The 55,673-nt window shown below is 70.3% G+C and carries 54 protein-coding genes (2 of these 54 only partly in view); 23 read left to right on the top strand and 31 right to left on the bottom strand.

Annotation, left to right across the window (positions count from 1 at the left end; all coding sequences use genetic code 11):
- A protein-coding gene (locus ACZ7OI_RS38700; protein WP_470269081.1) for a TetR/AcrR family transcriptional regulator crosses the window boundary here: on the bottom strand, positions 1-314 show its 5' portion. Its footprint begins 259 nt before the window's first position; 314 of the gene's 573 nt are visible here — the first part of the coding sequence; the start codon lies at positions 312-314; the stop codon falls past the left edge of the window.
- A 73-nt stretch (positions 315-387) separates the two neighbouring features.
- On the opposite strand from ACZ7OI_RS38700, the gene ACZ7OI_RS38705 reads away from it, so the two are divergent.
- Positions 388-1,548, top strand: coding sequence for an FAD-dependent monooxygenase (locus tag ACZ7OI_RS38705; protein WP_470269082.1), 1,161 nt, complete (start codon positions 388-390; stop codon positions 1,546-1,548).
- Between the two features lie 47 nt (positions 1,549-1,595).
- On the opposite strand, the gene ACZ7OI_RS38710 is transcribed toward ACZ7OI_RS38705, so the two are convergent.
- The 3 genes from ACZ7OI_RS38710 to ACZ7OI_RS38720 all read right to left on the bottom strand — a co-directional run bounded on the left by ACZ7OI_RS38710 (position 1,596) and on the right by ACZ7OI_RS38720 (position 4,111).
- Complete coding sequence (locus ACZ7OI_RS38710) at positions 1,596-2,240, bottom strand: cysteine hydrolase family protein (RefSeq protein ID WP_470269083.1); 645 nt, start codon at positions 2,238-2,240, stop codon at positions 1,596-1,598.
- Positions 2,241-2,312: 72 nt separating this feature from the next.
- Entirely contained in the window at positions 2,313-3,239 is a 927-nt protein-coding gene (locus ACZ7OI_RS38715) for a LysR substrate-binding domain-containing protein (protein WP_470269084.1), read from the bottom strand.
- A 35-nt stretch (positions 3,240-3,274) separates the two neighbouring features.
- Positions 3,275-4,111: an alpha/beta hydrolase gene (locus tag ACZ7OI_RS38720; protein ID WP_470269085.1), complete on the bottom strand. Its 837-nt coding sequence runs from the start codon at positions 4,109-4,111 to the stop codon at positions 3,275-3,277.
- A 145-nt stretch (positions 4,112-4,256) separates the two neighbouring features.
- Here ACZ7OI_RS38720 and ACZ7OI_RS38725 point away from each other — a divergent pair, with 145 nt between their 5' ends.
- Genes ACZ7OI_RS38725 through ACZ7OI_RS38745 form a run of 5 tightly spaced genes read left to right on the top strand, consistent with a single transcriptional unit; the run spans position 4,257 to position 8,368 of the window.
- On the top strand, positions 4,257-5,714 hold the full coding sequence (locus ACZ7OI_RS38725) for a 2-hydroxymuconic semialdehyde dehydrogenase (RefSeq protein ID WP_470269086.1): 1,458 nt from the start codon (positions 4,257-4,259) through the stop codon (positions 5,712-5,714).
- Positions 5,711-6,442 (top strand): 2-keto-4-pentenoate hydratase, encoded by a 732-nt coding sequence (locus ACZ7OI_RS38730; RefSeq protein ID WP_470269087.1) that lies wholly within the window; start codon positions 5,711-5,713, stop codon positions 6,440-6,442. Before ACZ7OI_RS38725 ends, ACZ7OI_RS38730 begins: the two co-directional genes overlap by 4 nt.
- Before the next feature lie 2 nt (positions 6,443-6,444).
- Positions 6,445-6,870 carry a RidA family protein gene (locus ACZ7OI_RS38735; RefSeq protein ID WP_470269088.1) on the top strand — a complete coding sequence of 142 codons (426 nt, stop codon included), beginning with the start codon at positions 6,445-6,447 and terminating at the stop codon, positions 6,868-6,870.
- Complete coding sequence (locus ACZ7OI_RS38740; protein ID WP_470269089.1) at positions 6,867-7,391, top strand: 3-hydroxyanthranilate 3,4-dioxygenase; 525 nt, start codon at positions 6,867-6,869, stop codon at positions 7,389-7,391. Before ACZ7OI_RS38735 ends, ACZ7OI_RS38740 begins: the two co-directional genes overlap by 4 nt.
- A 2-nt stretch (positions 7,392-7,393) precedes the next feature.
- Positions 7,394-8,368 carry an amidohydrolase family protein gene (locus ACZ7OI_RS38745; protein WP_470269090.1) on the top strand — a complete coding sequence of 325 codons (975 nt, stop codon included), beginning with the start codon at positions 7,394-7,396 and terminating at the stop codon, positions 8,366-8,368.
- On the opposite strand, the gene ACZ7OI_RS38750 is transcribed toward ACZ7OI_RS38745, so the two are convergent.
- Positions 8,365-9,687 (bottom strand): NtaA/DmoA family FMN-dependent monooxygenase, encoded by a 1,323-nt coding sequence (locus ACZ7OI_RS38750; protein WP_470269091.1) that lies wholly within the window; start codon positions 9,685-9,687, stop codon positions 8,365-8,367. The two genes, ACZ7OI_RS38745 and ACZ7OI_RS38750, sit on opposite strands and share 4 nt — an antisense overlap.
- A gap of 16 nt (positions 9,688-9,703) precedes the next feature.
- Positions 9,704-10,819 carry an LLM class flavin-dependent oxidoreductase gene (locus tag ACZ7OI_RS38755; RefSeq protein WP_470269092.1) on the bottom strand — a complete coding sequence of 372 codons (1,116 nt, stop codon included), beginning with the start codon at positions 10,817-10,819 and terminating at the stop codon, positions 9,704-9,706.
- 142 nt (positions 10,820-10,961) lie between these two features.
- Between ACZ7OI_RS38755 and ACZ7OI_RS38760 the strand changes: the two genes are divergently transcribed.
- The gene (locus ACZ7OI_RS38760; RefSeq protein ID WP_470269093.1) at positions 10,962-11,822 is read left to right on the top strand and encodes an aminoglycoside phosphotransferase family protein; all 861 of its coding nucleotides are present in this window, start codon (positions 10,962-10,964) and stop codon (positions 11,820-11,822) included.
- On the opposite strand, the gene ACZ7OI_RS38765 is transcribed toward ACZ7OI_RS38760, so the two are convergent.
- Both ACZ7OI_RS38765 and ACZ7OI_RS38770 read right to left on the bottom strand, forming a co-directional pair.
- The gene (locus ACZ7OI_RS38765; protein WP_470269094.1) at positions 11,819-12,598 is read right to left on the bottom strand and encodes a nitroreductase/quinone reductase family protein; all 780 of its coding nucleotides are present in this window, start codon (positions 12,596-12,598) and stop codon (positions 11,819-11,821) included. The genes ACZ7OI_RS38760 and ACZ7OI_RS38765 overlap by 4 nt on opposite strands.
- Before the next feature lie 25 nt (positions 12,599-12,623).
- The gene (locus tag ACZ7OI_RS38770; protein ID WP_470269095.1) at positions 12,624-13,646 is read right to left on the bottom strand and encodes an LLM class flavin-dependent oxidoreductase; all 1,023 of its coding nucleotides are present in this window, start codon (positions 13,644-13,646) and stop codon (positions 12,624-12,626) included.
- A 101-nt stretch (positions 13,647-13,747) separates the two neighbouring features.
- Here ACZ7OI_RS38770 and ACZ7OI_RS38775 point away from each other — a divergent pair, with 101 nt between their 5' ends.
- A complete protein-coding gene (locus ACZ7OI_RS38775; RefSeq protein WP_470269096.1) occupies positions 13,748-14,722 on the top strand; it encodes a quinone oxidoreductase family protein in 975 nt (324 codons plus the stop codon).
- 2 nt (positions 14,723-14,724) lie between these two features.
- Here ACZ7OI_RS38775 and ACZ7OI_RS38780 read toward each other — a convergent pair whose 3' ends face one another.
- From ACZ7OI_RS38780 to ACZ7OI_RS38795, 4 genes are read right to left on the bottom strand one after another with little or no spacing between them, the layout of a single operon-like run.
- Positions 14,725-16,308, bottom strand: a complete 1,584-nt coding sequence (locus ACZ7OI_RS38780; RefSeq protein WP_470269097.1) for a dipeptide ABC transporter ATP-binding protein — start codon at positions 16,306-16,308, stop codon at positions 14,725-14,727.
- A gap of 3 nt (positions 16,309-16,311) precedes the next feature.
- Complete coding sequence (locus ACZ7OI_RS38785) at positions 16,312-17,136, bottom strand: ABC transporter permease (protein WP_470269098.1); 825 nt, start codon at positions 17,134-17,136, stop codon at positions 16,312-16,314.
- The gene (locus tag ACZ7OI_RS38790; RefSeq protein WP_470269099.1) at positions 17,129-18,088 is read right to left on the bottom strand and encodes an ABC transporter permease; all 960 of its coding nucleotides are present in this window, start codon (positions 18,086-18,088) and stop codon (positions 17,129-17,131) included. The genes ACZ7OI_RS38785 and ACZ7OI_RS38790 overlap by 8 nt, the downstream gene beginning before the upstream one ends.
- The gene (locus ACZ7OI_RS38795; RefSeq protein ID WP_470269169.1) at positions 18,085-19,662 is read right to left on the bottom strand and encodes an ABC transporter substrate-binding protein; all 1,578 of its coding nucleotides are present in this window, start codon (positions 19,660-19,662) and stop codon (positions 18,085-18,087) included. The genes ACZ7OI_RS38790 and ACZ7OI_RS38795 overlap by 4 nt, the downstream gene beginning before the upstream one ends.
- 324 nt (positions 19,663-19,986) lie before the next feature.
- On the opposite strand from ACZ7OI_RS38795, the gene ACZ7OI_RS38800 reads away from it, so the two are divergent.
- Positions 19,987-21,207: an MFS transporter gene (locus tag ACZ7OI_RS38800; RefSeq protein WP_470269100.1), complete on the top strand. Its 1,221-nt coding sequence runs from the start codon at positions 19,987-19,989 to the stop codon at positions 21,205-21,207.
- A gap of 1 nt (position 21,208) precedes the next feature.
- On the opposite strand, the gene msrA is transcribed toward ACZ7OI_RS38800, so the two are convergent.
- The gene (gene msrA / locus ACZ7OI_RS38805; protein WP_470269101.1) at positions 21,209-21,709 is read right to left on the bottom strand and encodes a peptide-methionine (S)-S-oxide reductase MsrA; all 501 of its coding nucleotides are present in this window, start codon (positions 21,707-21,709) and stop codon (positions 21,209-21,211) included.
- 38 nt (positions 21,710-21,747) lie between these two features.
- Positions 21,748-22,635, bottom strand: coding sequence for a LysR family transcriptional regulator (locus ACZ7OI_RS38810; protein WP_470269102.1), 888 nt, complete (start codon positions 22,633-22,635; stop codon positions 21,748-21,750).
- An 84-nt stretch (positions 22,636-22,719) separates the two neighbouring features.
- Here ACZ7OI_RS38810 and ACZ7OI_RS38815 point away from each other — a divergent pair, with 84 nt between their 5' ends.
- Together ACZ7OI_RS38815 and ACZ7OI_RS38820 are read left to right on the top strand one after the other, a co-directional pair.
- Positions 22,720-23,577: an EamA family transporter gene (locus tag ACZ7OI_RS38815; RefSeq protein WP_470269103.1), complete on the top strand. Its 858-nt coding sequence runs from the start codon at positions 22,720-22,722 to the stop codon at positions 23,575-23,577.
- 449 nt (positions 23,578-24,026) lie between these two features.
- Positions 24,027-24,653 (top strand): DsbA family oxidoreductase, encoded by a 627-nt coding sequence (locus ACZ7OI_RS38820; protein ID WP_470269104.1) that lies wholly within the window; start codon positions 24,027-24,029, stop codon positions 24,651-24,653.
- 101 nt (positions 24,654-24,754) lie between these two features.
- Here the strand turns inward: ACZ7OI_RS38820 and ACZ7OI_RS38825 are convergent, their stop codons facing one another.
- On the bottom strand, positions 24,755-25,246 hold the full coding sequence (locus ACZ7OI_RS38825) for an ATP-binding protein (protein WP_470269105.1): 492 nt from the start codon (positions 25,244-25,246) through the stop codon (positions 24,755-24,757).
- Positions 25,247-25,440: 194 nt separating this feature from the next.
- On the opposite strand from ACZ7OI_RS38825, the gene ACZ7OI_RS38830 reads away from it, so the two are divergent.
- Entirely contained in the window at positions 25,441-25,896 is a 456-nt protein-coding gene (locus tag ACZ7OI_RS38830) for a nuclear transport factor 2 family protein (RefSeq protein WP_470269106.1), read from the top strand.
- A gap of 155 nt (positions 25,897-26,051) precedes the next feature.
- On the opposite strand, the gene lepB is transcribed toward ACZ7OI_RS38830, so the two are convergent.
- From lepB to ACZ7OI_RS38885, 11 genes are all read right to left on the bottom strand, one after another.
- Positions 26,052-26,936 carry a signal peptidase I gene (gene lepB, locus ACZ7OI_RS38835; protein WP_470269107.1) on the bottom strand — a complete coding sequence of 295 codons (885 nt, stop codon included), beginning with the start codon at positions 26,934-26,936 and terminating at the stop codon, positions 26,052-26,054.
- 495 nt (positions 26,937-27,431) lie between these two features.
- The gene (locus ACZ7OI_RS38840) at positions 27,432-28,583 is read right to left on the bottom strand and encodes a glycosyltransferase family 4 protein (protein WP_470269108.1); all 1,152 of its coding nucleotides are present in this window, start codon (positions 28,581-28,583) and stop codon (positions 27,432-27,434) included.
- A gap of 240 nt (positions 28,584-28,823) precedes the next feature.
- Positions 28,824-30,077, bottom strand: a complete 1,254-nt coding sequence (locus ACZ7OI_RS38845) for a polysaccharide pyruvyl transferase family protein (protein ID WP_470269109.1) — start codon at positions 30,075-30,077, stop codon at positions 28,824-28,826.
- Between the two features lie 328 nt (positions 30,078-30,405).
- Positions 30,406-31,581, bottom strand: a complete 1,176-nt coding sequence (locus tag ACZ7OI_RS38850; RefSeq protein WP_470269110.1) for a glycosyltransferase family 4 protein — start codon at positions 31,579-31,581, stop codon at positions 30,406-30,408.
- Positions 31,526-32,872 carry an oligosaccharide flippase family protein gene (locus ACZ7OI_RS38855; protein WP_470269111.1) on the bottom strand — a complete coding sequence of 449 codons (1,347 nt, stop codon included), beginning with the start codon at positions 32,870-32,872 and terminating at the stop codon, positions 31,526-31,528. Before ACZ7OI_RS38855 ends, ACZ7OI_RS38850 begins: the two co-directional genes overlap by 56 nt.
- Positions 32,869-34,008 (bottom strand): glycosyltransferase family 4 protein, encoded by a 1,140-nt coding sequence (locus tag ACZ7OI_RS38860; RefSeq protein WP_470269112.1) that lies wholly within the window; start codon positions 34,006-34,008, stop codon positions 32,869-32,871. The genes ACZ7OI_RS38855 and ACZ7OI_RS38860 overlap by 4 nt, the downstream gene beginning before the upstream one ends.
- Positions 34,005-36,272 (bottom strand): DUF2206 domain-containing protein, encoded by a 2,268-nt coding sequence (locus ACZ7OI_RS38865; protein WP_470269113.1) that lies wholly within the window; start codon positions 36,270-36,272, stop codon positions 34,005-34,007. The genes ACZ7OI_RS38860 and ACZ7OI_RS38865 overlap by 4 nt, the downstream gene beginning before the upstream one ends.
- Entirely contained in the window at positions 36,269-37,366 is a 1,098-nt protein-coding gene (locus ACZ7OI_RS38870; RefSeq protein ID WP_470269114.1) for a glycosyltransferase family 4 protein, read from the bottom strand. The genes ACZ7OI_RS38865 and ACZ7OI_RS38870 overlap by 4 nt, the downstream gene beginning before the upstream one ends.
- Entirely contained in the window at positions 37,366-37,842 is a 477-nt protein-coding gene (locus tag ACZ7OI_RS38875; protein ID WP_470269115.1) for a hypothetical protein, read from the bottom strand. The genes ACZ7OI_RS38870 and ACZ7OI_RS38875 overlap by 1 nt, the downstream gene beginning before the upstream one ends.
- Before the next feature lie 2 nt (positions 37,843-37,844).
- The gene (locus ACZ7OI_RS38880; protein WP_470269116.1) at positions 37,845-38,714 is read right to left on the bottom strand and encodes a glycosyltransferase family 2 protein; all 870 of its coding nucleotides are present in this window, start codon (positions 38,712-38,714) and stop codon (positions 37,845-37,847) included.
- Positions 38,715-39,241: 527 nt separating this feature from the next.
- On the bottom strand, positions 39,242-40,006 hold the full coding sequence (locus ACZ7OI_RS38885) for a crotonase/enoyl-CoA hydratase family protein (RefSeq protein WP_470269117.1): 765 nt from the start codon (positions 40,004-40,006) through the stop codon (positions 39,242-39,244).
- 94 nt (positions 40,007-40,100) lie between these two features.
- On the opposite strand from ACZ7OI_RS38885, the gene ACZ7OI_RS38890 reads away from it, so the two are divergent.
- Complete coding sequence (locus ACZ7OI_RS38890; RefSeq protein ID WP_470269118.1) at positions 40,101-40,655, top strand: HD domain-containing protein; 555 nt, start codon at positions 40,101-40,103, stop codon at positions 40,653-40,655.
- Between the two features lie 85 nt (positions 40,656-40,740).
- Positions 40,741-41,175 carry a L,D-transpeptidase gene (locus ACZ7OI_RS38895; protein ID WP_470269119.1) on the top strand — a complete coding sequence of 145 codons (435 nt, stop codon included), beginning with the start codon at positions 40,741-40,743 and terminating at the stop codon, positions 41,173-41,175.
- Here ACZ7OI_RS38895 and ACZ7OI_RS38900 read toward each other — a convergent pair whose 3' ends face one another.
- A complete protein-coding gene (locus ACZ7OI_RS38900; protein WP_470269120.1) occupies positions 41,176-42,333 on the bottom strand; it encodes an NAD(P)/FAD-dependent oxidoreductase in 1,158 nt (385 codons plus the stop codon).
- Entirely contained in the window at positions 42,330-42,647 is a 318-nt protein-coding gene (locus tag ACZ7OI_RS38905) for a bifunctional 3-phenylpropionate/cinnamic acid dioxygenase ferredoxin subunit (RefSeq protein ID WP_344273947.1), read from the bottom strand. The genes ACZ7OI_RS38900 and ACZ7OI_RS38905 overlap by 4 nt, the downstream gene beginning before the upstream one ends.
- Before the next feature lie 280 nt (positions 42,648-42,927).
- Between ACZ7OI_RS38905 and ACZ7OI_RS38910 the strand changes: the two genes are divergently transcribed.
- A complete protein-coding gene (locus ACZ7OI_RS38910; protein ID WP_470269121.1) occupies positions 42,928-44,052 on the top strand; it encodes an aromatic ring-hydroxylating oxygenase subunit alpha in 1,125 nt (374 codons plus the stop codon).
- Positions 44,053-44,105: 53 nt separating this feature from the next.
- Here ACZ7OI_RS38910 and ACZ7OI_RS38915 read toward each other — a convergent pair whose 3' ends face one another.
- Positions 44,106-44,768: a GntR family transcriptional regulator gene (locus ACZ7OI_RS38915; protein ID WP_470269122.1), complete on the bottom strand. Its 663-nt coding sequence runs from the start codon at positions 44,766-44,768 to the stop codon at positions 44,106-44,108.
- 71 nt (positions 44,769-44,839) lie between these two features.
- Here ACZ7OI_RS38915 and ACZ7OI_RS38920 point away from each other — a divergent pair, with 71 nt between their 5' ends.
- The 8 genes from ACZ7OI_RS38920 to ACZ7OI_RS38955 all read left to right on the top strand — a co-directional run bounded on the left by ACZ7OI_RS38920 (position 44,840) and on the right by ACZ7OI_RS38955 (position 54,337).
- Complete coding sequence (locus ACZ7OI_RS38920; protein WP_470269123.1) at positions 44,840-46,084, top strand: sarcosine oxidase subunit beta family protein; 1,245 nt, start codon at positions 44,840-44,842, stop codon at positions 46,082-46,084.
- A gap of 8 nt (positions 46,085-46,092) precedes the next feature.
- On the top strand, positions 46,093-46,371 hold the full coding sequence (locus ACZ7OI_RS38925) for a sarcosine oxidase subunit delta (protein WP_470269124.1): 279 nt from the start codon (positions 46,093-46,095) through the stop codon (positions 46,369-46,371).
- Positions 46,368-49,139 (top strand): 2Fe-2S iron-sulfur cluster-binding protein, encoded by a 2,772-nt coding sequence (locus tag ACZ7OI_RS38930; RefSeq protein ID WP_470269125.1) that lies wholly within the window; start codon positions 46,368-46,370, stop codon positions 49,137-49,139. Before ACZ7OI_RS38925 ends, ACZ7OI_RS38930 begins: the two co-directional genes overlap by 4 nt.
- Positions 49,129-49,680 (top strand): sarcosine oxidase subunit gamma, encoded by a 552-nt coding sequence (locus tag ACZ7OI_RS38935; RefSeq protein WP_470269126.1) that lies wholly within the window; start codon positions 49,129-49,131, stop codon positions 49,678-49,680. The genes ACZ7OI_RS38930 and ACZ7OI_RS38935 overlap by 11 nt, the downstream gene beginning before the upstream one ends.
- A complete protein-coding gene (purU, locus tag ACZ7OI_RS38940; RefSeq protein WP_470269127.1) occupies positions 49,677-50,522 on the top strand; it encodes a formyltetrahydrofolate deformylase in 846 nt (281 codons plus the stop codon). Before ACZ7OI_RS38935 ends, purU begins: the two co-directional genes overlap by 4 nt.
- Positions 50,523-50,541: 19 nt before the next feature.
- Complete coding sequence (locus ACZ7OI_RS38945; protein ID WP_470269128.1) at positions 50,542-52,965, top strand: GcvT family protein; 2,424 nt, start codon at positions 50,542-50,544, stop codon at positions 52,963-52,965.
- 18 nt (positions 52,966-52,983) lie between these two features.
- The gene (locus tag ACZ7OI_RS38950) at positions 52,984-53,454 is read left to right on the top strand and encodes a hypothetical protein (RefSeq protein ID WP_470269129.1); all 471 of its coding nucleotides are present in this window, start codon (positions 52,984-52,986) and stop codon (positions 53,452-53,454) included.
- A 94-nt stretch (positions 53,455-53,548) separates the two neighbouring features.
- Positions 53,549-54,337 (top strand): aldo/keto reductase, encoded by a 789-nt coding sequence (locus tag ACZ7OI_RS38955; protein WP_470269130.1) that lies wholly within the window; start codon positions 53,549-53,551, stop codon positions 54,335-54,337.
- Between the two features lie 255 nt (positions 54,338-54,592).
- On the opposite strand, the gene ACZ7OI_RS38960 is transcribed toward ACZ7OI_RS38955, so the two are convergent.
- Both ACZ7OI_RS38960 and ACZ7OI_RS38965 read right to left on the bottom strand, forming a co-directional pair.
- Complete coding sequence (locus ACZ7OI_RS38960; protein WP_470269131.1) at positions 54,593-55,279, bottom strand: hypothetical protein; 687 nt, start codon at positions 55,277-55,279, stop codon at positions 54,593-54,595.
- 107 nt (positions 55,280-55,386) lie between these two features.
- Positions 55,387-55,673 carry the final stretch of a 3-methyladenine DNA glycosylase gene (locus tag ACZ7OI_RS38965; protein WP_470269132.1) on the bottom strand. It continues 619 nt past the right edge of the window, so the window shows 287 of its 906 coding nt (coding positions 620-906); its start codon lies beyond the right edge, outside the window; its stop codon occupies positions 55,387-55,389.

A 55,673-nucleotide genomic window follows, 5' to 3' on the forward strand; every position in this document is an offset into this window, starting at 1 on the left:
AGCACCTGGAACAGGATGTGGATCGGCCGTTGCTGGCGGCCTCGGGTGATCGCTTGCCACAGGGCGTGCGCGGCGGCGGCGAGGGAGTTTTCGTCGTGCACGGCGCGGAAAAGCTCGGTGACGTCCGGGCGGCTCGCGGCGATCGCTTCGGTGATCAGGTTTTCCCGGCTGCCGAAGTAGTACAGCAGCATCCGCTTGCTCGTCCCCAGCGCTTCGCCCATCGGCGCGAGCGACAGGTCCGCGATGCCGTGCGTCGCGAGGTAGCCCACGGCTTGCTGCAGCAGTTCGGCGCGGCGGCCGGTTCCGGAGTCCACCCCTTGACTGTACCGATCGGTACGCCGTACCGTCCATTCACGTACCGATCGGTACAAGGCGGAGGAGGGACTGATGGCGGGCAGGGTGGCGATCGTCGGCGGCGGGATCGGCGGGCTGACGCTCGCGCTCGCGTTGCGGCAGCGCGGGATCGGGGCGGAGGTGTACGAGCGGTCGGCCGAATTGCGCGAGGTCGGCGCGGCGGTGGCGTTGGCCGCCAACGGGTCTCGGGTGCTCGAGCGGCTGGGGTTGCGGGACGAGTTGGCCGCGTGTTCCGCGGTGCCGACGGAGCTGGTTTACCGGCATTGGCGGGGCGGGCAAAGGGTGGCCGCGTTTCCGATCGGGGATGCCTATGAGGAACGGTTCGCTGGGCCGTATTTCGGGGTGCATCGCGCGGACTTGCAAAGGATTCTGGCCGACGCGTGGGGCAAGGTCCATCTTGGACGGCAGGTGGTCGCGGTGGTCGCGGACGGGGCTGGGTATCGGCTCGAGTTCGCCGACGGGACAAGCGAAACCGCTGATGTGGTGGTGGGTGCGGACGGGGTGCATTCGACGGTTCGCGCGTGGGTGGACGACGCGCCGCTCGCCCGGTACTCGGGTTCGAGCGGGTTTCGCGGGCTGGTGCCGGTGGAGCGGTTGCCGTCGTTGCCGGACGCGGGGGCGATGCAGTTCTGGCTGGGGCCGGGCGGGCATCTCCTGCACTACGCGATCGGCGACGGGTCGGTGGTGAATTTCCTTGCGGTGCTGGACGAACCGGACGCTTGGGAAGGCGAATCGTGGACGGAGGACATTCCCCGCGAACGGATCGAGGCGGCGTTCGAGGGCTGGCATCCGGCGGTGCGGGAGATGGTCGGCGCGACGACGTTGTATCAGCGGTGGGGGTTGTTCGGCCAGTATCCGCTCAACCGCTGGCATCGCGGCGGCGTGGTGCTCCTCGGCGACGCCGCGCACGCGATGCTGCCGCACCACGGGCAGGGCGCGAACCAGACGATCGAGGACGCGGTGACGCTCGCCGAATGCCTGGCACGGCATTCACGCGAGGCGGCGCTGGCCAGGTACGAGAAGCTGCGGCGGCTTCGGACTCGTGCGGTGCAGCGGAGTTCGTGGGTGGCGAATGCGCTGTTGCATTTGCCGGACGGTCCGGCGGCGGAGGCGAGGGATGTGGCGCTGGGGCGGATCGGGGAGACGGTGGAGTGGATCCATGCGCACGACGCGTTGGCGGCCGCCAAGGGCTAGGCGGTGGAGCGGATCCGTTCGCACGACGCCTTGGCGACCGCCAGGGGCTAAGCGGCTTTCTTTTCCGCGAGAGCCTTGAATTCGGCGCTGGTCAGGACGTCCGCAGTGGATTGGGCGAGGACGACCAGCGTCGCGGCGTGCACCTCGGCGGCGGACATCGCGCCGTGGCCGAGGTCGGGGTGGTCGTAGGTGGCGCAGGCGTCGGAGAGCACTGCGGTGCGGAAGTCACGGAACATCGCGTCGCGGATGGTGGCGTGGACGCAGTCCTCGGTGGTCACTCCGGTGGCGATCAGGGTGTCCACGCCTCGTCCGCGGAGCTGCATTTCGAAATCGGTGCCGTAGAAGGCGCTGTAGCGGTGTTTGGGGATCAGCGGTTCGTCGGGGCGACGGTCCACTTCGGAATACAACGCGGCGCCGGGGGTTCCGTCGATGAGCGCGGTGCCGGCCGCGATCGGCGGGTACAGATCGGCGAACCGGCCCATGTCGGAGCCGTCGGGGCGGTGGACGTGCGCGGTGAAGAACACGGCGACGCCCGCGTCGCGGCAGAACCGGACGGTGTCGTTGAGGACGGGGATCATGGCGCGTCCGGCCGGGGATTCCAGCGGGGCGCCCGGGGCCAGGAAATCGTGCTGCATGTCGATGACGACCAGCGCGGTGCGGGCCGGATCGACGGTGGACAAGCGGTAACCCATGGAAGCTCCCTCCGCGGAGGTCCATGAAGTATCACGTCTCGACGTCGGTCGTCAAGAAAGCGACAGAAGGCGTCAGGCGTCTTCGATCTGCGCGGCGACGGTGTGCAGGGACGTGATCAGGGCCTGGGTGGCCGGGTTCAGCCTGCGTCCGGCGGCGAGCGTGAGGCCGACGCTGTGGCCGATGTTCTCCAGCGGCGTCGGCAGGGTGACCAGCCTCGGGTCGTCCATGCCGAGCAGGCCGGGGAGTGCGGCGACCATGGCGGTTTCGGTGAGGAGCTGCCGCACCGTCAAGAACGACGTGGCCTCGACGCGGTTGGCGGGCAGGTCGAGGCCGTGCTGGGCGAAGAGGCTTTCCAGTTCCTGGCGCAGCATCGTCTCGGTGCCGGGCACGATCCACGGGAAGTCGGCGAGATCCTCCAGCGAAACGCTCTCGCGCGCGGCGAGCGGGTGGTGCGCGCCGGCGACGACGCGGATCGACTCCTGGTACAGCGCTTGCCGCCGGGTGCCTTCCGTGCCGGGGCCGCTCAGCCTGCCGACGATCACGTCCACCCGGCCCGCGGTCAGCTCCACGAGGAGCGATTCGGGGGTTCCCTCGCGGACCACGACGGTGACCAGCGGGTGGTCGTTCTTCAAGTGCGCGATGGCGCGGGGCAGCAGCAGGTTCGAGCCCGCGAGGTGGATGCCCGCGACGACCCGGCCTCGCGTCGCGTCGGCGATTTCGACGACGTGCCGGGCGGCGTGGGTCAGCTGGGCGAGGACGGCGCGCGCGTGTTCGGTGAAGGCGGTGCCGAACTCGGTCGGCGTGATGCCGCGCGGACCGCGTTCGTAGAGCGGCACGCCGAGGATGGCTTCGAGGTCGTGCAGGCCGCGCGTGACGACCGGCTGCGTGACGTGCAGGGCGGCTGCCGCGCCGACGACGCTGCCCTGTTCGGTGAGGGTGTCCACCAGTACGAGGTGCCTGAGTTTGAGGCGGCCGTCGAGCAGGCGGGGCATCTCCATTCCGGCGACAGTACTGGCCGGACCGGCTTCCGGCGTCACGAGAGGGCGAGCCGGACCAGGGCCTGGCTGAGCGCCGAGCCGGGGTCGGCCAGGTCGAGGAAGACGTCGAAATGGTTCCGGCCGGGCACGACGGTGTGAGAAGAGGCGACGGGCCAGTGCGCGTGGAAAGCCTTGCTCTGCCGGTGGAATCCGGCGGCTTCGTGTTCGGCGACCGCGACATGGACGGGCGCGGCGCCCGGTGGGGCCAAGATCGGGCTGAGGGCTTCCGCGCGGGCCGGGTCGAGGGTCAGCCAGGTGTTGGCGAAGGAGTCGACCAGCGGGCGGAGGTCGAAAAGGCCGCTGATCGCCATCGCGCCTTTGACCACGTCCTCGGGCAGTCCGGCGGCGTGTTGCCAGCCGCCGACGGCGGTCATCGCGGCGAGGTGTCCTCCGGCTGAGCTGCCGACGACGTGGATGCGGTCCGGATCGAGGCCGTGCTCGGCGCCGTGGCGGTGCACCCAGGTGACGGCGGCGCGGACCTGGCACACGATCTCTTCCAAGGGCGCGGCGGGAGCGAGCGTGTAGTCGGGCACGACGGTGGCGATTCCGGCGTCGGCGAGAACCTTTGCCATGAACGCGGTGTCGTGGCGCGAGAGCATCCGCCAGTACCCGCCGTGGACCGCGACGACGACGGGGCGCAGCTGTCCTGGTGAAGTACCCCAGACGTCCAGCCGCTCGTCGCTGAGGGGATCGAAGGCCAGATCAGTGCGGCCGTCCAGATCGGCCGTCGCGGACTCGGAGTCCGATCGGTAGCGGGCCATCACGGCGTCGAACTCGGCTTCGGTGACGGTGGCTTGGGCGCTGTAGTCCCGATCGATGTCCGGATGGCTCACGGGACCCATCCTTCGCCGCCGCGGCCATGCCTGGCCAATGCTCATTTCGGCGAAAGCCATGCCGAGACAGGCATGCCCAAACAGCTATGGGTGCGGCGGCAAAGAGCATTGGCGGGGCATTCCTGGCGTCCCTACGGTCAGCTTCATGGCTGCGGAACTCCACAATGTCGTCGGCGGGACCCGGGTCGCCGGGCGGCGCACCTTCGAGAAGCTCGACCCGGTCGACGGATCGCTCGTCGCGCACGTTCACGAGGCCGGGCCGGACGTGGTCGACGCCGCGGTCGCTGCGGCGCGCGCCGCGCTCGACGGGCCGTGGGGACGCGCGTCGGTGGCTGAGCGCACCGCCTTGCTGCGCCGGATCGCGGACCGGATCGAAGAGCGGTTCGAGGATTTCGTCGCCGCCGAGGTGCGTGACACCGGAAAGCCGGAACACCTGGCGCGTGAGCTGGACGTCGCGCGGGCGGCGACGAACTTCCGTTCCTTCGCCGACACGGTCGCGGCGGCCGGTCTCGACTCCTTCCTGACCGACCTGCCGAACGGCCGCAAGGCGCTGAACTACGCGGTGCCCAAGCCGCTGGGCGTGGTCGCGGTGATCGTTCCGTGGAACCTGCCGCTGCTGCTGTTGACCTGGAAGGTCGCGCCCGCGCTCGCGTGCGGCAACGCGGTGGTGGTCAAGCCGTCGGAGGAAACGCCGTCGACGGCCACCTTGCTCGCCGAGGTGATCGCGGAGGCGGGTGCGCCAGCCGGGGTGTATAACGTCGTTCACGGCTTCGGGCCGGACTCCGCCGGCGAGTACCTCACGACGCACCGCGGCATCGACGGCGTGACCTTCACCGGGGAATCCCGGACCGGCTCGGCGATCATGCGCGCTGTCGCGCCGTCGGTCCGGCCGGTTTCCTTTGAGCTGGGCGGAAAGAACGCAGCGGTGGTGTTCGCGGACTGCGATCTCGAGAAGACTCTCGACGGCCTCGCCCGGTCGGTTTTCCTGAACACCGGGCAGGTGTGCCTGTGCACGGAGCGGGTCTACGTCGAGCGGTCCGTCTTCGACGCGGTCGCGAACGGGCTCGCCGAGCGTGCGGCGGCGTTGCGGCTGGGCCGCCCGGACGCTCCGGACACCACGACCGGTCCGTTGATATCCCAACAGCACCGGAAGAAAGTCCAGTCCTATTTGGACCTCGCGGTGGCCGAGGGGGCGACTGTGCTCGCCGGCGGCTCGGTGCCGGAACTCGGGCCGGACCTCGCGGGCGGTTCGTGGATCGAGCCGACGCTGTGGACCGGCCTGGACAACTCCGCGCGGGTCGTGCGCGAGGAGGTCTTCGGGCCGGTCGCGGCGCTGATCCCGTTCGACACCGAGGACGAAGCCGTCCGGCTGGCGAACGACACCGACTACGGCCTCGCCGCCGCCGTGTGGACGACCGACCTGGAGCGAGGCCACCGCGTCGCGCAGCAGATGCGGGTCGGGATGGCCTGGGTCAACACCTGGTACCTGCGCGACCTGCGCTCGCCGTTCGGCGGCGTCGGGCTTTCCGGCATCGGCCGGGAGGGCGGCCTGCACTCGATGCACTTCTACACCCAGCCGACGAATGTGTGCGTGCAGCTATGACCGTCGAGGAACGTGCGGCGCTGCTCGACCGGGCGGCTGCCACCGGCGAGGCGATTCCGCAGCTCACCAGCAGCGAACCGATGAGCCTGGAGACGGCGTATGCCGTGCAGCACGAAGGAATCGCGCTGCGCGAACGGCGCGGCGAGAAGCTGGCTGGCGTCAAACTGGGCTTCACGAGCAAGGCGAAGGCCGAGCAGATGGGTGTCTCCGACGTCATCATCGGCTCGCTGACGGACCGCATGCGGATCGAGGACGGCGGGACGTTCGACGTCAGCCGCGGCGTGCATCCGCGAGTCGAACCCGAGGTCGCGTTCCGGCTCGGTCCGGACGCCGAACTGCTCGCCGTCGCGCCCGCGCTGGAGATCATCGACAGCCGGTACCGCGACTTCCGGTTCAGCCTGGCCGACGTCGTCGCCGACAACACCTCGGCGTCGGCCTTCGTCCTCGGGCCGTGGACGCCGATCGGCCAGGTGGACGCGCTGGCCGTCGACCTGCTCTTCGACGGAGAGATCGTCGCGAGCGGATCGACCGCCGACATCCTCGGCGACCCGCTGCGGGCGCTCCCCGCGGCGCAGCGGATGGCCGCCTCGTACGGGCACCGTCTGCGCGGAGGGTCGGTGCTCCTGGCCGGTGCGGCGACTGCAGCCGTGGCGCTGAAAGCGGGAACGCACGTCGAGGCTCGGGTGGCCGGGCTCGGTTCGGTTTCCTTGCGGACCAAGGAGGGATGAACGTGGCGGAAGCTCATGTCGTCGCCGGGAAGGCGACGCCGCGCGGGCGGTTCCCGCACGTCAAGGTGGTCGGGGACCTCGTGTTCGTCTCCGGCACCAGCAGCAGGCGGCCGGACAACACCTTCGCCGGCGCGGAGGCCGACGAGTTCGGCGTGACCACTTTGGACATCCGGGCGCAGACGCGCGCGGTGATCGAGAACATCCGCGACATCCTGGCCGCGGCCGGCGCGGGGCTCGAGGATCTCGCGCAGCTGACCGTGTTCTTGGTCAACATGAACGATTTCGGCGGGTACAACGAGGTCTACGGCGAATTCTTCGACGAGACCGGCCCGGCGCGCACGACCGTCGCGGTGCACCAGCTGCCGCATCCGCATCTGCTCATCGAGATCCAGGCGATCGCCCGGATTCCCGGCAAGGAGGAACGATGACCGCCATCCCGCCCGTGTTCGATTTCGCCGAGTGGATCAAAGAGCACGAGGACGAGCTGAAGCCGCCGGTCAACAACAAGCAGATGTGGGCCCCGATGGGCGATTTCATCGTGCAGGTCGTCGGCGGGCCGAACCAGCGCACCGACTACCACCTCGACCCGTACGAGGAATGGTTCTACCAGTACAAGGGCGACATGCACGTCAACCTGATGACCGACGACGGCCCGCAGCGGGTCGACATCCGCGAGGGCGAGATGTGGATGCTGCCGCGCAACGTGCACCATTCGCCGCAGCGTCCGCAGGAGGGGTCGATCGGGATCGTGATCGAGCGCATCCGGGAGGAGGGGACGCTCGAGAAGTTCGTGTGGTTCTGCCTGGAGTGCGACGCGAAGGTGCACGAGGTCGAACTGCAGGTGCGGGACATCGTCGACGACCTGCCGCCGGTGTTCGAGCAGTTCTACGCGTCCGAGGAAGCCCGCACGTGCGGCAACTGCGGGACGCTGCACCCGGGGAAGGGCTGAGAGTGCGCGCGATCGACGTCCACAGCCATTTCGTCCCGCACGGCTGGCCCGACCTCGGCGAGGGAATGCCGTGGCTGCGCGCGGAAACCGAGCGTGAGGCCATGATCATGGTGGGCTCGGAGGAGTTCCGCCGGATCCGGTCCGACTGCTGGGACGCGTCCGTCCGGCTGCGCGACATGGACGCCGACGGCATCGAGGCGCAGGTCGTGTCGCCGACGCCGGTGTTCTTCGGCTACGAGACGAGCCCGGGCCACGGCGAGAAGATCGCCCGGGTCTTCAACGATCTCGCGCTGGAGATCTGCGCGCCCGCGCCGGACCGGCTGATCCCGTTCTGCCAGGTTCCGCTGCAGGACACCGACGCCGCCTGCCGCGAACTGGACCGCGCGGTCGCGGCCGGGCACCGGGGGGTGGAGATCGGCAACCACGTCGGCGACCGCGACCTCGACGACGCCGGGGTGGTGACGTTCCTGCAGCACGCGGCGTCGCTCGGCGTGCCGGTGTTCGTGCACCCGTGGGACATGCCGCTCGCGCCGCGGCTGGACCGGTGGATGGCGCGGTGGCTGACCGGGATGCCCGCGGAGACGCACCTGTCGATCATCGCGATGATCCTCGGCGGGGTGTTCGATCGGGTGCCCGACAGCCTGCGCGTCTGTTTCGCCCATGGCGGCGGGTCGTTCGCGTTTTGGCTGGGGCGGCTGGAGAACGCGTGGCATCAGCGGGCGGACGTCATTGCTACGTCGGAGTTGCCGCCGTCGGAGTATGTGGGGCGGTTCAGTGTCGATTCGGTGGTGTTCACTGAGGAAGCGTTGCGGAATCTGGTTGACACGCTCGGGGTTGGGCAGGTGATGGTGGGGAGTGATTACCCGTATCCGCTGGGGGAGCGCCCGGCGGGCGGGGTGGTGCGGCGGGCGGAGTTTCTCGACGACGCTTCGCGGGAGTTGTTGTTGCGGGGGAACGCGCAGCGGTTCCTGGGCTAAGACAACCCGAGGTGGTCCCGCAGCGTAGGCCCGCTGTAGTCCTCCCGGAACACCCCGCGCTCCTGCAGCCTCGGCACCACCTGGTCGGCGAATTCGTCCAGCCCGCCCGGCGTCACGTGCGGGACCAGGATGAACCCGTCCGACGCGTCGGCTTGCACGAGTTCGTTCATGGCGGACGCGACCGTCTCGGCGGAGCCGATGAAGTTCTGCCGTCCGGTGACCTCGATGATCAGCTCCCGGCTCGAGAGGTGCTTCGCTTCCGCCAGCTGGCGCCATTCGTTCGCGGTCGCGATCGGGTCCCGGTGCATGCGGACGCTCGCGCGGCCCTTCGAGATCAGGTCGCCGACCGCGGGGTCGAACGACGGGAGCGGGCCGTTCGGGTCGTGGTCGCTGAGGTCGGTGTTCCAGAGCTGTTCGAGGAACTTGATCGCGGTCTGCTCGCTGACCTGCTGCAACCGGACCTCGTGGGCGAGTTCGTGCGCTTCGGCGTCGGTGTCGCCCAGTACGAACGTGGCGGCGGGCAGGATGACCAGTTCGTGCGGGGCGCGGCCGTATTTCGCGAGGCGGCCCTTCACATCGGAGTAGAAGGCTTGGCCTGCTTCGAGCGTGCCGTGGCGGGTGAAGATGGCGTCGGCGGTCGCGGCGGCGAATTCGCGGCCTTCTTCGGAATCCCCGGCCTGGATGGTGACCGGACGGCCTTGCGGGCTGCGCGGCACCGGGAAGCGGCCGGAGATGGCGAAGTGGTCGTCGTGGTGGGCGAAGTCGCCGCCGTCGGCCAGGAAGCGGCCGGACGCCTTGTCCGCCAGGAGTTCGTCGCCGCGCCAGGAGTCGAAGAGTTCCCACGCCGTGCGCAGGAAGGTTTCGGCGCGGGAGTAGCGCTGGTCTTGCGGCAGGAAGCCGCCGCGGCGGAAGTTTTCGCCGGTGAAGGCGTCCCAGGACGTGACGACGTTCCACGCGGCCCGGCCGGCGGAAAGGTGGTCCAGGGAGGCGAATTGCCGGGCTACCTCGAACGGTTCGTTGAAGGTGGAGTTGATGGTTCCGGCCAGGCCAAGGCGGTCGGTGACGGCGGCCAGCGCGGAAAGCACGGCGAAGGTGTCGGGACGGCCGACGACGTCCAGGTCGTAGATTTCGCCGTTCTGTTCCCACAGCCGGAGGCCTTCGGCGAGGAAGAAGAAGTCGAATTTCGCGCGTTCGGCGGTCTGGGCCAGCTTGACGAACGAGCTGAACTCGATGTGGCTGCCCGCTTCGGGATCGCTCCACACGGTGGTGTTGTTGACCCCGGGGAAGTGCGCGGCGAGGTGGATTTGCTTGGCAGTCATGGAAAATCTCCCGGGATCAGGCGGCGTAGCGGTTGGCCGGGCGGGGCAGGCCCAGCAGCCCGCGCAGGGTCGAGGCCTCGTATCCGGAGCGGAACGCGCCCCGGTCGCGCAGTTCGGGGACCAGCGCGCGGGTGATGGCGGCGAGGTCGTGCGGCAGGGCGCCGGGCCGCAGCCGGAAACCGGTCAGACCGGCGGCGTGCCAGTCGAGCAGCAGGTCGGCGAGACCAGCGGGAGTTCCGGTGAACACGTGGGCGTCGGAGGCGAACTCGGCGCGGTCGTCCAGACGGGCTTTGCGGTCTGCGGCTGCTTGCTCGGTTTCGTCGAGGAAGACCGCCAGGTCGGCGAAAACCTGAACGGGGGCACCGATTTCGTCGATGATCGACGCGGCGTGCGCCCGGTCGTTCGGGGTCACGTACACGACGTCGGCTTGCCGGGCGGCGAGGCGGTAGGCGTCGGGGCCGTGCGCGAGTGCGGCGACGATCGGCTGGCCCTGCGGCGGACGCGGCGTGATGGACGGGCCTTTGACGGAGAACCAGCGGCCCTCGAAGTCGATGTAGTGCAGTTTCTCCCGGTCGATGAACCGGCCGGTGGCGACGTCGCGGATCTCGGCGTCGTCCTCCCAGCTGTCCCACAGCCGGCGCAGCACCTCGACGTAATCGGCGGCTTCCTCGAACAGGTCGCCGACCTCGGGCGGAGTGCGGCGGCCGAAGTGCTGGAATTCCTCCGGACGCCCGGAAACCTGCACGCGGACGCCGGCGCGGCCGGTGCTGACGTAGTCGAGCGTCGCGATCGCCTTCGACAGGTGGAACGGCTCCGTGTGGGTGACCACGGCGGTCGGGATCAGGCCGATGTTCGACGTCAGAGGCGCGATCCGCGAGGCGAGCAGCACGGCGTCCAGCCGGGTTTGCGCGCGGTCGGGGCGGGCGGCCGGTTCGGCGGGGTCGCGCAGGGAGAGGAAGTCCTCGAAGGTGACGAAGTCCAGGTGCGCGGCTTCGGCTTCCTGGACCAGTCCGGTCCAGTATCCGGCGGTGAGCAGGTCGGCCGGGCGGGCGTCCGGTTCGCGCCACGCAGCCGGATGCCAGCCGGTGCCTTCCAGCGCGACGGCGAGCCGTGGTCCGGTGAGCCCTGTCATGCTGCGTCCTTTCCCCGTGGATGCCAGCAGTGTGGCGCGGGATGCGGGACGAGGGCGACGGCAACCAGCGTGTGGGACAGTCGGCGGGAGCGGGAATAAACCGGTTGCCCGCCGTCGCGCTCGCGCGGTTTGCTCGATGCCGATGAATCGGATGCATGCGGACGAAGCGGAAATCGACGAAGACCTCGTACGCCGCCTCGTCGCGGCCCAGTTTCCGCAGTGGGCCGGGCTGGGGGTTTCGCGGGTCGCCTCGTCGGGGACGGAAAACGCGATGTTCCGGCTCGGCGGCGAGCTGGTGGTCCGGCTGCCCCGGCTGGAACGCGGGGCAGCCGAGATCGGGCACGAACAGCGGTGGCTGCGGTGGCTCGCGCCGAGGCTGCCGGTCGCGGTGCCGGAGGTGCTCGGCGAAGGACGGCCGGGCGAGGGCTTCGAATGGGACTGGTCGGTGCTGCGCTGGCTGCCCGGCGTCAATTCGGATTTCGGCGACGCGCAGGTCGCGCGGGATCTGGGCGCGTTCGTGAAAGCGTTGCGCGGCCTGGACATTTCCGGTGCGCCGGAGGTCAGCCGGGGCCGTCCGCTGCGCACGCGTGACGCGCCGACCCGGGACGCGATCGCGCAGCTCGGCGGTGCTCCGGCGTATGTCGCGGCGTGGGAGAAGGCGCTCGCGGCACCGGAGTGGGCCGGGGAGCCGGTGTGGCTGCACGCGGATCTGTCACCGGGGAATGTGCTGGTCGGCGACGGCGGGCTGACCGCGGTGCTGGACTTTGCGGGGGTGGGGATCGGCGATCCGGCGGTGGATGTGATCCCGGCGTGGAACACGTTCGCGGCGGCGGAGCGGGAGGTGTTCCGCGAGGCGGTGGACGTGGACGACGCGACGTGGGAGCGCGGCCGTGGGTGGGCGTTGTCGATCGCGCTGATCCAGCTGCCGTATTACCGCGAGACGAATCCGGTGCTGGCGGCCAATTCGCGGCGCACGATCGAGGCCGTGTTGTCGGACGGCTAGTCCAGGTCGATCCGGATCGTCAGGAGGTCGGTGCCGAACGCCTGGACCGCGGTGCTGTTCAAGCGCGGCAACGACTTCAGCCGCGCCCGGGCGTCGTCCTCCGGGAGCAGGTGGGCGACCCCGCGCAGCCACCGGCCGTGCAGGCGCAGCCGGACGCGCGGGTCGGCCTGGATGTTGCGCACGTACTGCGACCGCTCGCCGAATTCGGACACCAGCCAGAACTCCTGGCCGGTCCGTCGGCCGCCGATCGGGGTCTGCCGGGGGAGACCCGAACTGCGGCCGGTGGTTTCGAGCAGGGTCTGGCCTGGGAGTCGCGACAGCAGGGGGTTGCCGAGCCGTCTCTGGAAGGTCGTGACGATCTGGTGCTGGAGGTCGCCGGGCCGGGTCTGGCCGGCGGCCTGCCGCAGGCGGGCCGGGATGACGAGCTCGTGGATCGGGACCGCCAAAGCCCACAGCTGGCGGGCCGGGAACCGGTCGTAGCCGACTTCGGTGGTCCAGTACACCCGGTGCTCGTCGAGGTGCACGATGTTGCGCGTCGTCATCAGCGGCGACGGCGCTTCGAGCACGACCCGGTTTGGCGTGGCCGACGCGATCGTCCAGCCCAGCACACGGTCGGGGGACAGCTGCGTGGTCAGGCCGAGGGCGAGCCACCCGGTGCGCAGGAACGCCCGCAGCGGCGGCGGAGCTTCTTCCCAGACCGCGCGGGCCCACTGCAGTGCGTCGCGCTGGTCTCCGGCAGGACGGGCAATGTCCACTGTGGACGTGAAATCCGGCACCCCGCCACGCTAGCACTCGGAGCCGTCAGGACGCCGGTTTCCAGCCCAGTTCCGGGCCCAGCCGGGTGGCCAGATCGGTGAGGATCTGCACGTAGTCCTCGTGCTCGAAGGTGAACGGAAGCGCGAAGGCGACCTCGTCGATCTCGCGGAAGGCGGCGTGCCGGTAGAGCTGCTCGGCGATTTCCGCGGAAGTGCCGACGTAATCGCGCGAGAACAGCAACCCGCCCGGACCCTGCGGGGTTTTCGTGCGCGGCAGGCGTTTTGCCGCATAATCCTCGTACTTCGCGCGCTGGTCAGCCGTCGCGCTGTCGGTCGGAATCACCACCAGGCCTTGCGAAACCCGTGCCCGCGCGCCGTCCGGATGATGCGCCCGGAACGCCCGGACGTGCGAGAGCTGGATCTTCTCGAAGTCCGTCGAGCCTTCCTCGGCGCGGACGACGCTGCTGGTCAGGTAATTCATCCCGGCTTGTCCGGTCCAGGTCGCCGAGCGGGTGCTCGCGCCGCCGTACCAGAGGCGGCCGGACAGGCCGGGCGAATGCGGCTGCACGCGGTCGGAGAACGACTCGATGCCTTCGACCCCGCTGAAGGTCGAGGCCCGCTCGCCGCGGATCAGCGACAACAGCCGCGACACCCGGTCGTAGCCGAAGTCTTCCTGGTCGCCGGTGTCCGGGTACAGCGCGTTCCGCACGTCCTCGTAGTGCGTCGGCGGGCTGACGCTGACGCCCGGGTTGAGCCGTCCGCCGGACAGCACGTCGACGGTCGCCAGGTCTTCGGCAAGACGCAGCGGGTTTTCCCAGCCGAGCGGGATCACCGCGGTGCCCAGCTCGATCCGGCTGGTGCGCTGAGTGGCCGCGGCGAGCACCGCGACCGGCGACGAGATGCCGTACTGCAGGTGCCGGTGGCGCACCCAGGCGCTGTCGAACCCGAGTTGCTCGCCGAGTTCCAGCACCCGCAGCGTGGACTCGTGGCCCGGGCGCGGATCGTCGCCGTCGAACAGGCCGATCGTCAGGAAGCCCAGTTTGCGCAGCGGTTGCGTTTCGGTTGGCACGGAGCTTCCTTCCTCGGGTGAACTAAGCCGGAATAACGGCGGACCGGCCCAGGTTGTTCCGGCTCGCTGGCACACACGCAGAACACTGGGGAGTACGCACGATGCGCGCTTTGTCCATCACTCGCTACGGCGGTCCCGAGGTCCTCGAAGAGATCGAGGCGCCCGAGCCCGTTCCCGGACCGGGCGAGGTGACGATCACGGTCTCGCACGCGTCCGTCGGGCTGATCGACGCGCTGATCCGCCGCGGCACGCTCGCCGAGTACGACTACGCGCCGAAGCCGCCGCTCGTGCCCGGGCTCGAGGTCGCGGGCACGATCCGCGCGGCCGGCCCGGACAGCGGCTTCTCGGTCGGGGACGAGGTCGTCACGCTCACCCTGCCCGGAATGGGCGGTTACGCCGACGTCAAGCTCGCGCCCGCCGCTCTCGTCGTGCCGCTGGCCGGCGCCGGAGTGGAGCGTGCGCAGGCGGTCGCCGGCCTGGCGAACACCGTGACGGCCTACCTTTCGCTCACCGAGGCGGTGCGGCTGCCGAAGGACGCGCGCGTGCTCGTGCACGGCGCGCTCGGCGGTCTCGCGTCGGTGTACCCCGAGGTGGCGCGGCTGCTCGGTGCGCGCGAGGTCGTCGGCACGGTCCGGCGTCCCGAGCAGGTCGAGGCGGCCAAGCAACTCGGCTTCGACCGCGTCGTGCTGTCCGGGGAGCTCGGCGAGCTGGGCGAGGAGCGGTTCGAGATCATCGTCGACCCGGTGGGCGGCGACCTGCGGATCGCGTCGCTGGACCTGCTCGCGCCGATGGGCCGGATGCTGGTCGTCGGCAGCGCGGGCAGCGAGACCGCGCCGCTGGTGGACTCGAACGCCGTGTGGGGCAAGAACATCGGCGTGATCGGCTTCAACGTGGGCGGTTTCCTGGCCGCGGACGCCACGCTCGCTCGCCCCGCCGCGGACGCCGTGCTCCCGCTGTACACCGACGGCCGGATCCGGCTTCCGGTCACCGTCCTGCCGATGGCGCAGGCGCGCGAGGCACACCGCCGGATGGACGCGGGCGAGGCCGTCGGACGGCTGGTGCTCGCCAACTCCTGACCTCACGCCCGCACCTGCTCGCCGCCGGGGATCGCGGCCAGCAGGTCGCGGGTGTACTGCTCGCGCGGCCGCAGCAGGACGTCGTCGGCCGGGCCGAGTTCGAGCAGCTTTCCCTGGCGCATCACCCCGACCTGGTCGGCGATTTCCCGCACCACGGCCAGGTCGTGGGTGATGAACAGGTATGTCAGGCCGAGTTCGTCCTGCAGTTCCACGAGCAGGTTCAGGATCTGCGCCTGCACCGAAACGTCCAAAGCGGACACCGGCTCGTCCAGCACGACGAGATCCGGGCGCAGCGCCAGCGCGCGAGCGATCGCCGCGCGCTGGCGCTGGCCACCGGACAGCTCGGCGGGCTTGCGGCGCAGCACCGACGACGGCAGCGCGACCTGGTCCGCCAGTTCGGCGACCCGTTCGGCCCGGCCGCCGACCCGGAACGCGCGCAGCGGCTCGCCGATCACGTCGGCGATGGAAAACCGCGGGTTCAGCGAGGCGTACGGGTTCTGGTAGACGAGCTGGAACCGGCGCCGGAGCCTGCGCAGTTCGGCGGCCGGGAGCCGGGCGACGTCCTGGCCGTCGAAGCTGACCGTGCCTGCGGTCGGGGTTTCCAGGCCGACCGCCATGCGGGCGGTGGTCGTCTTGCCGGAGCCGGATTCGCCGACCAGCGCGAGGGTTCGGCCTCGGGTGAGCCGGAACGACACGTCGTCCACGGCTCGCACCGAACCGGCCCGGGACGAGGCGAAGGTCTTCGAGACCGAATCGACGGCCAGCAGAACCTCCGGGCCCTCCGCGCGGCGAGGGCGGAGCGGTTCGCGGCTGAGGCTCGGCGCGGCGGCGAGAAGCCGTTGCGTGTACTCCTGCGTTGGCGCGGCGAGGAGTTCGCGGGTCGGTCCTTCCTCGACCAGTCGTCCTTCGGAGAGCACGGCGATCCGGGCGGCCCGGTCTGCGGCGACACCGAGGTCGTGCGTGATCAGCAGGATCGCGGTGCCGTCGTCGGCGGCCAGCTCCGCCAGATGGTCGAGGATTTCCTTCTGCACGGTCACATCGAGCGCGCTGGTCGGCTCGTCGGCGATGATCAGCCGCGGTTTGCCCGCGAGCGCGATGGCGATCAGCACGCGTTGCCGGAGGCCTCCGGACAGCTCGTGCGGATACTGCCGCGCGCGCAGCTCCGGCCGGTCGACGCCAGCCGTCCGCAGCAGTTCCACGGCGCGGGCGGCGGCTTCGCTGCGGGCCGCCAGGCGATGGATCAGCAGCACCTCGGCCACCTGCTCGCCGATCCGCCGGACCGGGTTGAGCGACACCGTCGGATCCTGCGGCACGAGCGCGATGCCGGTGCCGCGCACCTGCCGCCAGTCCTTTTCGGACAGTGCGGTCAGGTCGCGTCCGTCGAAGGTGATCCGTCCGCGGCGCACCAGCCCGCCGCGCGGCAGCAGCCCGATCGCGGCGTGTGCGGTGGTGCTCTTCCCGGAGCCGGATTCGCCGACCACCGCGACGATCTCGCCCGCGCCGACCCGCAGGCTCACGTCCCGCACGGCGGGCACCGCCCCGCCCGAGGTGCGGTACGAGACCGCCAGTTCGCTGATCTCCAGCACTTGTCAGCTCCGTTCGCCGTCGAGAGCCCGGGAGACGCGGTTCGCGGCGAGCACGACGGCCGCGACGGTCAACCCCGGGAACGTGGTCATCCACCAAGCGGTGGCCAGGAAATTGCGTCCGCCGGACACGAGCGCGCCCCATTCCGGCGTTGGCGGGCTCGCGCCGAAGCCGAGGAAACTGAGCGCGGACACTTCGAGCACCGCGGTCCCGACCGTCACCGTCGCCAGCACCAAGACCGGTCCGAGCGCGTTGGGCAGCACGTGCCGTCCGAGCACCCCGGCCCAGCGCACGCCGGACGCCCGTGCGGCCTCGACGAACACGCCGGAGCGCACCCGCAGCACCTCGGCGCGCATCAGCCGGGCGAACGCGGCGAGGTTCGCGACCCCGACCGCGATCGCGACGTTGGTGGTCCCGAACCCGAGCGCGGTCACCAGTGCCAGCGACAGCAGGATCGCCGGAACCGCCTGGAGGACGTCGACGATCCGCATCACGACCGCGTCGAGCCAGCCGCCGCGGAACCCGGCGAGCAGCCCCAGGGCGGACCCGGCGGCGAACGCGACCAGAACGGCGAGCACGGTCGCCCGCAACGACAGCCCAGCTCCGTGCACGACGCGGGCGAACACGTCGCGGCCGGTCTCGTCGGTGCCGAACAGGTGCCCGAGCGACGGGCCTTGGAGCCGTTCGGACGGAACGCCGGTGATCGGATCCTGGCCGGTGAACAGGGCGGGCGCGAAGGCCGCGATCAGCACCGCGGCCAGCACGAGCCCGGAGAGGAGCAGACCTGGCCGGCGCACGAGGAATCGTGGGGACAGCACAGCTTCAGACATGCGCGGTGACCTCCTTGCGCACTGAGACCCGCGGGTCGAGCAGCGGGTACACGAGGTCGACGACCAGGTTGAGCACCACGAAGAAGAACGCGGCGAGCACGATCACCGCCTGCACCACTGGCACATCCTGCGCGGTTACCGCCGACGTGGTGACCCGGCCGAGACCGTCGCGCGAGAACACGGTTTCGGTCACCACCGAACCGGCCAGCAGGTTGCCCGCGACCACGCCCACCAGCGTGAGCGCTGGCAGTCCGGCGTTGCGCAGCGCGTGTCCGAAGTGGACTCGGCGACGGCTCGCACCCTTCGCCCGCACCACCTCGATGTACGGCTCGGCGAGCTGCGTCTGCAGGCTCTTCGCCAGAACCTGCGCGATGATCGCGCCGGTCGGCAGAGCGAGGGTGACTGCCGGGAGGACCAGCGAGGCGAAGCCGGTCGACCCGAGTGCCGGGAACAGCCGCAACTGGAACGAGAACAGCTGGATCAGCAGCAATCCGACCCAGAACGTGGGCAGCGAAGTGCCCAGCGGCGGAAGGGAAAGCAGCAGCTGGCTCACCCAGCGGGCGCGGGTGAAGGTGCCGAGCACGGCGATCCCGCCGCCGAAGACGATCGCGAGCAGCAACGCCAGCCCGGAGACGGCGAGCGTCGGCGGCAACGCCGTGAGGACCTGGTGTGTCGCGTCGTCGCCGGTGGCGACCGAGGTGCCGAAGTCGCCGTGCAGCGCGGCGAGGAGGTGCTTGCCGTACTGCACGAAGACCGGGTCGTTGAGCCCGTACTCGGCGCGCAGGGCGGCGATCTGCTCCGGCGACGCGCTGGGACCGCCCTCGGCCGAGCCGAGTTTGGTCAGCACCGCGTCGCCGGGCAGCAGGTACAGGATGACGAACGACAGCGTGAACGCCGCCCACAGCACCACTACGGCCTGCAGGATGCGGCGAAGCAGCGGAAACCCTTTCACGAGCCCGAAACCCAGGCGTCGAACAGCTGCAGCCGCGAGGAAGCCTCGAAGCCGACGTCATGCGCGTTCGGGCCGACGCCGAGCACCTGAGTCAGCTCGAACACCGGGATCGAGTAGGCCTGCTCCACAATGGTCCGCTGCGCCTTTTCGGCTGCGGGTTTGCGCTTCGCGGCGTCGACGGTGGCGGACTGTTCGGTCAGCGACGCGTCGAGCGGGTTGTCCGCGGGCAGTTTGCTCCGGTTGTTCGTCTTGGTGGAGAACTGCTGGCGCAGGATGTCGGGGTCGGCGCGGGTGACGTTGTACCAGAGGAAGTCGTAGTCGCCGGCCTGCTGCAGGCGGGTGACCTCGGCGTTGGTGTGCAGCTCGATCTTCAGGTCGAAGCCGATCTTGCGCAGCTGCTGCTGGAGCAGCTCCAGCACGCTCTGGTTCTGGTTGAACACCGCGGAAAACAGCACGGACGCGGACAGCCGCTGCCCGTTCTTCGTGCGGATGCCGTCCGGCCCGGGAACCCAGCCGTCGGACTGGAGCAGCGCCTGTGCTCCCGCCGGGTCGTAGGCGAGTTCCTGGGACAGATCGGTGTACAGCGGTGTCGCGGAGCCGAGAATGCTGGTGGCGGGCTTGTAGTTCGGGGTGAGGACGGTGCTGGTGACCTCGGGCCGGTTCACGCCCTTCGACACCGCCTGGCGCACCTTCTGGTCGGTGAGCACGCCGCGGGTCACGTTGGCGTGCAGGTTGAAGACAATGCCCGGGTTCGGCCGCACCGGTTCGGCGAAGCCGTTGCCGGAGAACTGCGGTTCGTCCACCGGCTGGACGTCGGTGATCGCGTCGAGCTGACCGGACGTCAGGCTGCCCGACCGCACGCCCGGCTCCGGCACCACGCGGAAATCGATCTTGTCGACGTACGCCTCGCCCTGGTGCCGCCACAACGGCGAACCCCAGCGGTAGCCGGTGCGCTTGCCGAGCACGATGTTCTGGTTGGGCTTGAGGCTGGTGAACACGAACGGACCGGAGCCGATCAGGCCGGTGCCCTGGCAGCGCTGTTCGGCGGTGTGCTTGAACGCCGCCGGCGCGAGCACGCCGAGCGACATCGTGGAGCTGGCCTGCAGGAACTGCGCGCTGGGCTGGGAGAAGTCGAGCCGGACGGTCGCCGGGTCGACGACCGTCGCGCCGCGGTAGGCGGCCAGGTAGCTCGACCCGAGCAGGGCCTTCGCGCCGAGCGCCTTGATGCCGTCGAAGCTGGTCTTCACCGCGGCGGCGTCCACTGGGGAGCCGTCGGAGAAGGTCGCGCCGGAACGGAGGTGGAAGGTGAAGCTCGTCGAATCGGGGCTGACCGTCCAGCGGTCGGCGAGCCAGGGCGTGATCGCGCCGGTTTTCGGGTCCTGGTCGGTCAGCGAATCGACCAGCTGACGGCCGACGTTGACCGAGGCGTTCGTGCTGACCTGCTGCGGGTCGATGCAGTCCGGATTGGACGAGATGCCCAGCCGCAGCGTGCCGCCCGGGCGCGGGGGACCGGCGTCCTGCGGGCTGGCCCCGCCCGCCGTGCCGCAGGCGGCGAGCAGGAGCGGAAGAGCCAGTGCGAAGGCGAAACGGGACCGCGCGCGGGCAGGACGGCCGGGTCGGGGCGGGGTGTGGCGGGGCACGGAGTTCCTCCAGCGGGGACGGATCGGATGCCTCCAGCTCAACCGTTCGCGGCGGTTCGCTGAAGCCCGTCCCAGCAGGTGAGCGGCTGTCCCGCGATCCGGCCGGGAGGGTGGATTCCGGTTGACGCACAAGGGAAAGCGTGGCCCGCGCCCGCGTGATAGCCCTGGGCGTTTTGTTCGGCGAGGAGGTCCGGAGAGCGGGAGTGCGCGGCGGTGTGCTGCGGAAAACGAGTTGCGAGGCAGGAGACACTGGCGGACATGGCGGGGTGGGGTGGGAGCGGGTCGGCTTGGGTCCGCCTGCAAGCGGTGGCTGTGTCCGGTTCAACCTGTGAAGGGCTTTTGCTTGCCGCGCTGCCCTTGCTGGCCGTCTCGATCACGACGGACCCGCGTGCGGTGTCGCTCGTGAATGTCGCCGGGCAAGCGCCGTGGCTGCTGCTTTCGCTGTTCGCCGGAGTGGTGATCGATCGGGTCCGGCGGACGACTGTGCTGGCTTACGCGTATGCGGTGCAGATCGTCGCCGCGCTTGCCTTGGCGCTGCTGGGTTCTACCGGTTCCCTGAGCCTTCCCGCCTTGCTGGCGGTGGCCTTCGTGCTCACCACGGCGCAAGTGTTCGGCGACGGCGCGGCGGGGTCAGTGGTCCCGGAGGTCGTCGCGCCGGATCAGCTCACCATGGCCAATTCCCGGCTGCAGGTGATCGACCGCGGCATGGTCCAGTTCGTGGTGCCGCCCGCGACCGGGTTGCTGATCGGGATCAGCGCGGGACTGCCCGCGTGGCTGGCGGCCGTCGCCGCGCTCGTCGCGCTGCTGCTCGCGCGCGGGATCCCGTCCGCTAAGCCGGTGCGCACGCCCGCGCACCCGCTGAAGGACGTGACCGCGGGGCTGCGCTATCTGGTCGGGACGCCGTTGCTGCGGTCGATCACCATCACGGTCGCGCTGGGGTCGTTCGCGGCGGCAGCGGGGAACTCGATGCTCGTCCTTTACGCCACGAAGGAACTGCACCTCGCGCCGTTCGGGTACGGCGTTCTGCTGGCCTGTCTGGCCGTCGGGTGGGTGGCGTCGTCGTTCTTCGTGGACCGGTTCGTCCGGCGGTTCGGCTACTCGACGTCGATGCGGATCGCGCAGGTGTGCGCGGTGCTGAGCCAGCTGCTGATCGCGATCGTGCCGCCGTGGCCGGTGCTGGTCGGCGCGGTGCTGATCTTCCTGACCGGGACGACGTTGATCTGGAATGTGTGCTCGCAGTCGAGCCGCCAGCGGTTCACGCCGTCCGAGCTGCTGGGGCGGGTCCTGACCAGCCATCGGGCGCTGGCCTGGGGCCTGACGCCGCTGGGCGCGCTCGCGGGCGGGTTCGTGGCGGTGCACTGGAGCCTGCGCGGGGTGTGGGTGATGGCGGCGGCGGTCCAGTTGCTCGGGACGTCGCTGGCGTGGCGGCAGTTGTCCCCGTCGGCGTTCAAGGACGCGGAGGCCGCGATGGCGCGCTGAGTCAGGCGCGCTTCGGGAGTTTCCAGCCAGGACGCGGGAAGTGGCAGGTGTACCCGTTGGGGTAGTGCTGCAGGTAGTCCTGGTGCTCCGGTTCGGCTTCCCAGAAGTCCCCGGCCGGGGTGACTTCGGTGACGACTTTGCCGGGCCAGAGGCCGGAGGCGTCGACGTCGGCGATGGTGTCTTCGGCGATCTGTTTTTGCTCGTCGGTGGTGTAGAAGATGGCGGAGCGGTAGCTGGCTCCGATGTCGTTGCCTTGGCGGTTTTTGGTGCTGGGGTCGTGGACCTGGAAGAAGAATTCGAGCAGGGCGCGGAAGTCGGTCTGTTCGGGGTCGTAGGTGACTTCGATGGTTTCGGCGTGGGTGCCGTGGTTGCGGTAAGTCGCGTTGGGCACGTCGCCGCCGCTGTAGCCGACGCGGGTCGCGGTCACGCCGGGCTGGTGGCGGAACAGTTCCTCCATGCCCCAGAAACACCCGCCGGCCAGAATCGCCTTTTCTTCCGCCATGTCGCCTCCTCCGTGCTCGAACCGCCTCGACCGCCATGCTAGTCGCCGGGCAGCAGCCCCAGGACGAGGGCGAGCGGCGGCCACGCGTCCCGCCCGCGCCGGGTGCACGCGAAAGCCCGCAGCCGGACGTCGGGGCCGGTCAGCGGCAGGACGGTGACGTCGGGCCGGGTCGGCCACGATTCGGGCAGCAGGCCGACCCCGCCGCCCGCGGCGATCAGGTCCTGCACCAGGTCGAGGTTGTCCGCGCGGTGGGCGAACCGCGGCGAGAACCCGGCCATGGACGCCAGCGTCCCGACGACCGTCTCGTCCGCGCCGTTGCGGGAGTTGCCGATCCAGTCGTGCTCGCGGAACGCGGCGACCACGGCCAAAGCCCCGGTGCCCCGCACGCGGTTCGCCTCCGGGCGCGGGACGGCGAGGCCCCACGGCTCGGCCCACAGCGGACGGACGGCGAGCGACGGGTCGGGGGTCGCGGGCGCGAGGTCGTAGTCGTAGGTGAGTGCGAGGTCGATGTCGTCGGTCCGGAGCTGCGCCAGCGCTTCCGCGGGTTCGTGCTCGCTGATCACCACACGGACCCGCGGATGCCGTTGCGCGAGGACGTCCGCGACGGGGAGCACGGCGTGCCGCACCCCGGTCCCGAACCCGGCGACGCGCACGGTTCCGGCGGGCTCGGCCTCGGGATCGAGATCGACGCGCGCGGCTTCGACGGCGGCCAGGATCGTCACGGCGTGCTCGGCGAGCCGTCGCCCGGCGGGAGTGAGGCGCACGCGGCGGCCGTCCGGTTCGAGCAGCGCGACGCCGGTTTCCTTGGCCAGCACCGAGATTTGCTGCGAGACGGTCGACGTTGTGGTTTCGAGCACGTCGGCGACCGCGCGCATCGAGCCGAGCCGCGACAGTTCGAGAAGGAACTGCAGCCTGCGAGTGTCCATCCGCTGATTGTTCAGGATATCCGGACGGTACGTCCAGGATTGGCACGTGGACACGAACGGTCCGAATGCGTTCTCCTGGACAGCGTGCTTCCCTCCACTCCTCGCGCCGGCGTCGCGCTGGCTGTCGGCGCCATGCTGTCCGTCCAGCTCGGACTGGCGGTTTCGGTCAGCCTCGCCAACCAGATCGGGCCGACCGGCGTCGCGTGGCTGCGGCTCGCGTGGGCCGGCGTGCTGCTCCTGGTGCTCGTGCGGCCGCGGCCGTCGGCGTTCCGTCGCCCGGCTCTGCTGACCTGTGTGGTGCTCGGCTTCGCCACCGCCGGGATGACGATCCTCTTCATGGTCGCCGCGACCCGGTTGCCGCTCGGCACGGCGAGCGCGCTGGAATTCCTCGGCCCGCTGACCGTCGCGATCGTGCGCGGTCGCGGCGGAAACCGGATCTGGCCGGTGCTGGCGGCGGCCGGAGTGGTGCTGCTGACCCAGCCGTGGCAGGGCGGGACCGACCTGATCGGCCTCGGCTGCGCGCTCGCGGCGGCGGTCTGCTGGGGCGCGTACATCGTGCTGACGCAACGAGTCGGCGACGAAGTGTCAGGCTTGCGCGGGCTGGCGGTGTCGATGCCGGTGGCCGGTCTGGTCGCCACCGTGGTGCACGCCCCGGCGGTGGTCGGCGAGCTGACGTGGCCGCTGGTGCTCGCCGGGCTCGGGCTCGCGGTGCTCGTGCCGGTGGTGCCGTTCAGCCTGGAGATGCTGGCACTGCGGCGGTTGACGGCCTCGGCGTTCGGGACGCTGATGAGCCTGGAGCCGGCGATCGCGCTGGTGCTCGGGCTGATCGTGCTGCACCAGGTGCCGAATCCCGCCGCGGTGGCGGGGATCGCGTTCGTGGTGGCCGCGGGCATCGGCGCGGAACGCACCGGGGCGCGGGAGCCGGTGAAGACGGCCGTCTAGGGATTGTCCGGACCAAGCCTGGGTCCGGCTGGAACGGTGGCCTGCTTTGTGCGGCGAGCGAGGTTCGTGCTTCGGGGAGCCTTCTGACAAAGGGTGGAACCTCAGGTCGTCCGCTTGCCGGGCTTCCGTTTTGGCCGTCGCGGCTGTCCTGGGCGTACTGGTGTTCGCGCTCTTCGTCGGCGGGACGGCCTGGTCGCTGCTGTACCCGGGTTACGTGCTGGAAGACGGTGAGTTAGCGGCCGACATCGCCGTTCTCGCCGGGTCCTCGTCCTTGGCGGTGTTCTGCATCTCCCGTGCCCGTCGGCCGGGGCGCCGGTGCCAGGGCAGGTCCGAGAGAGCTGTGCTCCAGGTGATCACGGCGTCCAGGACGACCGCTGATCGTCCGAGAGCGCCGGGAGCCGTGACACCTTTTCAGGCACCCCCTGGGCGGCGCGTTCTACGCTGGCGGCATGCAGGTGGAAATCTGGAGCGATGTCGTGTGCCCGTGGTGCTACCTCGGGAAGGCGCGGTTCGAGAAGGCGCTGGCCGGGTTCGAGCACCGGGACGAGGTGACCGTGACGTACCGGTCGTTCGAACTGGACCCCGGGAAGACCGGGACCGAGCCGTTGCTGGACATGCTCACCGCGAAGTACGGGCCGCAGGCGGGCGAGATGGAGCAGCGGGTCGCCGGGCTCGCGGAGGCGGAGGGGCTCGGCTACCGGACGGACCGGGAAATCGGCAACACCTTCGACGCGCATCGCCTGCTGCACCTGGCCCGCGAGAAGGGGCTGGAGCACGAGATGGTGTCGGCGTTGTTCCGCGCGAATTTCGCCGAGGCTCGGGCAGTGTTCGCTTCGGACGTGCTGGCCGAGGTCGCGGAGGAGGCCGGATTGCCGCGCGCGGAAGCGGAAGCGGTGCTGGCCGATCCGGCGCGGTATGCGGACGCGGTCCGTGCCGAGGAGCGGGAGGCCGCGGAGCTGGGTGCGGGCGGGGTGCCGTTTTTCGTGCTGGGACGGCGGTTCGGGATTTCCGGCGGGCAGCCGGTGGAGGTTTTCGCGCAGGCGCTGGAGCAGGCTTGGGAGGCTTCCGCCGGGTGAGCGCGGCTGGTCCTCGCTTCGGTTGTGGCGGCAACCGGGCGACGACCGCTGAGGCTTGTCCGTCCGGCAGCCGGGCGCGTGACCGGCTGCCGGGGCGGCGGCTACTCGGACCAGGTGCTGAGGCGGTTGAGAAGCCGTTCGAGCACCTGCGGGTCCGCGGTGACCGGTTCGCCGGAGACGGGCTCGTCCACCAGCGTGCGCCGGTCGCCCCGGCGCGGCAGGCGGACCTGGCCCGCCGAAATCCCGCCGGGCAGCGCCAGTTCGCACCACGTGGTGCGGCCGCCGCGTTCGCCGGGGCGCACGCCGATCCGCTCGTCGCGCGGCGGGGTCGGGGCGACCAGGTCGTCGTCGACCTCGACCACGAGCCGGTCGCCGCGCAGCTGGAGCCGGACGGTCACGAAGGCGGGCGCGGACGGGCTGCTCTGGTCGACGACGTCGCCGACCAGCCGCACGGCGGCGTTCGTGACCTGGTCCAGCATCGGCATCAGGGACCAGTCGGTCAGGATCAGGCGGACGAACAGCTCGGTGCACGGGACCGCGCTCGGCTGCGCCACCAGCCGGAGGTCGTCCACCTGGGTAGTGCGCGTGCTCAAGCGTCACCTTCCTCCTCGGCGAGCGGTCCGATCGGCCGGGACCGTGCGGGCATCATGCCACCGTCGCCGGGCCGGGCTGCGGCGGGAGGGCGGTGTACGGGAGAACCGCAGGTCACAGGTCCGGGCGAGGTTTCGGGGTCCGGAGGGGACTGTGGTCCGGCCGCTGTCCACAGTGGAGCTCCTATGCTGCCCGGATGTCGGCAGAATCGGCCCGGTGGGCGATCCAGGACCTGATCATGACCTATGCGGCGTGCATCGACGCGGGCGATCTGGCCGGGGTGGGCGAGTTGTTCCGCGAGGGAACCCTGCACAGCGGCGGCGGCCGGACCGGGCGGGAGGCCGTGGAGAACTGGTTCCGCGACATCCTGATCCTGCACCCGGACGGCACGCCGAGGACCCGGCACGTGACGACGAACGTCCGGATCACGGCGGGCGAGGACACTGCTTCGGCACACAGCTATTTCACCGTTTTCCAAGCCACGGAAGACCTTCCGCTGCAGCCCGTCGCGGCCGGGCACTACGACGACCGGTTCGTCCGGCGCGGCGACGAGTGGCTGTTCGCGGAGCGGACGCCGGTGCTGCAGATGACCGGGGATCTGACGCGGCATCTCCGGCTGGACGTCGTGCGGGCGGCCAGTTCCGGGCGGTGACCGGCGTTCGCCGGGCGGCGGTGTGCGCGGCAACCGGTGGTCCAGACCTAGGCCTCAACGGCTCCGCTCCCGCAGCGGGGCTGCGAGGGGAACCCAGAGTCCTTCAGGGTTCCCCTCGCAGACGACGCTGACGCCTCCTCGCCGGACCCGGCGAGTCAGTCCTGTTTGCTGAGTTTCCGCCGCAAACCCCGCCCGGCGGCGAGCGTCGGGAAGGCCAGCAGCGCGCCCGCCCCGAGCGGAATTCCCTGCTGCCACGCGGGAGCGCCGAGCGCGGCAGGCGCGGCCTGCGGATCGTGGTCGCTCACGCCGCCCCAGCGCGACGGCGGCAGGACGATCACCCGGGCCTTGCCGATGACGTCGTCCACCGGGACGGTCCCGTTGACCCCGCCGCCGCCTTGGCAGCGGGAGTCGCACGAGTTCTCGCGGTTGTCGCCCATCACCCAGAGGCTGCCCTTCGGGACGGTGACCGGGGCGAACGTCTGCCGGACCGTCGGCGGCTGGTCGAGCCAGTGGATGTAGGGCTCGTCGAGGGGTTTGCCGTCGACCAGGACGCGGCCCTTCGGATCGCAGCACTGGACGGTCTGCCCGCCGACGGCGATGACGCGTTTGACGAAGTCCCGCTCGTCCGGCGGCGCGAAGCCGACGAGGGAACCGAGGCCGCGCAACGCCTTCGTGAAGACGTTGCCCGATTCCTGCGGCGCGATCTCGTTCGCGGTCCACGGCTGCGGGCCGCGGAAGACGATGACGTCGCCGGGGCCGGGATCGGTGAAATCGTAGGTGACGCGGTCGACGACGACCCGGTCGCCGAAGCAGCCGTCGCAGCCGTGCAGCGTCGTCTCCATCGACGCCGACGGGATCAGGAACACCTTCGCGACGAACTGCTGGATCAGGATCGTCAGCACCAGCGCGATCCCGATCAGGATCGGCAGCTCCTGCCAGAACGGACGCTTCCGCCGGCCCTTCCGGGGCGGTTCGTCCTCGCCGGGACGCTCGGATCCGGACTCGCCGGGGGCAGGGACATGGGGGATCGGGTCGGCCACGTCGCCAGGCTACCCAGAACCGCCCGCCGGACGGCGGACCGCGAGCGGCCACGATCGGGGGGTCGTGCCGGTGAGCGGGACGGCAACCGGAGGTTTCGCCCGCGGGGAAGGAAAACGGGCCGGAAGCGGGGGAGAGGTTCGGAATCCGGCAGGGGAGGCGGCGGGAGTGCGGGATCCGGCGGGCGTGGCGAGGTGAGGGGGGTGAGGCGGCGCAGGGGGTGTGGTGTGTCGGCAGGATGCGTGCGGGGATTCGCGCACGGATGCGACATGAGCCGGACAGGGCGCGTGCGGGGTTCTGCGGATGGAGGCAGCAGGTGCCGGAGCACACTCCGCGTGCAAGAGAGAACGTGTGCAGCGTTCGGCGGACGGGACGCGACCTGCGGCGAGGACAACGGTGCGCCGGGGACACGGTGTGCCGGGCAGAACTGGAGGCACAGCGGGGCGTTTCGCGAAAGCCGGACATGCCGCAGGCGGGTCCTGGTTCCAGCGTCGGCATCACCGGGAGACCGGAGCGCCACGCCGATCGATCGCGGTCAGCTGATCGACGAACTCCACCACCCGCCGACTCCACGTGTACCGGCTGCGCACCAGCTCATAGGCGTTGTCCCGGATGGTCTCCGCCAAAACCGGACTGCTCTCCAAACGGCGCAACTCGTCAGCTAACGCCTCGGGAGAACGCGGCGCGGCAAGCAGCCCGTTGACCCCGTCCTCCACCAGCGCGGCAAGCGGGCCGACCGCGGCGGCGATGACCGGCACCCGGCTCGCCCACGCTTCGAGCAGGGCCGTCGGGAAGGCGTCGTTCGGGCTGGTCGGGCAGAGGACCAGCGATCCGGCACTGCGGAGAGCCCGGAATTTCGCGTCTCCGCCGAGGTTTCCGGCGAAGGTGACATTGTCCGCGATGCCGAGTTTCCGGGCGAGGGCTTCGTATCCGGGGCGCGCGGCGCCGTCGCCGATGACCAGCAGACGGGCGGACGGCGTGGAACGGGCGAGATGGAGGCGCAGCGCGCACAGCAGGTGGTCCAGACCTTTCCACGCGTGGGTCGGGGACAGGCGGGCCAGGAAAGCGGCGGCGTAGGGACGGTGTGCCACCGCGGAAGGAGCTAAGGCCTCAGGGGAGACGGCGTTCTCCAGGACACCGACCTTGTCGCCGAAGCGGGGACGGAAGCGGTCGGCGACGTAGCCGGATACCCCGAGGATCAGATCGGCCCGGCGGAGCATGAAGCCCTCGGCACCGGCATACGCGCGCGCGACGGTGTTGAAGAGCGGGTGACCGTCCTTGGCGAGGGCGGCGGCGTGATAGGTCACGACGACGGGGGTGCGTCCGGCGGCCAGCGTCGCAGCATCGGCCAATCCGGGCACTGGAGTGTGCACGTTCAGGTAATCGGCCTGTTCGGCGCGCAGAATGCGACGGATCCGGAACGGCCAGCGCGGGTCGAGCGGGGTGTTGGAGAGCTTGGCGGGCGCCGGGAGCCGGTAGACCGGGAAGCCGTCGTCGGACCCGGCGCGAGCGCTGGCGGTGATGACGACGGGCCGCCATCCGGGGACGTCCCGCAGGGCGGCGGCGAGGCTGTGCACGTAGGTTTGCACGCCGCCGACGTCCGGCGGGTAGTACGGCGTCGCGAAGACGACTGTTCGTTCTCGGCTCACGGAGCTCCTGTCCTCATTGGTCCGGTTGGCTGGGCGCGCGCGGATGTGATGGTGTGTGTCCGGGGACATGGGGGAATTCGAGGAGGCGCAGGATGTCCGGGATCCGGATGCCGTGGGCGGCGGCGCGCTGCCGCGCGTGCGGCCACGACCGCAGCGAGCATCAGCATTTGCGCGGCGGCACCGACTGCGGACGGTGCGGCTGCCGGCGGTTCAGGTGGCTGCGGCGGGGCTGACCCCGGGTCAGGCGGCATGGAGCAGCGGGCTCAGGTCGCGGGCCCGGCGCGCGTAAGGGGGAAGCACTTCGCGCAGGTGCCGCCGGTAGTCCTCACGATGGTCGACGAGGCGGTCGAGGAGCGCGGGCAAAGTGGTGTCGCGGACTTCTCCGATGCCGACGACCCACTGTTCGAGCCCCAGGTCTCGCATGATGCCCGCCGTTTTGTGCTCGTACGCGATCGCGAGGCACGGGACGTGCGCGGTGAGGGCGAAGATGACGGAGTGAAAGCGGGTGCCGATCACGAGGTCGGCCTCGGCGTAGAGGGCGCGGGCGTCGCGGTGGTCGAAAGTGTCGTCGCCGAGGACGCGCAGCCGGGGGTGGTCGAGCCCGGCGGCGAGGCGGGTGTTGACGCGGCGGTCGTCGTCGCCTTGGAAGGCGCAGGTCACCTGGGGGACCAGTACGACGTAGTACCCGCGGCCGAGCAGGTGGCGGATGCCCGCGGCCAAGGCGTGTTCGTACTGGTGCTGACCGGTCTCGTCGAGCCACTGGCGGGCGGTGAGCATTGCGATCCGGGCGTCGGCGGGGATGTCGAGAGCGGTGCGCCAGGCGCGTTCGGAGCAGGTTTCGAAGGCGAACGCACTGTCGACGCTGCGGGTGAGCAGACGCGACGGCAGCCCGATTTCGGCGAGCCGGTCGCGGCTGATGTCCTCGCGGACGAGGATCGCGTCGGCCCGGCCGAGGACGTGGCGGACCAGCACGCGCTGGGCGCAGCGGGGGAACGGGCCGTAGGACTGCGGACCGGTCACGACCCGGACGCCGAACCGTCCGGCCAGCCACAGCGGCAGGAGCAGGAACAGGATGTTCAGGTCGGAGGCGAAGTTCGGGCGGCCGGTCAGGTAGCCGCCGCCGAGGGAAACGACGAGGTCCGCGTTCGCGAGAGCGTGCAGTTCGCGCCGCGGTTCAGCGGGCAGCAGCCGGGCGACGGCCAGCAGCGGGCGGCGCGGGAGCCGGGCGGCGGCGAGGGCGACGACGGGCAGCAGGCTCAGCTTGCGCAGGATTCTCCGGAACCGGGGAATGTTCTCCTCGCCGGAGTAGCGGCGGAACGAGCCGAGGTTGGGGACGCCCTCGAACTCCGGCCATCGCGAGGGATGCTCGAAACCGGCGATCGCGATCCGCGCGCCGGGCAGTGCGCGGCGGATCTGGTCGAGCAGGACGCTGAGCAGGGCCGCGTCGCCGCGGTTGCCGCGTTCGAACGCGTTGACGACGAGGACGCGGGTCATCGGCGGACCTCCTGGCGGGAGTGCTCGGGCCGGGCAGGGACGGAAAGACGGCTGACTGGCGGGGCTGCGGTGATGCCAGGGCCGAGGGTGCTGTGCATCGGCGGGCTTTCAGACGGGGCCGGGTGGATCGGGCGGGGAAGGTGCGGCAATGGGTTGACAGGACGTCGGGAAGGGCGCGGTACATCTGCGGAGCCGTTCGGATCGGGCGGGGAAGGCGGGCTGGCGGGGCGGTGGCAGGCGAGGAGGGTGCGGATCACGGGCGCACCTCCTGGCGCGGGCGTTCGGGTCGGGCGCAGCAGTGGGCTAACGGGGTTGCGGCGGAAGGAGTTCACGGCTGGACCTCCTGGTAATGCCGCTCAAGCCGGTCGAGGAAAATGCTGAGGCTGTGGCAGCAAGCGAGCCCGGCCGATCGCGCACCCATCGCCCGCCGCAGGCCCGTGTCGCCGAGGAGCCGCGAGAGTGCGTCGGCGAGGGCGCGGCTTTCACCCGGCGGGACGAGCACCCCGTTGTGGCCCGGCCGGATCAGTTCGGGGATGCCGCCGACCTCGGTGGCCGCGACCGCCCGGCCGACGCAGAGGGCTTCCAGCGCGACAGTCGGGAAATTCTCCGGCCACACCGACGGGATCACCACCACCGAAGCCGCGCGGTACGCAGCCGCCAGTTCATCCCCGTCGAGCCAGCCGGTGAACCGGACGCGGTCGGCCAAACCGTGTTCGCTGACGGACTTTTCCAGCACGGCCCGTTGTTTTCCGTCACCAGCGAGCGTCAGCCGGGCGCGAGGCAGGCGGCGGGCGACGGTCGCGAAGGCGTCCACGAGTACGTGCGCGCCTTTCACCGGTTCGAGCCGTCCGACGAACAGCGCGTGGGCGGCGTCGGGGACCGGTTCGGCAGCCCGCAGCGGCACGCCGTTCGGGACGACGTGGATCGGCACCCGGGGAAGATCGTGCCGGACGGCTTCGGCGAGGAACCGGCTCGGGGTGAGCACGCGGTCGACAGTGCGCAGGCGGCGCAGGTAGGCCGGTCGTTGCAGGAAGCGCAAATAGGCCAAGCGTGCGGTGTCCATCGTGGACAGTCGGGAGCGGCCTTCGGTGCGGCTGCGCAGGTTCCACGACAGCAGCTGCCTGATCCAGTCTTCGGGGCCGTGGACGGTGAGCACCCGAGGATAGGCCGCCGACGCGCTGAGCACGGCGGGGCTGAACTCGCCGATGGTGTGCAGGTGCACCACATCGGGCCGGAAAGAGCTCAGCGCGGCGGTCACCTGCCGGTAGGCCGGACGGTGCCAGAAGTAGCCGGCGAAGCGGCGGGCAGCACCTCCTCGGATGGCGGGCACCAGAACGTCGGCGAAGACTTCGCGGTCGCTGACGGCGGGGTCGTCGAGCAGGTGGTCGGTCGCGACGACGAGGACCTGATGCCCGCGTCGGCGCAAGCCCTCGGCGACGAGCCGGACGCTACGCTCCGCGCCGCCGGCTTCGAAGCCGACGTTGACGACGTGCGCGATCTTCATCCGAACCTCCCTTGCCGCTCGGAGAAAGACGGAACCCGCGCAATGCCAGCGCGGCGACCGCGACGAGGCCGGACGCGAGATTGCCGACGCCCCAGGCCGCCGCGATCCAGACGAGGCTGTGCTGAGCCCCGAGCGCGGCGAGGCCGACGGTGACCACGGCGTAGACGAGGTTCGACAGATTCATCGCCGAGAGCTGGCGGGTCACTTTGAGCAGAAACCCGGACCACGTGTTGAAAGCCACCGCGAAAGCGGAGACCGCGAGGACGATCAGGCAGTTCCGGGCGTCGGCGGCGTAACTCGCGCCGAACAGGGTCAGCACGGGTTTCGCGAGGGCGGCGGTGATGCTGACGGCGGGCACCACGATCGCCAGGATGAGCAGCGCCGAGCGTTTCGCCAGATGCTTGAGGTCTTCCTGTTCGTGCGAGCCTTCCGCGAACAGCGCCTCCCCGACGGCGAACGGCACGGCGTTGACGAAGTTGGCGATCTGGAACGCCACGAAGTACGCCGCCGACGCCTCTGGGCCGAGAGAACGCAGCACGAGCAGCGGAATCGCCAGCAGGGGCACGAGATTCAGGCAGCTGGACGCGTAATTGCCGAGCGAGTACGCCAGAGTGGACCGCAGCGTCGCCGGGTAGAGGCGGGGCCGCACCGGGATGCGCAGGCGCTGCCGGATGACGACGACGCTCGCCACGGCCGCGACGGCGGATGCCACGGTGCTGGACAGGAAAATCCCGATCGCGCCCGCGCCGACGAAAACCACCGGCAGCGCGATTTTGACCGCGCTCATCAGGACGCCGTTGAGGAACATGTTGTACTTCGCCGCGCGCAGGGCGACGAACACCGAGTCGGTCAGCAGGTTCTGCGCGACCGCCATCGCCAGCAGCGCGAACAGCACGACCTGCGGGAACGACCCGCTGAGGAACGACAGTCCAGGCGCGACGAACGGCGCGACGAGGGCGAAGCCGGCGCCCAGAACCGTTCCGGTGACGGCCACCGCGGTGAGCGCGGAGCTGACGTGCGCGGTGCGGGACCTCGTCGTGGGCAGGTACCGGACGAGGCTGGAGCTGAGCCCGAGCCCGCTGAAGTAGCTCAGCAGCGTCACCGCCGAGAGCAGCGAACTCGCCCAGCCCACCTCGGCGGGCGGGTACAGCCGGGCGACGACGATCCAGAACACGAACCCGGACCCGGCGCCGAGCGCGGTCGTGGCCATGAGGAAGAACGAGTTCCGCACCAGCGGGTCGGATTTGAGCCGGGCGGCGAAGGACGGCACGGACCCGGCGAGTGCGGTCATGCCGGAACCTCGGTCGTGCCGAAGGCCGCGCGGTAGTGCTCTTCGAGGCGCTGGACGTGCTTCGGCCAGGAGAATCGCGCGGCGGCGAAATCGGCGGAGTAACGGCCCATCGCCTTGCGGCGCGCGGGATCGGCGGCCAGGGACCGCAGTGTCGTGCGGAGGATGTTCGCGTCGCGCGGGATCAGCGCGACCTGGGTTCGGTCGAGTCGGTAGGAGGCGTAACCCGGGTCGTCGGTGGTGACGACCGGGAGGCCCGAGGCCATGGCTTCTTGGACAGTCAGGGGGAATCCTTCCGCGGTGGAGGGCAGGGCGAAGACGTCGCAGGCGCGGTAGAGGTCGCTGATCTCGCCCGGGCTCAGGGCGCCGAGGTAGCGGACTGCGGGGTCGTCGACGACGCGCTTCGGCCGTTCGCCCGCGAAGACCAGGTCGTAGTCGTGGTGGCGGGCGGCGAGAAGCAGGTCGTAGCCCTTCTTCGGCGCCGGTCGTCCGACGAACAGCACCAGGACCCGGTCGGCGGGCAGGCCCCAGCGTTCCCGCAGCAGCTCTCGTTCTCCGGCCGCGGCGGGGCGGTACCGGGCGGTGTCGACGCCGTTCGGGAGCAGTTCCACGCCGCCGCCCCGAAATCGGCGGACGAAGGCGGCGACGGAATCGTTGACCGCGAAAACCTCGCGGCTGGCCCGGAACAAGCGCCGCCCGACGGACCGGTACACCACGTGCTGGACGGCTCGCACCAACGCCGACGGGTGCTCGACGACCGCGACGTGCTGGGTCAGGAAAAGCGGCGTGCCGGTGCGCACGGCGCGCAGTCCGGCGCTCCAGGAGGATTGGTACAGCGTGTCGTGAAGATGAACGACGTCCGCCCACCGCACCCCTTCGCGGACGGCTCGGAACAACCGGGGCCCGAACACCGGAAACGGCACTCCAGTCCGGTTTTCCACCCCGTTGAAGGCCGGAACGCGCACGACCCGGACGCCCTGGTCGGGACCCGGCGGCCCGGCGCTCGTCAGGACGGTGACGTCGGCGCCGCGCGCGGCGAGCGTCCGGGCCTGCTGGGCGGCGACGTTCTCGATGCCCCCGACGTGCGGCGGGTAGTAGTGCGAGACGAGCAGGATCCGGAGCGGACGGGAAGACGTCATCGGTACACACTCGTTCCGTTGCTGCTGTAGACCTTGTTTTTGGTGGCGTCGAGAAACCGCAGCGGATAGCTGTAGGTGACGAGATCTCCCTGGTAGAACACGGTGACCTCGTCTTTGCGGACGGTCGGATAGCCGAGCAGGACGAACGAGCCCGGCTGCACGAGCGTGGGATAGATGTCGTCGCCGGGGCGGCCGTCGATCAGCGTTTGGAGCCGGCTGAGCGTGTAGCGGTCGGACTGGATCCGCTGTGCGGCGGTGTGCTGTTCGAGCCAGGCGATCGCGGCGCGTTCCTGCGGGTGCGCGTAGTAGATGTCGTAGTACTGCCCGGCGTTGTCCAGGTGCAGCTGCGCGGGATAGCCGCCGAACAGCCGGGGGAGCGCGCCGGTGAGGTCGAGGAACAGCAGCAGTGCCACGGCGGTGGCGGCGGGCATGCGCCACCGTTTCTTGAGCCACGACAGCGTCCAGACCGACCCCATCGCGATGAACGGGGCGAACCCGAACAGCCCCTGCTGGAAGGTGCGCAGGAGCCCGTAGTCCACCGAGAGCTGCGGCAGCGCGATCTCGGCGGCGAGCACGCCCAAACCACCGGTGGCGAGCACGAACAGGTCGTGCGTCGGGCGGAACAGCGTCGCGGTGGCGATGAGCGTTCCGGCCAAACCGACGATCAGCAGCAGTTGCAGCCCGTCCGCGCACAAGGTGCGGAGCAGGCCGTTGACGCGGGGGACGTCGAGGCCGAGCCGGTCGAGTGCGGAACCCGCCGCGGTGAGCGGGAGATTGTCCGCAGGGGCGACCTGGGTCGTCGCCGCGGACAACGCCGTCGGGGCTTCGCCGCCGGTGCGAGACCTGGTGGAATCGGCGTAGTCGCGCAGCCGCTGCTGCGGGCTGACCCGGGCAGAGCTGAAGATGCCGTAGGCGGTGTCGGAGGAACCGCGTTGCACCTGGTCCGGGTGGAACAGGTCCTGGGCGGTGGCCGCGGCGGTGTGCTGGAGCTGGTGCCAGGTGCCGGTGACCGGTCCGGTCCACAGCGCTGAGCACAGCACCGCGATGCCGATCATCGGCCAGGCGACGAAGTCGGTCGCCTCCTTCGGCGCACGCTCGGCGAGCCGGCGCCGCAGCGGCGGGATCGCCCGGATGACGCCGCTGGCGATCTTGCCCAGGATCAGGACGCCGATCAGTACATAGGTGGTGGAGTAGTGCGACAGCACGATTCCCGCGAACAGGACGGTGAATGCGATCCGTCGCGCGCGCCGTGGCGAAGTGCGGTCGCTCAGCGCCAGGACCGCGCAGCCGAGCAGGAGGAACGCGATCTCTTGACGGCCGAGGAACGGCATGTCGGTGAAAAACGTGGGGAACGCGAGGAAGTAGATCGCGGCGAGCAGCGAAACCCGTTTCGAGGTGAGATTCCGTGCCGTGCAGTACACCGCGACCGGTGCCGCGGCGAAGAGCATCGGCAGCACCACTTTGAAGATCGCCAAGCCGGGCAACGCGGTCAGCTGGGACAGCGAGGCGGGCAGGAGGGTGATGCTCAGGCAGGCGTTGTACGCGTCGGGATAGCCGGAGATGTCCCAGTAGCTCTTGGTCGAGGTCAGCTGGAAGAGCAGGTACTCGCGCTGGATGTCGTGCCCGCTGACGTACCAGCCGCGCAGGGATGTCAGCAGCAGCAAAGCCGTTGCGGCGCAGAGGATTCCGAACGCGATGACCCCGTCGCCGTAGCGGCCCGCCTTGAGGACCAGAAACCCGAGCAGGGCCGCGATGAGGACCAGCGCGATCAGGCTTGTCGCGCCGGTGAACCCGTTGTTCAGACGGACGGCCCCGGCGACCGCGACCACCAGCGAAAGTACTCCGAGGACAGCGATGGGCGCGATGTCGCGCACCGGCATCAGCCGCGGCGCGCGCACTGGCGGCGAGGCGCCGGTGAGACGCCGGTCCAAGAACGCGAGCGCCGCTGCGGTGAGGGTCTGAGCGACGGCGAGGGACACGGTCGTGAGAGGGTGCGAGACACCGAACCAGGGGAGGACGGTGTTGACCGCCAGCGCGGCCGCCATCGCCATCAGGACCGCGAAACCGAGGCCCAGCAACCATTGGGCTTCGCGGGCGGAGACGATCCTGGTGGAGATCCGGCGGCACAGCCAGGTCGGAGCGCCGAAGAGCAGCCACAGACCCGCCACGGTCGCCAGTACGGCCGGTCGCCACGGGCTCAGCTCCACGGCACAGGCGACGAGCACCGACCCGAGCACGACGGCGCGCTGGCTGGGTCTCGTCACGGCAGTACCTCGGCGTAGACGTTCTCGACCTCTTGTGCCACCTCGGCCCAGGTGAAAGCACGAGCTGCCGCCGCGCTCGCTGCGGCGGTCCGCTGCCGGAAATCCTCGTACGTCGCGAATTGGTCGATCGCTAAGGCCAGGGCGGCGGGATTGGCGGGGGTGAGGGCTCCGATGCCGCGCAGGAGTTCGGTGTTCCCGGGAACGTCGGTCGCGAGCACGGGCAGTCCGGCGGCCATGGCTTCGAGCGCGGCGAGCGACATCCCTTCGCGATCCGACGGCAGCACGAACAGATCGGCTTGCTCGTACCGCCGCAGCAGTGAAGCGCCGTGCAGGCGACCGTGGAACTGCACACCCGGAATCCCTTGTCGCTGCACGGTTTCTTCGAGCTGCTGCCGCTGTTCCCCGTCCCCGACGACGTCGAGCACGACCGGCTGGCGCACCCGGGTCAGCGCGTGCAGCAGCCGGGCGAGATTCTTCTGCGGGCTGAGCCGCCCGACGAACAGCAAGCGCAGCACCGGTTCCCGTCGCGCGCGCGGCGGCAGGAAGAATTCGGCGGACACTCCGTTCGGCACCGCGAAGATCCGTGCCGGGTCCGCCCGGTAAGCGGTGCGGACGAACTCCCGCTGTTCCTCGGTCAGCACCAGCACTCCGGCGGCAGCGCGCAGAACGCGGCCGAAGACGTGCTTTTTGTAGAGCGGCAACAGCCATCCCAGCTTCCCCGACTGGTCGACGTCCAGGTGGAAGTGCAGCAGGAACGGCTGACGGCGCACCGCCGCGGCGAGCGCGACCTGCTCGGGCAGCACCGCATGGGCGGCATGCAGATGCCACACCGCAGTCTTCGGCGTGCGCAGCAACGCGGGAACGAGACTGGCGGACACCGGTGTGTGCGCGACGTCGACCGCGAGAGCGCGAACGGTGTCGACGTCGTGCACCCGCTCGCGCCGCGGAGAGTCGCGGGCGCCGACGGTCGTGGTGAGCACCGTGACGTCGTGCTGGCGGGCTTGTTGCACCGCCAAGTGCTGCACGACCGCTTCCATCCCGCCCAGATGCGGCGGGTAGTAGGGCGTGATCTGGACGATCCGGCGGCGGGCCATCAGGGTCTGCCTCTGGTGGTCGAAGCGTTGCCGGGCAAGCGGAACCGGAGGTTTTCCATGCCGCCGGCGACGTTCACCGCGATCGCGTCCACGACGTGCCCGGGCGGGACCGGCAGGCGGAAGTCCAGCGTGGTGAACTGGCCGGGCTCGAGGGTCACTCGCCGCGACACCCCGGCGAGCCGGTCCGCCGACGAGGTCTCCAGGGCCGCCACCACGGTGTAGTCCGCGTGGGCGGGACCGTGCCGCACGAGCGCGACCTCAGCGGTGACAGTTCCGTCCCGGAACGAGGGCGTGCCGACGAAATACAGCTCGGTGTAGGTCTCGGGCTGCTCGGTGAAGGACTGCCGGAACAGCGTCCGCGCGGCGGGCCAGACCAGGACCGTCACGACCCCGAGCACCACCACCGCCGAAACCGCGCCGGCGAACTTCAGCCAGCCGCAGGCGTTTCCCCGAGCTTCTTCCGCGGAGTCGTCCACGCTCAGTCCGCCATCGCCAGGACGCACTCGGCTTCGCCGGCGCAGAGCACGGTCGCGGGCGCGCCGACGGTCCGCGCCCGGTGGAGCGCCAGCTGCGCGAGGTTGCGCAGACCGTCGCGCACGGCATGCAGTTTCACGTCTCCGCCGCGGATCCGGTACTCGATCGGGGTTTCGCCGCAGCGGAAACCGCGGACGTAGGCGTCGTTCTTGATCTCCTGCGAGAACGGCATCCCGCCGGACCGGATGTCGAGGTGCTGCCACACGTGCCTGCGGAACACCCACATCCCGGACTGCGAATCGCGGAACGGCGAACGGAAGAAGAGCCGGCTGATCAGGGTCAGCACCCGGTTGCCGATCCGGTGCGAGGGCTTCATCGCCTCGCGGTTCCCGTGGCCGAGCCGGTTGGTGGACAGGAAATCGAGCTGCCGGTCGGCCATCGTGCACAGCAGTCCGGGAAGGTGGTCGAACGGGTAGGTGCAGTCCGCGTCGCCGGTCGCGATCACGTCGCCGGTCGCCGCGGCGAAACCCGCGTGGTAGGCGTGCCCGTACCCGCGCAGCGGCTGCAGGATCACCCGCGCGCCCAGGGAGGCGGCCACCTCGCCGGTCCCGTCGGTCGAGGCGTTGTCGACCACGATCACCTCGGTCTCGTAGCCGAGGGAGGCGAGCCCGGAGCGCGGGATCGCGGCCAGCACGCGGGGCATGTTGACCCGTTCGTTCAGCGCGGGGATGACGATGGACAGTCTCCGCGGCCGCGGTCTTCCGCCGCAGGCGCCGCGGCTGGCGGCCCGGAGGCGGCAGCAGGGCCCGCCGGACGGGCGTGCGGCGGTGTCGTCCGACGGCGAGGAGCTGGAACGCTCGATGTTCGACGTCATGGAAGAACCTCGGTTCTTGTCTTGTGCTCGGCGGGGGAAGGGAGCACGGGGCACGACGGGATCCGGAGGCGGGAAGCACCGATCGCCCGGCCTCGTCAGGCCGGGCGGTCGGCGTCCGCCGGCGGAGAGCCTGCCGGCGACGGGTCGGGGGGCGGGGTTGTCGTTGTCAAGGCGGGCGTGCGGACGGCCGACGGGCCGTGCGAGCGCGCTTCGGCGCCCGGCCTCGTATCTGTATCGATGCCGAGGGCCTGGGCGCTACGTGCGTTTAGCGAATTTTTCGTTCGCTCGTTCGGACTAGCGCCGAATACGGCGGCGATAATAAACGGTCGTCGCAGGTAATGGTGACCGGTGCGAAAAAAAGCGAAAGGGATTCGTGTGCGGTTTCACTCGTTCGGCCCAGTCCGGAAAAGGCGGGTAACGAGGCCGGAAAAGGCGGCCTCGGGCGGTATGCCTGCTATGCCCTCATGTCGTCGGTGTCTGGTTGGACGCGAGTATATGCCTTGCTGTGCAACGGTAATCGGACGGGACTAGTTCTCGAACGACCCGTGCCTGCCCGCACCATCGGCGAATCGCGCGGCTCCCGCAAGAGTGTCCGCGGCCAATGACTGAATCCCGTGCCGGAATTCGTTTTCCACTGCGGATTCCTCGGTCAGCGACTCGCCTTCCAGCAATGCCGCCCGGTCCTCTCGCAGGCAGGTTTGCGGAAACGCCGCGATTTCCCGCGCCAAGGCGATCGCGGCGGGCAATGCCTGCCCGGAAGGCACGACCCGATTCGCCAATCCGATCCGGTGCGCCTCGTCCGCTCCGACCGGACGCCCGGTCAGCACGAGGTCCATCGCGTGGCTCCGCCCGATCAGCCGCGGCAGCCGGACCGTGCCGCCGTCGATGAGCGGAACGCCCCAGCGGCGGCAGAACACGCCGAACACCGCGGTCTCGTCCGCGATCCGGAGGTCCGCCCAGATCGCCAGCTCCAGCCCGCCCGCGACGGCATGTCCGGACACCGCCGCGAGCACCGGCTTCCGCAGCCGCAGGCGCGTCGGTCCCATCGGGCCGTCGCCGTCCGGCTCGGTGCGGTTGCCGCGGCCTTCGCTCACCGCCTTGAGGTCCGCGCCCGCGCAGAACGTCCCGCCCACGCCGTGGAGCACCGCGACGGAGGCGTCCGAGGCGTCGAATTCCCGGAAGGCGGCGGCCAGTGCCTCGGCGGTGTCGCGGTCGACGGCGTTGCGCCGCTCCGGCCGGTTGATGCCGATAGTGGTGACCGGACCGTCGTGCTCGACCAGCACAGTGCTCACGCGGGGCCTCCCGGGAGAAGAAGCGGGTGTCCGGGCAGCATGCCATGCCCCGTAGGCTCCGGCTGGCAGACCGGCACGGGAAGGGGACCGCGGGATGGACGCCGAAAGCCTGGCCGCGTTCGGGTTCGAGCTGGGGGTGCTCAAGCGCGTCCGCCGCGCGGGCTGGTGGCAGGCGGGGGTCCGCGACCCCGAGTCGGTGGCCGAGCACAGCCTCCGGGCGGCGCAGCTGGCCGCGCTGCTCGCCGCCGAGGAGGGCGCGGTTCCCGAGCGCGCGGCGTTCCTCGCGCTCTGGCACGACACCCAGGAGACCCGCACCGGCGACCTGCCGCACACCGCCGCGCCGTATCTGACGAAACCGGAACCGCGGGCGATCACGGCGGATCAGACTGCGGGATTGCCGCGTGCGTCGGCGGAAACCGTACAGGCGGCGGTAGACGAGTACGAAACGCGCGAGTCGCCCGAAGCGCGATGTGCGAAGGACGCCGACAAACTCGAGATGCTTTTCCAGGCCCTCGAATACCGCGCGGCCGGAGTCTCCACAGTGGACGAATGGATCGCGTCGGCGCGGGCAGGGCTCTTCACCGAAACCGCCCGGCGCGTCGCCGAAGCAGCCTTGGCGACGTCGCCGCTGTCCTGGCGCTCCCGTTAGAGCTCACCCACATGGGCGCACTTGTGGTTTAAAGCTGACCTCTCTGGGAAAGATCCAAAGTACGACCGTCTCGGGGAGGCACAGGATGAACCGGAAACTCACGGCAACACTGGCCAGTATCGCGGCGATGGCGGCAACGATCGGATTCTCCGCGACCGCGGAGGCGGCGGGACCGCCGTGCGGCGCCCAGGCGAAGGCGTGCCTGAAGCTCTCGGCGAACACGGCGTGGCTGATGGACAACGGCAAGGTCACCCGCGGCGGCGTGCCGGTCACCGTCGGCAAACCGAAGTACCCGACCCCGGTCGGCACGTTCCGCGTGCAGTACAAGGACATCGACCACTACAGCAAGCAGTTCCACGGTCCGATGCCGTACTCGGTCTTCTTCACCAACACCGGGGTGGCGTTCCACCAGGGCAGCCTGAAGGTCCAGTCGCACGGCTGCGTCCACCTGTCCCACGCGGACGCGGTGGCGTTCTTCAACGCGCTGCAGCCGGGCGACGTGGTGCAGGTCGTGCGGTAATCACCCGACGGGAATCGGCCGTCGCAGCGCTTGCCGGCGCAGGCGGCCGAATCCCCTCGGGTTGTTGAGCCCGAACACGGCCACGGTCTGGCCGTCGCGGTGATAGGTGGCGAGGAAGGACTCGTCGTCCGGACCGCCGTCGGCGAAGCGCACCTCGTCCTCCGGCGCGGGATGCCCGGCGAGCTGGATGGTCCCGGCGTACTGGTCGGACCAGACGTAGCCGCTCGGCTCGTACTCCCGCACCACTTGCCCGGCCAGCAGATTGGCGACCGCGACCGAAGCCTGTTCGGTGGCATTCGTCCAGTGCTCGTGCCGGGTGCCCGCCGGCCCGTAGGCTGCGACGTCGCCCGCCGCGACCACGTTCGGCAGCGACGTGACCAGACCGGCATTGGTGCGGACGCCGTTGCTCACCGCCAGCCCGGAGCCGTCGAGCCACTCGACTGCCGGAACCATCCCGATCCCGGCGACGACCACGTCGGCGGGCAGATTCTCGCCGGTTTCCAGCTGTACCCCGGTGACCCGGCCGGAGAGCGCGGAAAGCCCGGCCACCGAAGCGCCGCAGCGCAGGGTGACACCGTTCCGGTCGTGCAGGCGCGCGCAGACCGAGCCGAGTTCCGGACCCAGCACGCGGGCCATCGGAGTCGGCAGCGCCTCCAGCACGGTGACATCCAAGCCCAAGCCGTTGGCTGTCGACGCCACTTCGGCCCCGATGAACCCGCCGCCCACGATCACCACGCGCGCACCGGGAACCAGCTCGTCGCGCAGGGCGAGAGCGTCGCCCAGGGTGCGCAGAACATGAACTCCGGCAACGGATTCCGTCCCCGGCAAGGCCCGAGCGCGCCCGCCGGTCGCGAGGACGACGCCGTCGGCTTCGAGTTCGCCGTCGGAGAGGAAGAGGCGGCCGGTCGACGGGTCGAGCCGTTCCGCGCGGGTGCCGAGCCGGAGGTCCAGCGACGCGAGATCGTCCGTGTCGAGCAGGTCGAGCGACTCCCTCGACGCGGTTCCGGCGAGGAAGGCCTTCGACAGCGGCGGCCGGTCGTAGGGGAGATGCGGCTCTTCGCCGATAAGGACCACGCGACCGTCGAACCCCTGTGCGCGCAGCTCCTGCGCGGCGCGGGCGCCGGCGAGCGAAGCGCCGACGATGGCGACCGTTTTCACGCAGCGTCCTCGGCGGCGTCGGCGAGCACGTAGATCACGCCCTCGTCGACCTGCACCTGATACGTGCGCACCGGCTGCTTGGCGGGCAGGCAGGACGGCAGGCCGGTGCGCAGGTCGAAGAGCGCCGCGTGCAGCGGGCACTCCACGAAGCAGCCTTCGAGCCAGCCGTCGGCGAGCGACGCGTCCTGGTGGGTGCAGGTGTCCCCGATCGCGTACAACTCGCCGTCGGCGTTGAAGACGGCGATGGGCTCGGGCCCCGCGATCCGGACGGACTCGCCCGGGGGCAGTTCGTCCACTGAGCACGCGCGCAGCATTGATGCCTCCGAAGCTGGGGGTTGTTGCGTATTGAGGAACACCCGACGTGATACGCAACAGAGTCTGAGCGTGCCGGAGGGGTGCCGTCAAGAGGTTCCGGGGTGGAGTTTTTCGGAGCGCCGTTCCGGGTGAAAGCCGTGGTCGAAGGCGGTTCCGGCGATCGGGTGCGGCACCGGGAAGGGTGCTTGACACGGCCCCGGCCGAGCCTCATCTTGTTCCGGAGAGGGCAACAAGACGCGTAATACGCAACATCGAATGTGTTCGAGAGGAGCCCTGCCGGTGACCGCTATCGACCTCCCGCAGAGCCTGCTGCCGACTCTGCCCGGGCCGCACTACACCGACCCGGCGGTCTTCGCCCGGGAGCAGGAGCGGATCTTCGAAGCGGGCTGGTTCTGCGCGGTGCGCAGTGCCGACCTGCCGTCGCCCGGCTCGTTCGAGACCGTGCAGATCGGCCGCGAAAGCGTGCTGATCGCGCGCGGTCGCGACGGGGCGTTGCGCGCGTTCCTGAACGTGTGCCGCCATCGCGGGGCGCGGCTGTGCACCGACGAGAAGGGTTCGGTGAAGCGCGCTTTCCAGTGCATGTACCACGCCTGGACCTACGGCCTCGACGGAAAGCTCGTCGCAGCACCGAATCTGACCGGGATGCCGGACGTCGACCGCGTCGAGTACGGCCTGACGAAGGTGCATCTGCGCGAATGGCTCGGCTACGCCTGGGTTTGCCTCGCCGAGGACGCACCGTCCTTTGCGGACACTGTGCAGGCCGACGTGAGCGAACGGCTCGGCGGGCCGGGCGAAATCGAGGCGTACGGCATCGAGAATCTGTCGCTGGGCCGGCGCATCGAGTACGACGTGCGCGCGAACTGGAAGCAGATCATCGAGAACTTCATGGAGTGCTACCACTGCGCGACGATCCACCCGGAACTCACCGAGGTGCTCCCGGAGTTCGCGGACGGCTACGCCGCGCAGTATTTCGTCGGCCACGGCGCGGAATTCGGCTCGGACGTCACCGGGTTCACCGTGGACGGCGGCGACGGCCTGCCGCGGCTGCCGGGCGTCGGCGAGCACCAGGACCGGCGGTACTACGCGATCACGATCCGGCCGCAGGTGTTCGTGAACCTGGTGCCGGACCACGTGATCGTGCACCGGATGTTCCCGCTGGCCCCGGACCGCACCCTGGTCCGCTGCGACTGGCTGTACCTGCCGGAGGTCGTCGAATCGGGCGCGGACCTGGACCGTTCGGTCGAGCTGTTCCACCGCGTGAACCAGCAGGATTTCGAGGCGTGCGAACGGTGTCAGCAGGCGATGGGCTCACGCGCGTACGCCCGCGGCGGCGTGCTGGTGCCGAGCGAGCACCACATCGGCGAGTTCCATGCCTGGGTGCGGGCGAAGGCCGGGGACTCGTGAGCGGCGACGCCGGTTCTAACCGGCATTGCCGCTCACGAGCTCCGACTGGCTCGCTAAATGAGCGCCCGGATCGCCTTCTCGAACCCCGTCACGTGGTCGAGCGTCAGCGTCGAAGCCTTCTTTGCGTCCCCGTCGACGATCGCCGTCAGCAGCGGCGAATGCTCGTCGACATGACCGGCCATCCCGCGCAGGCGGGGGAGGAACACGCACCAGATCCGGGTCGCGAGGTTGTCGTAGTGGATCAGCGTGTCCTCGAAGAACGGGTTGTGCACGCAGGCGTAGATCGCGCGATGAAGGTCGAGATCGGTGCGCAGGAGTTCGGAGTTTTCCCTCGGCTTCGCGGAATTCAGCTGGTCGCGCAGTTCCGCCAGGCGCGCGCGGTCCTCGTCGGTCGCGCGCGTGGCGGCGGACGCGGCGGCCGTCGGTTCGAGGGTGCGCCGCACCTCGGAGATGTGCGCGAGGTCGGAGATGTTGACGTCGGTGGCGAACGTGCCGCGCCGCGGGTACGCCACCACCAGGCGTTCGGTCTCAAGGCGTTTCAGCGCTTCGCGGATCGGCGTGCGGCCCATGCCGAGCACACTGCCCGCCCATTCCTCGTTGATCGGGTCGCCTGGCTTGATGTCGAGCATGACGAGACGGTCGCGCAGGAACTCGTAGGCGCGTTCGGCCAGCGACGGGGCGGCGGCCGGGATGACGTGGTTGACCGGGGTGCTCACCCGGCCTACTCTACCGCGAAGATTGATATATCAGTAGTCGACCAGTTGTCCGATGCGGGAGGCCAGCGGGAATGACCACGACGGACCAGCCGCGTCCCCCGGGCGCGGACCTTCCGGACCACCCGGATTTCCTGTGGCGGGACCCGGAACCGCGGCGCGCGTACGACGTCGTCGTGGTGGGAGGCGGCGGGCACGGCCTCGCGACCGCTTACTACCTCGCGAAGGTGCACGGCATCACGAACGTCGCGGTGCTGGAGAAGGGCTGGCTCGCCGGCGGGAACATGGCCCGCAACACGACGATCATCCGGTCCAACTACCTGTGGGACGAAAGCTCCGGCATCTACGAGCACTCCCTCAAATTGTGGGAGGGCCTCGAAGAAGACCTCGGCTACCCGATCCTGTTCAGCCAGCGCGGCGTCCTCAACCTCGCGCACAGCCTCCAGGACGTCCGCGACAGCGTGCGCCGGGTGAACGCCAACCGGCTCAACGGGATCGACGCGGAATGGGTCGACGCGGACGGGGTCAAGGAACTCTGCCCGATCGTGAACACCTCTCCGGACGTGCGCTACCCCGTGCTCGGCGCGACCTACCAGCCGCGTGCCGGAATCGCGAAACACGATTACGTGGCTTGGGGTTTCGCCCGCGCGGCAGCCGAAATGGGCGTCGACCTCATCCAGAACTGCGAGGTCACCGGCATCGAGACGCGCGACGGCAAGGTCGTCGGCCTCGAGACGAGCCGGGGCCGGATCGCCGCCGGGAAGATCGCGCTGTGCGCGGCCGGGCACAGTTCGGTGCTGGCGAAGATGGCCGGGATCGACCTGCCGCTGGTGTCGCATCCGCTGCAGGCGCTCGTGTCGGAACTGCTCGAACCGGTGCACCCGACGGTGGTGATGTCGAACGCCGTGCACGTCTACGTTTCCCAGGCGCACAAGGGAGAACTCGTGATGGGCGCGGGCATCGACTCCTACGCCGGCTACGGCCAGCGCGGCGCGTTCCACATCATCGAGGACCAGATGGCCGCCGCGCTGGAGCTGTTCCCGGTGTTCGCGCGGGCGCACCTGCTGCGGACCTGGGCGGGCATCGTCGACGTGACCCCGGACGCCTCGCCGATCGTCGGGCTGACCCCGGTGGAGAACCTGTACCTCAACTGCGGCTGGGGAACCGGCGGATTCAAGGCCACACCGGGCGTCGGCGACTGCTTCGCGCACACCGTCGCGAAGGGCAAACCGCATCCGTACGCCGAACCGTTCACCCTCGACCGGTTCACCACCGGCGCGCTCGTCGACGAGCACGGCGCCGCCGCCGTCGCGCATTAGGAGCCGCTGTGCAGCTGATTCCCTGCCCCTGGTGCGGTCCCCGCGAGGAGACCGAATTCCGCTACGGCGGCCAAGCCCACGTCGCCTACCCCCAGGAACCGGCGGCGTTGTCCGACGAGGAATGGGCGAAGTACGTCTTCTTCCGCGCCAACCCGAGCGGCCCGCTCGCCGAGCGCTGGACGCACAGCGCGGGCTGCCGCCGCTGGTTCAACGCCGTCCGCGACACCCGCACCCACGAACTCGCGGCGGTCTACCGCCTCGACGAACCCCGGCCGGTGATCCCATGACCTTCCGCCTCCCCAGCGGCGGCCACGTCGACCGCGACACCCCGCTCCAGTTCACCTTCGACGGCCGCGTCCTCACGGGCCACCCCGGCGACACGCTCGCGTCCGCGCTCCTCGCCAACGGCGTGCACCAGGTCGCCCGGAGCGTCAAGCTCGGCCGCCCGCGCGGCATCGTGGCGGCGGGCGTCGAAGAGCCGAACGCGGTGGTGCAGCTGGAAAAGCCGTTCCCCGAACCCATGCAGACCGCCACCACCGTCGAGCTGTTCGACGGCCTGGTCGCGCGCAGCCTGTCCGGGCAAGGCCGGTTGGCGACCGAGCCGGACCCGGCGCGGTACGACGCGAAGCACCTGCACTGCGACGTGCTGGTGGTCGGTGCGGGGCCGGCCGGGCTCGTCGCCGCACGGACAGCGGCGCGCGCCGGGGCGAGGGTCGTGCTGGTGGACGACCAGCCCGAACCCGGCGGCTCGCTGCTCGGCTCGAACGAATACCTCGACCTCAAACCCGCCATCGAATGGGCCCGCGCGATCGCCGACGAACTCCGCGCGACCCCGGACGTGCACGTGCTCGACCGGACCACCGCGTTCGGCGCCTACGACGACGGTTTCGTCCTCGCCGTGCAACACCGGACGTCCGGCGCGGCCCGGCAACGGGTGTGGCGGATCCGCGCGCAGCAGACCGTCCTCGCGACCGGCGCGCACGAACGCCCGATCGTGTTCCCGGACAACGACCGGCCCGGCATCCTCCTCGCCAGTGCCGCGCGGACGTACCTGCACCGGTACGGCGTCCTGCCCGGCCGTCGCGCCGTCGTGTTCACGATGGACGATTCCGCCTACGCCACGGCGATCGACCTCGCCGACGCTGGCGTGGAAGTCCCGCTGGTGGTCGATGTTCGCCCTGCCGCACCGGAAAACTGGGCCGCGGCCTGTGCGGAACGGGGCATCGAGGTCCGCGCCGGGACCGCAGTCAGCGGGACGGAAGGAACCGAGCGCGTCACCGGCGTCCGCGTCGCCGGGGACCTGATCCCGTGCGACACCCTCCTGGTCTCGGGCGGCTGGACACCGGCGGTCCACCTGTTCAGCCAGCAGCGCGGTGCCTTGCGCTACGAACCCGCGCTCGGCGCGTATCTCCCCGACGGCGACCTCCCGACCGCACGGGTGGCAGGCAGCGCGAACGGCACCTTCGACTTCGCCGGTTGTGTACGAGAAGGCCGAGCCGCCGCCGCGAAGGCTGGAGCACCGGCGGAAATCCCGCTCCCCGTGTCGGACGCGCGCCCCCGCGAGCTGGCCCCCGCCGTCGCGTGGCAGATCCCCGGTGCTGAGTCCGATGTGGACACCCGTTTCGTGGACCTGCAGCGCGACGCCACCGTCTCCGACGTCCTCCGCGCGACCGGCGCGGGCTTGACCTCGCTGGAGCACGTCAAGCGCTACACCACCATCGGCACCGCGCACGACCAGGGCAAAACCTCCGGCATGCTCGCCGCCGGGATCACCGCCGAAGCGCTCGGCGTCGACCTCGCGGACCGCCGCCCGACCACCTACCGCCCGCCGTACACGCCGGTCGCGTTCGCCGCTTTGGCCGGGCGGAACCGCGGCGAACTGCACGATCCGGTCCGCGTCACCGCATTGCACTCCTGGCACGTCGAGCACGGCGCGGAGTTCGAGAACGTCGGCCAGTGGAAGCGCCCGTGGTACTACCCGCGACCCGGTGAGGACCTCCGCGCGGCCGTGCGACGGGAATGCCTTGCCGCCCGCACCGACGTGGCGATGATGGACGGCTCCACCCTCGGCAAGATCGACGTCCAAGGCCCGGACGCCGCCGAATTCCTCGACCTGCTCTACACGAACCTGATGAGCACCCTCAAGGTCGGCCGGATCCGCTACGGCGTGATGTGCGGCGTCGACGGCATGGTCATCGACGACGGCACCGTCATCCGGGTAGCCGAGGACCGCTTCCTCGTCACCACGACCACCGGCAACGCCGCGATGGTGCTGGACTGGATGGAGGAGTGGCTCCAAACCGAGTGGCCGCACCTGCGCGTGTTCGCCACTTCGGTCACCGAACACTGGGCGACTGTCGCCCTCGTCGGCCCGCGTTCGCGCGAGATCCTGGCCGGGCTCGCGCCGGAGCTGGACGTCAGCAACGACGCGTTCGGCTTCATGGCCTGGCGCGACGCCGAGGTCGCCGGAATCGCCGCGCGGGTGTGCCGGATCAGCTTCTCCGGCGAGCTGGCGTACGAGATCAACGTGCCGTCCTGGTACGGCCTCGCGCTCTGGAAAGCCTTGGCGGAGAAGGGAATCACGCCCTACGGCACCGAAACCATGCACGTCCTGCGCGCCGAGAAAGGCTACCCGATCATCGGCCAGGACACCGACGGCACCGTCACCCCGCAGGACCTCGGCATGAGCTGGGCGGTGTCCAAGAAGAAGCCCGACTTCCTCGGCAAACGGTCCTTCTCCCGCGCGGAAAACCTGCGCCCGGACCGGAAACAGCTCGTCGGCCTGCTGCCAGTCGATCCCGCCGTGCTGCTGCCGGAGGGCGCGCAGATCATCGAGACCGCGCACGTCCCGCGCCCGCCGGTGCGCATGCTCGGCCACGTCACCTCCAGCTACCCGAGCGCCACGCTGGACCGCACCTTCGCGCTCGCTCTTGTCCGCTCCGGCCGGGAGCGGATCGGGGAAACGCTGTACGTCCCGGTCGGCGACGAGGTGGTGCCGGTAACGGTGACCGAATCCGTGCTCTACGACAAGGAAGGGACCCGTCGTGACGGCTAAAACCCTGTCGCCGCTCGCGGAGCACGCGGGCCTGCTCGCCAGCTGCGCCCCCGCCGTGCTCGCGGAAGAACGCCCGTTCGTCTCGCAGCTGAACGTCCGCATCCGCGAAGGCCACGACGCCGTAGCAGCAGTGCTCGGCACCGCCCTGCCGGATCCGTGCCGGTTCACCAGCGGTATCGGCGACGTCCTGTGGCTCGGCCCCGACGAGTACCTCGTGCTCGGCGCTCCCGAAGGCACCGAAGAAGCGCTGCGAGAAGCAATCACCGTCGGCGCGGTGACCGACGTTTCCGCGCAGCGCACCACAGTGCGGCTCGCCGGACCGGCAGCTCGCGACGTCCTGGCGCACGGCTGCGCCATCGACCTCCACCCGAAGGCCGCGCTGCCGGGCACCTGCGTCCAGACGTTGCTGGCCCGCACCGGAATCGTCCTGCTGGTGCGGGAAGCGGGGGAGTTCACCGTGCTCGTGCGCCAGTCGTTCGCCCCCTATTTCGCCGCCTGGCTCGCCGACGCGGCGCTGGAGTACCGAGAGGAGGAGTCTTGACCCAGTTCACCTTGACCCTGCACTGCCCCGAGCGCTCCGGGATCGTGCACGCCGTGACGACGTTCCTCGTCGGCAACGGCTGCGACATCGTCGAGCACCAGCAGTTCGACGACGACGTGCACGGGGAACTGTTCCTGCGCACCGAATTCACCTGCGCGGGACCGGCCACAGTAGACGACCTGACCCGCGAGTTCGACTTGGTCGCCCGGGATTACGCCATGCGGTACCGGTTCTCCGACCGCACCCCGGACCGGTTGCTGGTGATGGTGTCGAAGGCCGGGCACTGCCTCAACGACCTCCTCTTCCGCTGGCGCGCGGGCGCGCTCGGCGCGGAAATCGCGCTCGTGGCGTCGAATCACGAGGACCTGCGCCCGATGGCCGAGGCCGCCGGACTGCCGTTCGTGCACGTCCCGGTGACCCCGGCGACGAAGCCGGAGGCCGAACAGCGGCTGTTGGACCTGGTGCGGGAACACGACATCGACCTCGTCGTGCTGGCCCGGTACATGCAGGTCCTCTCGGACGAGCTGTGCCAGAAACTGCAGGGCCGCGCGATCAACATCCACCACTCGTTCCTGCCCGGCTTCAAGGGCGCGAAACCGTACGCGCAGGCCTACGACCGGGGCGTCAAGTACGTCGGCGCGACCGCGCACTACGTGACCCCCGAACTCGACGAGGGCCCGATCATCGAGCAAGAAGTGCAGCGGGTGGACCATTCGCACTCGCCGCGCGCGCTCGCGACCGTCGGCCGCGACGCCGAAGCCCTCGCGCTGTCCCGCGCGGTGCGCTGGCACTGCGAGCGGCGCGTTCTCCTCAACGGCAACCGGACCGTCGTCTTCCGCTGACCTATCCCAGGGAGTTCTCATGACCCGTGTCGTGATCATCGGCGCCGGAATCGTGGGCGCGAACCTCGCCGACGAGCTGACCCTGCGCGGCTGGACCGACGTCACCGTGCTCGACCAGGGCCCGCTGCCGCTGACCGGCGGTTCGACGTCGCACGCGCCGGGGCTGGTGTTCCAGACCAACCCGTCGAAGGCGATGACCGAATTCGCCGGCTACACCGTCGAAAAACTGCTCGGCCTCGGCTGCTTCGAGCAGGTCGGCGGCATGGAGGTGGCCAGCACCGCGGCGCGCTGGGAGGACCTGAAACGCAAGCACGGCTGGGCGACGTCGTGGGGTGTCGAGGCGCGGCTGATCGACCCGGACGAATGCGTCCGCCGCTGGCCGATGCTCGACCGGAACCGGATCCACGGCGCGCTGTACGTCCCGACCGACGGGCTCGCCGTCGCCTCGCGCGCGGTGGACGAGCTGATCAAACGGGCTTCCTCGCGCGGCGCACGGTTCGTCGGCTCGACCAGGGTGACCGGCATCGAGCAGGCGCACGGCCGCGTCACCGGCGTCAAGACTGCCGACGAGGCGGTCCCGGCCGACATCGTGGTGTCCTGCGCCGGATTCTGGGGCCGGGAGATCGGCGAAATGGTCGGCATGACCGTGCCGCTGCTGCCTCTGGCGCACCAGTACGCGAAAACCGGCCAGCTGGCCGAACTGGCCGGAGCTGACCCGGTGCACCCGGCGCTGCCGATCCTGCGTCACCAGGACCAGGACCTCTACTTCCGCCAGCACGGCGACCGGCTCGGCATCGGCTCGTACGCGCACCGCCCGATGCCGGTGGACAAGTTCGCCGAACCCGGCGAGGTCACCGCGTCCGCGATGCCGTCGATGCTGCCGTTCACCGAGGACGATTTCGCGCCGTCGTGGGAGGAAAGCAAGCTCCTGCTGCCCGCGCTCGGGCAGACCAAGGCGGAGGAGGGCTTCAACGGCATCTTCTCCTTCACCCCGGACGGCGGTTCGCTGGTCGGAGAATCCAGCGACGTCCGAGGATTCTGGATCGCCGAGGCGATCTGGGTGACGCATTCCGCGGGCATCGCGAAGGCCGTAGCGGAGTCTATTGTGGACGGACGGTCCGAAACCGACCTGCACGAACTGGACGTGCACCGGTTCGAGGACGTCCAGCTGGCTCCCGAGTACATCCGCGAAACCGCGCAGCAGAACTTTGTGGAGATCTACGACGTCCTGCACCCGCTGCAGCCCCGGCTTTCCCCGCGCGACCTGCGGGTCAGCCCGTTCCACGCGCGGCAGCGAGAGCTGGGCGCGGTGTTCCTGGAGGCAGGCGGCTGGGAACGGCCGCACTGGTTCGAGGCCAACGCGTCGCTGCTGAAAGACCTGCCGCACGACTTCCTCCCGCCCGCGCGCGACGCCTGGGCCGGACAGTTCCACTCGCCGATCGTCGCGGCCGAGGCTTGGCACACCCGAAACGGCGTCGCGATGTACGACATGACCCCGTTGAAGCGCGTCGAGGTCAGCGGACCGGGTTCGCTGGAATTCCTGCAGGGGCTCACGACGAACCAGCTGGCGAAATCGGTCGGCTCGGTGACTTACACGCTGATGCTCGACGACGCCGGGGGAGTCCGCAGCGACATCACCGTGGCACGGCTGGAGCCGGAGCTGTTCCAGGTCGGCATCAACGGCAACATCGACGTCGCCTACCTGCGCAGCCGCGCGCCGGAAGGCGTCCGGGTCGAGGACACCACCGGCGGCACCTGCTGCATCGGCGTGTGGGGCCCGCTCGCCCGCGACCTGGTGCAACCGCTGTCCGCGGAAGACCTTTCGCACACCGGCCTCAAGTACTTCCGCGGCCGCCGGGCCCGGATCGCCGGAGTCCCGGTGACGATCCTGCGACTGTCCTATGTGGGCGAACTCGGCTGGGAGATCTACACCTCCGCGGACAACGGCCAGCGGCTGTGGGACGCGCTGTGGCGCGCCGGGCAAGCGTTAGGCGTGATCGCGGCCGGGCGCGGCGCGTTCAACAGCCTCCGGCTGGAGAAGGGCTATCGGCTGTGGGGCACCGACATGACCACCGAGCACGACCCGTACGAGGCCGGGGTCGGGTTCGCGGTACGCCCGGCGAAGGGCGAGTTCGTCGGCCGCGCAGCGATTGACGGCCGCAGCGAAGAGACCTCGGCGCGGCGGCTGCGCTGCCTCACGGTCGACGACGGCCGGACTGTCGTGCTGGGCAAGGAACCGGTTTTCGTGGCCGGCCTCCCGGCGGGTTACGTCACGAGCGCGGCCTACGGCTACACCATCGGCCGTCCCCTCGCGTACGCCTGGCTGCCGGGCTCGGTGGAGATCGGCGACGCCGTGGAGATCGAGTACTTCGGACGGCGAGTCCCCGCGACAGTGGCCGCGGAACCGCTGGTCGACCCCGGGATGGAGCGCATCCGGCGCTGAGCGGAAAGGAAACCTGCCATGCGGGACCAGATCGTGAGCGACTTCCTGAACACCCTCGCCCGGCCCGCGATCCCGGCTCCGGCCGGCGCGACGGTCGCGGCCCTCGCCCTCGCTCAGGCGGCGGCACTCCTGAGCCGGGCCGCCGGCGGCGACGCCGAAGCAGACCACCTGACCCGGCATGCGTTGCGGCTGGCCGAGATCGACGCCCACGCCGTCACCCACGACGTGCCGGACCGCGCGCAGCCCGCCGCGGACGTCGTCGCGGCGGCGGGGGAGGTGGTCCGAGTGGCGGAACGCTTGCTGTCCACTGTGGACCCAGCCGCGCTGGCGGACGTCTCCGCAGCAGCGGAAATGGCAGGTTCCTCGGCGAGGACGGCATCCGTCGCAGCTGAATCGCGAAACGGTTTCGCAGCCGGTGCGGACGCCGTCGCAGAACGGGCCGCACGCGTGACGGAGGCGGTGCGCTCGGGCGTGCACAGCGGGGTCTGAAAGCGGCGGCGGCCGGGGAATGGCAAGATCTGCGGTGTTCTTCACCGAGCCCCGTCCCCGAGAGCACCTCAGACACCGCAGTGAGGATCGCCGCATGGCTGTGCCGCCCCTGCTCACGCTGAACAATTCGGTCACTGTCCCGCAGCTCGGACTCGGCATGTACCAGGTCCGGCCCGACCAGGTCGCGAAGGTCGTCGCGACCGCGTTCGAAGCCGGCTACCGCAGCATCGACACCGCCGCGATGTACGGCAACGAGGCCGAGGTCGGCACCGCGGTCCGGGAGTCCGGGCTGCCGCGCGAGGACATCTTCGTCACCACCAAGGTCTGGAACACCGACCACGGCTACGACAACACCCTGCGCGCGTTCGACCGCAGCGCCGAAGCGCTCGGAGTCGGCCCGGTCGACCTGTACCTGATTCACTGGCCGAAACCGGAGCTGGACCGCTATGTCGAGACCTGGCGCGCGCTGGAACTGCTGCTGAACGAGGGCCGGGTGCGCGCGATCGGCGTCTCGAACTTCGGCGTCGACCACCTGCGCCGCCTGCTCCACGAGACCGACGTCGTGCCGGTGGTCAACCAGGTCGAACTGCACCCGTGGCAGCAGCAGGCCCCGCTGCGCGCCTTCCACGCCGAACACGGCATCGCGACCGAAGCGTGGAGCCCGCTGGCCCGCGGCAGGCATTTGAACGACCGGGTGATCACGTCGCTGGCCGCGAAGTACGGAAAGACGCCCGCCCAGCTCGTGTTGCGGTGGCATCTGCAGCTGGGGATCATCGCGATCCCGAAATCCGCGACGCCCTCGAGGATCCGGGAGAACGCGGCGGTGTTCGACTTCGAACTCGCCGAGGACGATCTGCTGGCTCTGGCGGAACTCGACTCCTGAGCCGTTCGCGCCGAGGGCCCCGGAGTCGCGGCGGCACCGTCAGGCAGCTGTTCCGGCAATGCCTGCCCGCGCCCGGTCGGCCAGCTCCGGTAGTGCCTGCCCGCGCCCCGTCGGCCAGCTCCGGTAGTGCCTGCCCGCGCCCCGTCGGCCAGCTCCGGTAGTGCCTGCCCCGGCTGAGCGAGGCCGTCGTTCTGCCTCGAAAACACAGCACCGCCCCGGCCCAACGCGGACCGAGGCGGTGCTGCGTACTCGAGATCAGGAAGCGCGGATCCCCGCCGCCGCGAAGTCGGCCAGCTGCGCCGGTTCCTTGAGGAACGTCCGGAAGCTCTGCGTGCCGCGCTGCTGGACCTCGTCGATCGACGAGCCGGACAGGCCGACGAACGGGTAGTCCGCGGGCGGGCCCGAGCCGATCGGCATCGCGGGCGAGCCGATGACGTCCGGCTTCGCCTTCGACAGCTGGGCGACCCAGTACGAGGATTCGGGGATCCAGCCGTCCGGCAGGCCGCCGATGGAGTCGAGCGAGGACTTGCCGGTGAGCGCGTTGAGCACGTCGGACGCGGGCTTGCTCTGCACGGCCACGTGCACGCAACTGCCGTGCACCTGGGTCAGGTCCTGGTTCCAGCGCGCCGCGGCGGTCTCGACCGGCTTCGCGATCTGCGGGGTCACCACGATCCGGATGTCGGTGCGGCCGCCGTTGCAGCTGGCGGCCTGCGCCTCGGCGCGGTTGTTGAGCACGCTGTCGGCCCAGTTCCACCCGACGACGCCGAGCGTCGCCAGCACCACGAGCCCGAGGGCCACGAGAGGCCACTTCGCGATCCGCCTGCGGGGAGCCTTCTTGGCGACGATCCGGTGCGATCCGGTCGTCTCGCTGCGACCGACGGGCCGCTTCGGCGGATCGAGGGGGTGCGGCACCGGCTCCTCGGGCAGGTTGTGACGCCCCATCGTTGTCCTTTCGTGATGTGCACAACACGCTCTGTCATGCAACCAAACCGTTATCACTCTATCAGGCCAGCGACCTGCAGTGAACATTGTTACGCAGAGTTGTCGGCTCAGTTTTCGGGCGACTCCGGCGGCTTCGCCGGGTCGGCGAGAAGGCCGCGGCAGAGGCCGATGAGGCGGGCCCGCAGCGGCGCGGCCCGCTCGGCGAATCCGGCCTGGGCTCGGGCGTAGGAGGCCCGCCCTTCGGCGGTCTCGATCGGCACCGGCCGGTAGCCGTAGTCCGCTAGATCGTACGGGCTGGCCCGCATGTCCAGTTCACGGACGTCCGCGGCGAGCGCGAAACAGTCGCCGACCAGTTCGGCGGGCACGAACGGATCGAGCTTGTAAGCCCATTTGA

This window comes from Amycolatopsis sp. NPDC114503, from assembly GCF_055633655.1.

What these genes read in the sequence shown, in the direction of transcription:
- ACZ7OI_RS38705 (WP_470269082.1), top strand. Translation starts at nt 388, where the DNA reads ATGGCGGGCAGGGTGGCGATCGTCGGCGGCGGGATCGGCGGGCTGACG.
- ACZ7OI_RS38710 (WP_470269083.1), bottom strand. Translation starts at nt 2,240, where the DNA reads ATGGGTTACCGCTTGTCCACCGTCGATCCGGCCCGCACCGCGCTGGTC.
- ACZ7OI_RS38715 (WP_470269084.1), bottom strand. Translation starts at nt 3,239, where the DNA reads ATGGAGATGCCCCGCCTGCTCGACGGCCGCCTCAAACTCAGGCACCTC.
- ACZ7OI_RS38725 (WP_470269086.1), top strand. Translation starts at nt 4,257, where the DNA reads ATGGCTGCGGAACTCCACAATGTCGTCGGCGGGACCCGGGTCGCCGGG.
- ACZ7OI_RS38730 (WP_470269087.1), top strand. Translation starts at nt 5,711, where the DNA reads ATGACCGTCGAGGAACGTGCGGCGCTGCTCGACCGGGCGGCTGCCACC.
- ACZ7OI_RS38740 (WP_470269089.1), top strand. Translation starts at nt 6,867, where the DNA reads ATGACCGCCATCCCGCCCGTGTTCGATTTCGCCGAGTGGATCAAAGAG.
- ACZ7OI_RS38750 (WP_470269091.1), bottom strand. Translation starts at nt 9,687, where the DNA reads ATGACTGCCAAGCAAATCCACCTCGCCGCGCACTTCCCCGGGGTCAAC.
- ACZ7OI_RS38755 (WP_470269092.1), bottom strand. Translation starts at nt 10,819, where the DNA reads ATGACAGGGCTCACCGGACCACGGCTCGCCGTCGCGCTGGAAGGCACC.
- ACZ7OI_RS38760 (WP_470269093.1), top strand. Translation starts at nt 10,962, where the DNA reads ATGAATCGGATGCATGCGGACGAAGCGGAAATCGACGAAGACCTCGTA.
- ACZ7OI_RS38775 (WP_470269096.1), top strand. Translation starts at nt 13,748, where the DNA reads ATGCGCGCTTTGTCCATCACTCGCTACGGCGGTCCCGAGGTCCTCGAA.
- ACZ7OI_RS38785 (WP_470269098.1), bottom strand. Translation starts at nt 17,136, where the DNA reads ATGTCTGAAGCTGTGCTGTCCCCACGATTCCTCGTGCGCCGGCCAGGT.
- ACZ7OI_RS38800 (WP_470269100.1), top strand. Translation starts at nt 19,987, where the DNA reads ATGGCGGGGTGGGGTGGGAGCGGGTCGGCTTGGGTCCGCCTGCAAGCG.
- msrA (WP_470269101.1), bottom strand. Translation starts at nt 21,709, where the DNA reads ATGGCGGAAGAAAAGGCGATTCTGGCCGGCGGGTGTTTCTGGGGCATG.
- ACZ7OI_RS38810 (WP_470269102.1), bottom strand. Translation starts at nt 22,635, where the DNA reads ATGGACACTCGCAGGCTGCAGTTCCTTCTCGAACTGTCGCGGCTCGGC.
- ACZ7OI_RS38820 (WP_470269104.1), top strand. Translation starts at nt 24,027, where the DNA reads ATGCAGGTGGAAATCTGGAGCGATGTCGTGTGCCCGTGGTGCTACCTC.
- ACZ7OI_RS38830 (WP_470269106.1), top strand. Translation starts at nt 25,441, where the DNA reads ATGTCGGCAGAATCGGCCCGGTGGGCGATCCAGGACCTGATCATGACC.
- ACZ7OI_RS38845 (WP_470269109.1), bottom strand. Translation starts at nt 30,077, where the DNA reads ATGACCCGCGTCCTCGTCGTCAACGCGTTCGAACGCGGCAACCGCGGC.
- ACZ7OI_RS38850 (WP_470269110.1), bottom strand. Translation starts at nt 31,581, where the DNA reads ATGAAGATCGCGCACGTCGTCAACGTCGGCTTCGAAGCCGGCGGCGCG.
- ACZ7OI_RS38855 (WP_470269111.1), bottom strand. Translation starts at nt 32,872, where the DNA reads ATGACCGCACTCGCCGGGTCCGTGCCGTCCTTCGCCGCCCGGCTCAAA.
- ACZ7OI_RS38860 (WP_470269112.1), bottom strand. Translation starts at nt 34,008, where the DNA reads ATGACGTCTTCCCGTCCGCTCCGGATCCTGCTCGTCTCGCACTACTAC.
- ACZ7OI_RS38870 (WP_470269114.1), bottom strand. Translation starts at nt 37,366, where the DNA reads ATGGCCCGCCGCCGGATCGTCCAGATCACGCCCTACTACCCGCCGCAT.
- ACZ7OI_RS38880 (WP_470269116.1), bottom strand. Translation starts at nt 38,714, where the DNA reads ATGACGTCGAACATCGAGCGTTCCAGCTCCTCGCCGTCGGACGACACC.
- ACZ7OI_RS38890 (WP_470269118.1), top strand. Translation starts at nt 40,101, where the DNA reads ATGGACGCCGAAAGCCTGGCCGCGTTCGGGTTCGAGCTGGGGGTGCTC.
- ACZ7OI_RS38895 (WP_470269119.1), top strand. Translation starts at nt 40,741, where the DNA reads ATGAACCGGAAACTCACGGCAACACTGGCCAGTATCGCGGCGATGGCG.
- ACZ7OI_RS38905 (WP_344273947.1), bottom strand. Translation starts at nt 42,647, where the DNA reads ATGCTGCGCGCGTGCTCAGTGGACGAACTGCCCCCGGGCGAGTCCGTC.
- ACZ7OI_RS38920 (WP_470269123.1), top strand. Translation starts at nt 44,840, where the DNA reads ATGACCACGACGGACCAGCCGCGTCCCCCGGGCGCGGACCTTCCGGAC.
- ACZ7OI_RS38930 (WP_470269125.1), top strand. Translation starts at nt 46,368, where the DNA reads ATGACCTTCCGCCTCCCCAGCGGCGGCCACGTCGACCGCGACACCCCG.
- ACZ7OI_RS38945 (WP_470269128.1), top strand. Translation starts at nt 50,542, where the DNA reads ATGACCCGTGTCGTGATCATCGGCGCCGGAATCGTGGGCGCGAACCTC.
- ACZ7OI_RS38950 (WP_470269129.1), top strand. Translation starts at nt 52,984, where the DNA reads ATGCGGGACCAGATCGTGAGCGACTTCCTGAACACCCTCGCCCGGCCC.
- ACZ7OI_RS38955 (WP_470269130.1), top strand. Translation starts at nt 53,549, where the DNA reads ATGGCTGTGCCGCCCCTGCTCACGCTGAACAATTCGGTCACTGTCCCG.
- ACZ7OI_RS38960 (WP_470269131.1), bottom strand. Translation starts at nt 55,279, where the DNA reads ATGGGGCGTCACAACCTGCCCGAGGAGCCGGTGCCGCACCCCCTCGAT.